Raw genomic sequence first — 55,547 nt, 5'->3', positions numbered from 1 at the left:
ATGCCTGTCGTTGTCATAGGGATCGTCGTTGTCATAGGGATCGTCGGGTCCCACAGACCGTGCCGATCGCCTTGAGCGGTTCGGGCGCGAGGGTCGCGATCCGGAGGGAGGTGAAGCCGCCCCGGGAGACGCCGAACATGCCCACCGCGCCGCTGCACCAGGGCCGGTCCGCCAGCCAGTGGATCACTTCCACCCCGTCGGCCCGCTCACTCTCCCCGTACGGGTCCGTCGGCACGCCCTCCGAGTTGCCGTAACCGCGGGCATCCACCCGGACGGAGGTGTAGCCGTGGCCCGCGTACCAGGGGTGGCGCTGCCAGTCGCGTGGCGCGGTCCGGTCGGTGAGCCGGTCCGGGAGATATTCGAGGAGCGCGGGGACGGGCGCGTCGGTCAGCGGGCGCCACGCGCGCGCAGGCGGGTGCCGTCCGGGAGAGGGATCCACAGATCCTCGTGAGTCGTCTCGTGCGAGAAGGACGTACGGATGTGCATGCTCATCACGGTGTCCTGGGTGTCCTCGGTGTCCTTGGTGCCCTGGGGTCGTCCTCGGTGCTCCGGTCGTCGTCGGCGGTCGGCCCTCAACAACGTCCGATCAGTCAATACGTCTCATGTCAGGTCGTATCGACTGATCAAGAACATAGCGCCCGTGATCCCGTACCGCCCGGGTGCGGGACTGTCTGCCGCTCGGGGGACATCGGGTGGCGGGGGAGAGGGAAGTCGGGAGGAAGTCGACAGTGGGGACGGTGGGCGCTCGTGGTGATCGAAACGTGACCGGATACGCTGACTTGAGTGATGGCAGCGACACATCGACAAACCGTGTCATCGACCGAATGATCGACCGAGTTCGCCATGTGATCGTCAGCAGACAGGAGAACCTCTCGTGACCGTCGTCGGGCCGTTCGGGCTGAGCGTGCGGGACCAGGCTCTCGAAGCCGATGTCCAGGCCGGATTGACGGCTGTGGAGGAGGGCTTGCTCGAAGTCACCAAGAGCGAGGTCCCCTTCATCACAGAGGCCGCGCAGCACCTGCTGCGCGCCGGCGGGAAGCGGTTCCGTCCGCTGCTCGTGATGCTCGCCGCGCAGTTCGGTGACCCCTACGCGCCGGGTGTCGTGCCCTCGGCCGTGGTCGTCGAGCTGACCCATCTCGCCACCCTGTACCACGACGACGTGATGGACGAGGCCGACGCGCGGCGCGGCGTGCCCAGCGCGAACACCCGCTGGGGCAACTCGGTCGCCGTGCTCACCGGCGACTTCCTCTTCGCGCGCGCGTCCCACACCCTGGCCGACCTCGGGCCCGAGGCCGTCCGTATCCAGGCCGAGGCGTTCGAGCGGCTCGTCACCGGACAGATCCTGGAGACGGCGGGACCGCGCGACGGGCGCGACCCGGTCGACCACTACCTCGACGTGCTCGGCGGCAAGACCGGCTCGCTGGTCGCCGTGGCGTGCCGGTTCGGCGCGATGATGTCGGGCGCCGACGAGACGGTCGTGGACGTGCTGACGCAGTACGGGGAGCGGCTGGGCGTCGCCTTCCAGCTCGCGGACGATGTGCTGGACATCGCCTCCGACTCGCACGAGTCCGGGAAGACGCCGGGTACGGACCTGCGCGAGGGCATCGCCACGCTGCCGGTGCTGCGGCTGCGTGAGCGGGCGGAGCGGCTCGGTCTCGCCGAGGACATCGCGCTGTGCGAGCTGCTTGCCTCCGACCTCACGGACGACGACCGGCACGCGGAGGCGCTGGCCCTGCTGCGGACGCATCCCGCGCTGGAGCAGGCCCGCCGTGACACCGTGCGATACGCGGAGGAGGCCCGCGCCGCGCTCGTTCCGCTCCCCGAGTGCGATGCGAAGGCGGCGCTCATGGAGCTGGTGGACGCGGTGGTGCACCGGGCCGGCTAGGTGCCCGGAGCGAGCCACTGACGTACGTCCTGCCCGGGGCGGGTAAAGAGGCCCTCCGCCCTGTGGCGCACGTCACATTGTTGGATTGAGTCCAGGGTAGGAATCAGTCCGTACTCCCGTACAGAAGCTGACGCAGGGGGCGTCGGCTGCATTACGGGGAGAAAAAAGAATCATGGAATCGAACGCCACGTTCAATGCCATGTCGGACATGCGTCGCAAGGGCCTGGTCATGGCCGGTGTCGCGGTGGCAGCCGCGGCTGGTGTCGCCGCCGCCGTCGTCCCGGCGGTCGCCGCCGCTGGCAGCCACCACGGTGGCCACGGCGGCATGAGCCACTCGACGCACGGCGACCAGACCATCGTCGCGCAGAGCGGAGTCGTCGGCGGCAGCGGCGGCATCATCTTCGCCAGCAGCCTCCGTGGCGCCAACGAGGTGCCCGTCCAGGGCGGCCCCGCCGTCGGCGACAAGGACGGCGCGGCCCTGGAGTTCATCAAGGTCAAGGGCGACAAGGTGTCCGTCGCCGTGACCTGGCGCGGCACCGGCAGGCCGACCATGCTCCACATCCACCAGGGCGCCAAGGGCACCAACGGTGGCGTCAAGATCGACTTCAGCGGGCTGCTCGGCAGGATCAAGGGCCACCACGTGGTCGGCACCGTGAAGGTGAAGGATGCCGCCCTGCTGGAGCGGTTGAAGAACGACCCGGGGGCGTTCTACGCCAATCTGCACACCGCCGAGTTCCCGGGTGGAGCCGTCCGCGGCCAGCTCCACAAGGTCACCGGCTCCTTCGACTTCCGTGACGCCCTGGGCAACTTCCAGGCGTCCGTGGTCAAGGGCAAGCAGATCTACGAGTGCAAGCCCGCCGAGGGCGGTGGCTACGCCTTCGCTCAGCGTGACGTCGCAGCGCTGCTCGGTGGCGACATCGTGCACACGTTCGTGAAGCCCAACTCCGGTACGCCGCAATGGGTCGCGCCCGACCGCAGCGCGGTCACCGGAGCGGTGATCTCCAAGACTCCGAACGGCGACAAGAACATCGCCGAGCTGGACCTCAAGGCCACCAGGTCCGGCAAGCACCGCGGTCTGCTGGCCGGCACGCAGGAAATCCTGCGGCTCAATACCGTGGGCGGCGTCGCCCCGGCCGGCTCCTGCTCGCCGGGCACGATCGTGGGCGTGCCCTACCAGGCGGACTACGTGTTCGTGCAGCGCTGACGGGTACCGGGGCGCTGTGAGGCTCAGGCGGTGGTTTCCCCAACCCCTACGGGTCGGGGGAGCCACCGCCTCCTCACGTCATACCGCAGGACTACGTGGAGTTGAGTCCGGGGTCTGACGCTTCTCGTCGGACGATTTGGTCAGATTGAGAACACCACTCCTCACCGGTTCGGGTGAGAATGGCGGCTATAGGGGTGGAGAAGTGAGGACGGTAGGCCGCCGCCGACGACGGAGGTAAGGCACACATGGCACCGTACGAATCCGACAGGACCGCCGGGGCGGAAGGGCTGCCCGACGAGGCCGACGACGTCCGCGCAGGCCGGCGCAAGGCGGCTCGTTACGTCGTTCCGGTCGCAGTGGTGGGGGTGGCGGCCGCGACCATCGGGCTCGTCCCGGCGCTCGCCGACTCCGGCGACCCCAGCCTGCCGAAGATCACCGCAGAGCAGCTCATCGAGAAGATCGCCAAGTCGGACGTCCAGCAGCTGTCCGGCACGGTCAAGGTCAGCACCGATCTTGGACTGCCCAGCCTGGGCGGCCTGGAGAGCGGCATGCTGTCCGGCGCCACCAAGGGGTCCGACGGCTCCTCCGCCGACCCGCAGTCCAAGCTCATGGAGCTGGCCTCCGGCACGCACACGGTGCGCGTCGCGGCCGACGGCCCGGGCAAGGCCAAGGTCTCCGTCCTGGAGAACGCCGCCGAGTACAGCATCATCCACAACGGCAACGACGTGTGGGCGTACGACAGCAAGTCGAACGAGGTGTACCACTCGACGGCCCCCGAAGCCGAAAAGGGCCAGGAGAAGGCGCCGAAGGACGTCCCGACGACGCCCAAGGAGCTCGCCGACGAGGCCCTGAAGTCGGTCGACGACACGACCTCCGTGACGGTCGACGGCACGGCGCAGGTCGCGGGCCGTGACGCCTACAAGCTGCTCATCAAGCCGAAGCAGTCCGGTTCCACGGTCGGCGCGATCACCGTCGCGGTGGACGCGAAGACCGGGGTGCCGCTGAAGTTCACGCTGGTCCCGACGGGTGGCGGCGCGGCCGTTGTGGACGCCGGGTTCACCCAGGTCGCCTTCGCCAAGCCGGCCGCCTCGACCTTCGACTTCACCCCGCCGAAGGGTGCGAAGGTCACCGAGGGCAAGGATGGCAAGGACACCAAGGCCCCGGAGTCCGCTCCGAACCGTGGTGACCTCGGCAAGGGGCTCGACGGTCTGAAGACCATCGGCAAGGGCTGGAACACCATCGCGGAGTTCGACACGGGCGGCCAGGGGATGCCCTCCGGCTCCTCGTCCGAGGGCGGCGACGTCTCCGGGTTCCTGAACTCCCTTGGTGACCACGTCAAGGGCAAGTTCGGCTCGGGCACGGTCTTCTCGACCCGCCTGGTCAACGCGCTGATCACGGACGACGGCAAGGTGTACGCCGGTGCGGTCACCAAGGACGCGCTGGTGAAGGCGGCCAACGCGGCCCACTGAGTACCGTACGTACGGAACTGACGTACGGAACTGACGTACGGAACTGACGTACGGAACTGACGTACGGAACCGGCATACGGAACCGACGTACGGACGAAGCCGAAACGAGGGAGCCCATGGAGGAGCGGTCCGACGAGGGCACGGTGATCGCCACCCGCGCGCTCACCAAGCGCTTCCGCGGCGGACAGCTCGCCGTGGACGGCCTCGATCTGACCGTCCCGGCGGGTAGTGTCTTCGGCTTCCTCGGACCCAACGGCTCGGGCAAGACCACCACCATCCGCATGCTGATGGGCCTGATCGAGCCGACCTCGGGCACGGCGCGTGTGCTGGGGCAGCCCATGCCCCGCGCCACCCGCGCCGTGCTCCCGCACGTGGGCGCCCTCATCGAGGGCCCCGCGCTGTACGGCTTCCTCTCCGGACGCGACAACCTCCTCCGGTACGACGCCGCCGACCCGACCGCCGACCCGCGCACCCGGCGGACCCGCGTCGAGGCCGCCCTCGACCGGGTCGGACTCACCGCGGCCGCGGGCAAGAAGGCGAAGGCGTACTCGCTCGGCATGAAGCAGCGGCTCGGGCTCGCGGCCGCGCTGCTCCAGCCCCGCCGCCTGCTCGTCCTGGACGAGCCGACCAATGGCCTCGACCCGCAGGGCATGCGCGAGATCCGTTCCCTCGTGAGGGAGCTGGCCTCGGACGGCACGACCGTCTTCCTCTCCTCACACCTGCTCGACGAGATCGAGCAGGTGTGCACGCACGCCGCCGTGATGGCACAGGGGCGGCTGATCACCCAGGGCCCGGTGGCGGAGCTCGCGGCGGGGGCGCGGGGCCGGCTGGTCGTGACCACCCCGGACCCCGGGGACGCGGCGCGTGTACTGAAGGAACAAGGAGTCACGGATCTCGTCGTGACGGAGACGGGCGTGAGTGCCGAACCTCCGGACCGCGAACTCGCCGAACTGAACGCCGCGTTGGTCACGGCGGGCGTCCGCGTCCGTGGCTTCGGCGTCGAACGGGCCTCACTGGAGGACGCGTTCGTGGCGCTGACAGGGGAGGGGTTCGATGTCGCGGGCTGAGGTCGAGGCCGGAGCCGAGGCGGTACGCGTCGGGGACACGGAGGTACGGAAACCGAGCCCCCTGTGGACCTTCGGACTCTTCCGCAGCGAGCTCCTCACCACCTTCCGGCGCTGGCGGACCATCGCGCTGCTCGCCGTGCTCGCGGCCGTGCCGATCCTCATCGGCATCGCGATCAAGATAGAGACGCGCGACGGCTCGACGGCGGGCGGTGGCGGCGAAGGACCGGCGTTCATCTCGCAGATCACCAACAACGGCCTGTTCCTGGTGTTCACGGCGCTCGCCGCGACCCTCCCCTTCTTCCTGCCGATGGCCATCGGCGTCATCGCGGGCGACGCGATCGCGGGCGAGGCGAACGCGGGGACGCTGCGCTACCTGCTGGTCGCGCCCGCCGGCCGTACCCGCCTGCTTGTCACCAAGTACGCGACCACCATGACGTTCTGCCTGGTCGCGACCCTGGTGGTGGCGCTCTCGGCGCTCACGGTCGGCGCGCTGCTCTTCCCCCTGGGCGAGCTGACGACGATCTCCGGGACCCGGATCAGCTTCACCGAGGGGCTCGGGCGGGCGCTTCTCATCGCGCTGGTCGTCGCCGCGTCACTGATCGGCGTCGCGGCCCTCGGCCTGTTCGTCTCGACGCTGACCAACAGCGGCATCGCGGCGATGGCGACGACGGTCGGCCTTCTCATCACCATCCAGATCCTCGACCAGATCCCCCAGCTCCACGCCCTCCAGCCGTACTTCTTCTCCCACTACTGGCTGTCCTTCGCCGACCTCATGCGCGACCCGGTGTACTGGGACGACCTCGTCCGCAATCTCGGACTCCAGGGCCTGTACGCGGCGGTGTTCGGCTCGGCGGCGTGGGCGCGGTTCACGGCGAAGGACATCACCGCGTAGCCGCTAGCACGCGGCGGCTGCCATGCCCTGCGTGTCGTGCGTCTCGTAGGGGTAGCGGGCGAGTGGTGCCTCCCGTGCGAAGAACGTCTTCGCATGCGCCAGCGCGGCCGTGTCCTTCAGCACGTCACCGGGCCTGCTGCCGTTGCCGAGCAGGACCCCGCCGAAACGCATGCCCAGGTACGCGGCCGAGTGATTGAGAGTGCCGATCAGCGGGTCGGCGACCTCTTCCTCCTCGTGCGCCAGCGCGGTGACGCCCCAGAGCGTGCGCCCCGCCATCCTGGCCTTGAAGTCGACGCCGGGCGTGCGCAGCCAGCCCGACCAGTAGTCCAGGTAGCGCTTGGTGAGGCCGGACACCGAGTACCAGTACAGCGGCGAGGCGATCACGATGTCGGTGGCCGCCAGGGTGGCGTCGAGCAGCAGCGCCGGATTGCTCCCCGCGGCCGGGTGTATGTGGTCGCTGTCGCGCCGCAGGTCCACGAAGTCGGGCAGCGCGTGCTCGGCGAGGCTCAGCCAGCGCTGTTCGACATCCGCGGGCAACTGTTCGGCGGCCCGGCGGGCCAGCAGCTCGGTGTTGCCGTCGGGGCGGCTGCTGCCGAGCAGGAACAGGAAGTGACGGCTCATGGGTCCCCCAGGGTGCGCGTGCGACGGGCCGCGGAACGCCACGACCCGCAACTATATGCGTACACAATATATGCATACGCATGTGACGTCCATGCCGGGAGACAGGGACGGCGGATGCCGGATGCCGGATGCCGGATGCCGGACGCCGACCACCGGCATCCGGCCTATCCAGGGTTCTGTCGGGGTCCTGCCCGGGTCAGGGCAGGCGCGCAGCGCCCGTCAGGCGGGCCAGCGCGGCCGTCTCGCGGGGCAACGCCGAGGTGAGGTCACCGATCCGCCACGCCGGGATCCACGGCACCTGATACACGTCGATCAGTGAATCGATCACCTTGACGCGCTGGGCGAGCGGGCGGGGCAGCCGTCCGGGCGCGTCCGCGACCAGCACCACGGCGTCGAGGTCGAGCCCCGGGGGCGCCTCGCCCCGGCGGAAGGTGTCGAGCGTGTGCGAGACGGCGTCCAGTCCCGCCGCGTGCGTACGCCCGACGAGGAGCACCGACCCCGGTTCTCCCTGGTCGGGCCGGGGCCAGTTCCGCCCGGCGTCATGGCCGCCGAAGACCGCGGCGAGCGTGGTGGTGCCGGCCCCGCCGTGCGTCGCGACCCAGGCGAACCGCCGTGGACCGACGGCGTGGCCGGGTTCGCCCCCGCCGGGTTCAGGCCACAGAATGGGTTCCACTGTGTCGGCGACCGGCCCGCGGAGCCAGATCTCGGGTCTCTCCGCCTCCTGCCGCATGCTCCCCTGCATCACCCTGACCACTCTCCTCGGTCGTTGTCGGCGTAATCGGCCACTCTTACGAGGCTGTGACGCCGTAGTGACGCATGCAGCGGTGGTGAGCCGAGAGACTTGACTGTATGTACCTGGCGGGATCTTGAGGCAAGGTCGACGCATGGAAGTACGACCCGAGTGAGGGAATCGATGTCTCGACTCAGCCGCGAACAGAAGCGGGAATCCAAGCGGCAGCGCTCGGCGGTCGGCCCCGGTGCCGGCCCGTTGGAGGTGTGGGTCACCGCGCCCGCGGGGGAAAGCGAGGGCGGTGTCACGGTCGGCGGTGTGCCGGTCGGCGTCGTGCCAGGCGAGACCGTCCAGGCCGCCGTCCTGAACCACCTCCACCGACTCGCCCTCGCCGCCGGTCACTCCGTCCTCGCCACCATCCACGACGAGCGGATCGGCTTCGTCGTACCGCTGGAGGTGTACGGGGACGGGTCGAGCCGGTACACGGGCGAGCCGGTACGGGTGGGGCCGCCGGCCGAGGTGCCCGCAGCCCCTCCCGCGATGCCTGCTGCCCCTCCCGCGATGCCGGCGGCCCCACCGGCGCCGCCGCGGGTGCCGGTCTCGGAGCCTCGGCCGCTGCCCGGGGCCGCGGCGACGCATGTGCTGCGGGCGCTGCCGGAGCCGACGCGGGACGCGGCCCCCGGCGTCGCGGTGGCTCCGACGGGCGAGTTCGGCCCGCCGCCCGTGGGGCTGACGCCTGAGCGTCCGGCCCCCGCGATGGAGGCCATGTCCGTCATGGATCCCGAGCCGGAACCGAAGCCCACTCCCGCGCGCGGCTTCGACGCCGTCGCCGAGTCCGTGCTGGCACCGGTTCAGGAGACGGAGGGCGCGGCGTTCCTCGTGGAGCCCGTGGCGCGGATCAACGAGGCCGTGAAGATGGGCCGGATCGAAGAGGCCACGGGGATGGCGCAGCGGGTCGGCGCGGACGCGTCGCGGTCGCTGGGCCCCGAGCACCCGGAGGTGCTGCGGCTGCGCGAGCTGACCTCGTACATCGCCTATTTGGCCGGTGACCCGCTCCGGGCGTTCCACCTGTCCCTCGACCTCGCCCGGGTCCGCAGGCGGCACCAGGACCCCGAGGCCGCGTACGGCAACGTACAGAGCGCCGCCTCGGCCTGGCGCGCCGTGCGTGATCCCGTGCAGGGGCTGAACCTGGGGCAGGACCTGATCACGCTGTGGGCCGAGCTCGTGGCCGACGGCGGCCCCGCCGCCGACGACCTCGAACAGCTCGAGTCGGCCCGCACCCGCATGACCCGCCTCGCGGAGCGTGCCCGGGCCCGCTCCCTGGCGGACAACCCGTACACCCCCTAGGAGGGCAGGGAGGACGAGGAGCTCCAGTGGGCCCTAGGAGCCCAGGAATCCTAGGAGGACAGCGTCCACACGGCGTACGCCAGCGCGTCCGCGTTCCGGTTCAGCGCCGTGTCGTCGATGTTGGACGCCGTGTCGCAGGAGGCGTGGTAGCAGCGGTCGAAGGCCTGGCCGGAGGTGCCGCCCCACTTGGCGGCCTGGGCGGCCGTCTTGATGTAGTCGGCGCCGCTGAAGAGACCACCGACCGGGACGCCCACGTTCTTGAAGGGGGAGTGGTCCGAGCGGCCGTCACCCTCGGTCTCCGGCTCCGTGGCGATGCCGACGCCCGCGAAGTAGTCCTTGAAGGTCTTCTCGATCGTGGGGTCGTCGTCGTAGACGAAGTAGCCGGGGTTCGGTGAGCCGATCATGTCGAAGTTCAGATAGTCGCTGATCTTCGCCCGGTTCGCGGAGGACAGGCTGTTCACGTAGTACTTCGAGCCGACCATCCCCAGCTCCTCCGCGCCCCACCAGGCGAACCGCAGGTGCTTGGTGGGCTGGTACTGGGCCCGGGAGACGGCGAGCGCGGTCTCCAGGATCGCGGCGGACCCGGATCCGTTGTCGTTGATGCCGGGTCCCGCGGTCACGCTGTCGAGGTGGGAGCCCGCCATGACGACCTGGTTGGCGTCGCCGCCGGGCCAGTCGGCGATCAGGTTGTACCCGGTGCGGCCGGAGGACGTGAACTGCTGGAGGGTCGTGCTGAATCCGGCCGCGTCCAGCTTCGCCTTCACATAGTCGATGGAGGCCTTGTAGCCGGTGCGGCCGTGTGCGCGATTGCCGCCGTTGGCGGTGGCGATGGACTGCAGCTGTGCGAGATGGGCCTTGACGTTGGCCACGGGAATGTCGGGTGCGGCTGCCGCGGCGGTGGGGGCCGGCGCCGCGCCGGTTATCGCGCCGGTGGTGAGGAGCGTGACGGCCGCGACGACGACGGCGCCGGTGGCACGCCCGGGAACGGAGAGCTTCATGTGGGGGGCTCCGGATTCCTTGTGGGAATGAGGTGCCTGATGGTGTTTCTGAGGCTGACGTTCCGTCAAGAGTGCAATCCGGTCAGGGTGGTTCGCATGGCGAACCCGGGTCGCCGGGGCGGGCGACGCTCACTGCACGCACGCTCCCGCTACGACTTGGCGTCCATGGCGGCGGCACCCCGCACGCCGGCGACGGCACCCGCGAGCGCCCCGGCCCTGAGCGCCCGAGCCGCCCGCCGCGCGGTCCGCAGCGCGTCGAAGGTGAGCAGCGACAGCGCGAGCCAGACCAGCGCGAACCCGGCCCACCGCTCCGGCGGCATGGCCTCGTGGAAGTAGAGGATGCCGAGCAGGAACTGGAACACCGGGGCGAGGTACTGCAGCAGTCCCAGCGTGGACAACGGCACCCGTATCGCGGCCGCGCCGAAGCACACCAGCGGAAGTGCGGTCACCACGCCCGTCGCCGCGAGCAACGTCGCGTGCCCCGCGCCCTCCGTGCCGAAGGTCGCGCCCCCGCTCGAACCCAGCCACAGCAGATAGGCGAGCGCGGGCAGGAACTGGATCGCCGTCTCGGCGGCGAGTGACTCGATCCCGCCGAGGTTGACCTTCTTCTTCACCAGCCCGTACGTGGCGAAGGAGAAGGCGAGGGTGAGGGAGATCCACGGTGGCCGGCCGTACCCGATGGTGAGGACGAGCACCGCGGAGAAGCCGACACCGACCGCCGTCCACTGCAGGGGGCGCAGCCGTTCCTTCAGCAGCAGGACGCCCATGGCGATGGTGACGAGCGGGTTGATGAAGTAGCCGAGGGACGCCTCGACGACGTGCTCGCTGTTCACGGCCCAGATGTAGACGCCCCAGTTGACCGTGATCACGGCCGCCGCGACGCTGATCAGCGCCAGCCTGCGCGGCTGTCGCAGCAGCTCGCCGAGCCAGGCCCAGCGCCGCATCACCAGCAGGGCGATGCCGACCACGGCGAGGGACCACACCATCCGGTGGGCGAGGATCTCGAGGGCTCCGGCCGGCTTCAGCAGCGGCCAGAAGAGCGGAACGAGCCCCCACATGCCGTACGCGGCGAAGCCGTTCAACAGACCGACGCGCTGCTCGGCCCTGGATATCAGGGGACCCGTCGAGTCGGCGGGGCCCCCGGAACCCGCGGAGCCGGCGGGGCCCCCGGAACCAGCGGAGCCGGCCGCACCCATCGAATTCTTCGCCTGCTGCACGGCCACCGGCCCTCCCTCTCGAACAGCTGCTCCCGTGCAGCCTCCAAGAAGGTAGCGTCGAGCACCCCCGCCTGTCATGCCCGTATCGCTATACGGTCATGACAGGCGGGGGTTCGGAGGGCGACGGTGCCAGGGCCCGAGGGGGAGTCAGCCCTTCAGCGCCGCCGCGATCGACTCGGCGACCGGCGTGGTCGGGCGGCCGGTCAGCCGGGACAGGTCACCGCTGGTGCCCGCGAGCTCGCCCTTCTCGATGGACGCGTCGACGCCCGCCAGGGTCGCGGCGAGGGGGCCGGGCAGTCCGGCGCCGGTCAGGATGCCGGTGAGCGCCTCGACGGAGACGGCGTTGTAGACGATCTCCTTGCCGGACCGCTCGGCCACCAGGGCGGCGTACTCGGCGAAGCTCCACGCGGTGTCGCCGCTCAGCTCGTACGTCTTGTTCTCGTGGCCCTCGCCGCTCAGTACGGCCACGGCGGCGGCCGCGTAGTCCGCGCGGGAGGCGGAGGCGACCTTGCCGTCGCCGGCGGCCTGGGTGACGGCGCCGTACTCGAGGACCGGGGCGAGGTTCTCGGTGTAGTTCTCGTTGTACCAGCCGTTGCGCAGCAGGGCGTAGGGCACACCCGACTCCAGGATCGCCTTCTCGGTGCCCTTGTGGTCGTCGGCGAGGGCGGCGGTGAGGGTGCCCGGCGCGCTGGTGTACGCGAAGAGCGAGACCCCGGCGGCCTTGGCGGCGTCCAGGACGACCTGGTGCTGGGCCACGCGGCCCTTGTCGAACTCGTTGCCGGAGATGAGCAGTACCTTGTCGCCGGCGGCGAAGAGGGTTCCGAAGGTCTCGGGCTCGTTGTAGTCGGCGACCGCGATCTTCACGCCGCGGGCCGCGAAGCCGGCGGCCTTCTCCGTGTCGCGGACGACGGCGGTGATCTGGTCGGCCGGAACCCTCTCCAGCAGTCCCTCGATGACGTGGCGGCCGAGGTGTCCGGTGGCTCCGGTGACGACGATGCTCATGGCTTGGCTCCTTGTGGGGTGGGTCTGTCACTAACCCTAGGAGGTGCGCTAACTCTGCGAAAGTACCAACTTTGAAGTAAGGTACTGGCATGGGAGTAAGTGCAGAGGCATCCACCGACACCCCGGCCGCGTCCAAGACTGCGGCCGTCTCCAAGCCTGCGGTCGTCTCCAAGCCTGCGGTCGTCTCCAAGCCTGCGGCCGTCTCCAAGTACGACACGGGCGAGGCGATGTGTCCGTACCGCCTGGTCCTGGAGCACGTCACCAGCCGCTGGGGTGTGCTCGTACTGATCGAGCTCCTCGACCGCCCCTACCGCTTCAGCGAGCTGCGCCGGGCGATCGGCCGGGTCAGCGAGAAGATGCTCACCCAGACCCTCCAGACCCTGGAGCGCGACGGTCTCGTCCACCGTGACGCGCAGCCCGTGATCCCGCCCCGCGTCGACTACTCGCTCACCGAACTGGGCCGCGAGGCCGCCGAGCAGGTGCGCGCCCTGGCCGTCTGGACCAAGGACCGGATGGACGACGTGGAGAAGTCCCGCCACGCGTACGACGAGGCCCGGGTGTCAGCCACCCGGGCCCGTGGAACTTCTTGAACGCCTCGACGAACGCTTTGAGCAACGCCTTGAGGAACGCCTCGAGCGGTCGGCTCGCTCAGCCGACGACCGTCCAGGTGTCCCCGCCCGCGAGGAGCGTCGCGAGGTCGCCCTTGCCGTTCTGTTCGATGGCCGTGTCGAGCTGGTCGGCCATCTGGGTGTCGTAGACCGGCCGCTCCACGGAGCGCAGGACGCCGATCGGGGTGTGGTGCAGGGTGTCCGGGTCGGCCAGCCGGGAGAGCGCGAAGGCCGTGGTCGGGGACGCGGAGTGGGCGTCGTGGACCAGGATCTGTGCCTCGTTCTCCGGGGTGACGGTGACGACCTTCAGGTCACCGGTCAGCTGATCCCGTACGACACCCTTGTCGCGGTCCGCGCCGAAGCGGATCTGCTGCCCGTGTTCGAGCCGGATCACCGCCTCCTCGGCCTGCTGCTTGTCCTTGAGGGCCTCGAAGGCGCCGTCGTTGAAGATGTTGCAGTTCTGGTAGATCTCCACCAGCGCCGTGCCCGGGTGGGCGGCGGCCTGCCGCAGTACGTCGGTGAGGTGCTTGCGGTCGGAGTCCACGGTCCGGGCCACGAAGGACGCCTCCGCGCCGATGGCCAGGGACACCGGGTTGAAGGGCGCGTCCAGCGAGCCCATCGGCGTCGACTTGGTGATCTTGCCGACCTCGGAGGTCGGCGAGTACTGCCCCTTGGTGAGGCCGTAGATCCGGTTGTTGAACAGCAGGATCTTCAGGTTCACGTTGCGGCGCAGCGCGTGGATCAGATGGTTGCCGCCGATGGAGAGGGCGTCCCCGTCACCGGTCACCACCCACACGCTCAGATCCCGCCTGCTGGAGGCGAGGCCCGTCGCGATGGCGGGCGCGCGGCCGTGGATGGAGTGCATGCCGTACGTGTCCATGTAGTACGGGAAGCGGGACGAGCAGCCGATGCCCGACACGAAGACGATGTTCTCCTTGGCGAGGCCGAGCTCGGGCATGAAGCCCTGTACGGCGGCCAGGATTGCGTAGTCACCGCAACCGGGGCACCAGCGCACTTCCTGATCGGACTTGAAGTCCTTCATGGACTGCCTGGCCTCGGCCTTGGGCACCAGACTGAGGGCTTCGATCGTGTCCGCGCTTCCTGTGGTCGTCTCAGCCATCGATGGCCTCCTTGAGCGCCGTGGCGAGCTGTTCGGCCTTGAACGGCATGCCGTTGACCTGGTTGTAGGAGTGCGCGTCGACCAGGTACTTCGCCCGGACGAGCGTGGCGAGCTGGCCGAGGTTCATCTCGGGGATCACCACCTTCTCGTAACGCCCCAGCACCGCGCCGAGATTCCGGGGGAAGGGGTTGAGGTGGCGCAGATGGGCCTGCGCGATGTTCTCCCCGGCCGCCCGCAGTCGCCGTACCGCCGCGGTGATGGGTCCGTACGTCGAACCCCAGCCCAGAACGAGGGTGTCGGCCTCGCCGGAGGGGTCGTCGACCTCGATGTCCGGGACCTCGATGCCGTCGATCTTCGCCTGGCGGGTGCGGACCATGAAGTCGTGGTTGGCGGGGTCGTAGGAGATGTTGCCCGTGCCGTCCTGCTTCTCGATGCCGCCGATGCGGTGCTCGAGTCCCGGTGTGCCCGGGATCGCCCACGGGCGGGCCAGGGTCCCCGGGTCGCGCTTGTAGGGCCAGAACACCTCGGTGCCGTCGTCCAGGGTGTGGTTCGGACCTTGCGCGAACTGCACCCGCAGGTCCGGAAGCTCGTCGACCTCCGGGATCCGCCACGGTTCGGAGCCGTTGGCCAGGTAGCCGTCGGAGAGGAGGAGGACGGGGGTGCGGTAGGTGAGGGCGATCCGGGCCGCCTCCAGGGCGGCGTCGAAGCAGTCGGTCGGCGTGCACGGGGCGACCACCGGGACCGGGGCCTCTCCGTTGCGCCCGTACATCGCCTGGAGCAGGTCCGCCTGCTCCGTCTTCGTCGGCAGCCCCGTGGAAGGCCCGCCGCGCTGGATGTCGATGACCAGCAGTGGCAGTTCGAGGGAGACCGCGAGCCCGATGGTCTCCGACTTCAGCGCCACGCCCGGCCCGGAGGTGGTGGTGACGGCGAGGGAGCCGCCGAAGGCCGCGCCCAGGGCCGCGCCGATGCCCGCGATCTCGTCCTCGGCCTGGAAGGTGCGCACGCCGAAGTTCTTCTGCCGGCTCAGCTCGTGCAGGATGTCGGAGGCCGGGGTGATCGGGTAGGAGCCCAGGTAGAGGGGCAGGTCCGCCTGTTTGGAGGCGGCGATCAGGCCGTACGACAGGGCCAGGTTCCCGGAGATGTTGCGGTAGGTGCCGGTCGGGAAGGTCTTGGCGGCCGGGGCGACCTCGTAGGAGACCGCGAAGTCCTCGGTCGTCTCGCCGAAGTTCCAGCCCGCCCGGAACGCGGCGATGTTGGCGGCGGCGATCTCGGGCTTCTTCGCGAACTTGTTCCGCAGGAACTTCTCGGTGCCCTCGGTGGGCCGGTGGTACATCCAGGACAGCAGGCCCAGCGCGAACATGTTCTTGCTGCGCTCGGCCTCCTTGCGGGACAGCTCGAACTCCTTGAGCGCCTCGACCGTCATCGTCGTCAGCGGGACCGGATGGACGGCGTACCCGTCCAGCGAACCGTCCTCCAGCGGGCTGGCGGCGTATCCGACCTTCGCCATCGCCCGCTTGGTGAACTCGTCCGTGTTGACGATGATCTCCGCGCCACGCGGCACGTCACCGATGTTCGCCTTCAGGGCGGCCGGGTTCATGGCTACCAGGACATTCGGCGCGTCACCGGGAGTGAGGATGTCATGGTCCGCGAAATGCAGCTGAAATGAAGAAACGCCCGGCAGTGTGCCTGCGGGCGCTCGGATTTCGGCGGGGAAGTTCGGCAGCGTGGAAAGATCATTGCCGAAGGACGCCGTTTCGGAGGTGAAGCGGTCGCCGGTGAGTTGCATTCCATCACCGGAGTCACCCGCGAACCGGATGATCACCCGGTCGAGCCGGCGAGTTTCCTTTGCCCTCGCCGGTTTGCGCTGTTCTCCTACGACGGCTCCGTCGGCATGCTCCGCTGGGCTACTGACCTGGCTGGTCACTTAACTGGACCTCCTTCGAGGCGGCTGTCTGGGAGCGGCCTTCCCGCAGGCCTTCCCGGGATCAACCCTACGTCTGTAAGGGTCGCCTTCCCTCGGCCGTTCGCATGATGGACACCATTTTGAGATGGTTCGACGCCCTGACTTGTCATGACTTACTCGCCCCCGACGCTCCTCTGGAAGACGCTTCTACCTCATCCTTTGGTTCTCGTGCCGGTCTCGCGCCGCTCTGGTGCCGTGTCGGGCCCTGTGTCCTGCGAGGGCGAATCCGTTCGGCCGACGCAGTGCGTTCGGCTGCCCCAGTGTCAGTCCCTCAGGAGTTCAGATAGGTCAGGACCGCGAGAACACGCCGGTGATCACCGTCGCTCGGGGAAAGCCCGAGTTTCAGGAAGATATTGCTGACGTGTTTCTCGACCGCTCCGTCACTCACCACGAGCTGCCGCGCGATCGCCGAGTTCGTGCGTCCCTCGGCCATAAGTCCTAGGACCTCCCGCTCCCGCGGGGTGAGCCCGGCAAGTACGTCCTGCTTACGGCTGCGCCCGAGCAGCTGCGCGACCACCTCCGGGTCCAGAGCGGTACCCCCCTGGGCCACCCGCACCACCGCGTCCACGAACTCGCGCACCTCCGCGACGCGGTCCTTGAGCAGGTAGCCGACGCCGCGGCTCGAACCGGCCAGCAGTTCGGTGGCGTAGCGCTCCTCCACGTACTGCGACAGCACCAGCACCCCCACCCCCGGGTGCTGCTTGCGCAGCTGCACGGCCGCCTTCACGCCCTCGTCGGTGTGTGTCGGCGGCATCCGTACGTCGGCGACCACGACGTCCGGCAGGGCGTCCTGGGCCGCCAGGTCGGTGATGGTCTTGATCAGCGCGTCGCCGTCTCCGACGCCGGCCACGACGTCGTGCCCGCGGTCGGTCAACAACCGGGTCAGGCCCTCCCTGAGCAGCACTGAATCCTCGGCGATGACCACCCGCACCCTGTCCTCCACGATTCTCGGCCCCCCACACCATTCCCCGACCCAAGCCGGCCGCGTCCCCGCCCTTGCATCAGCCCACAGCATCCCAGCATTCGAACCCACCTGCCCACGGGCAAGGGGAATCAAGGGGAATCAAGGGGAATCAAGGGGAATCGGGGGGAGGGGGAAGGGGAGGGGAATACGGGGGGCGCACTTTTGGCTCCGGGGTGGGATTTAGGGGGTGGGGGTGTGGGGGCGGAGCCCTGCGGCGTGAGAGGCGCCGCCTGTGGTGGGGGTGCGGGGGCCGAGCTCCGCGCCGGCCAGAGGCGCCGTCTGTGGTGGGGCGTGGGCGCCGCCCCGTGGGGGTCAGAGGTGACGCTTGTGGTGGGGTGCGGGGCAGCTGCCCCGCGGGGGCCAGGGGCGGCGCCCGTGGCGGGGTGCAGGGGCGGAGCCCCGCCGGGGGGTCGGGGGCGGAGCCCCCGGGGATGGGACGGGTAGGGGCGGCGGGGGCGAGAAACGGGGGGGGGGGCGGGGCCGGGGGGCGGCGGGGGGGGGCGCGCGGGGGGGGGCGGGGGGGGGGGGGGGGGGGGGGGGGGGGCCGGGGCGCGGGCGCCCCGGCGCGCCCCGCGGGGCCCCCCCCCCCCCCCCGCCCCCCCCCCCCCCCCCCCCCCCCCCCCCCCCCCCCCCCCCCCCCCCCCCCCCCCCCCCCCGGGGATGGGACGGGTAGGGGCGGCGGGGGCGAGAAACACCCCACCCCCCGCCCCCGCTCACCCCGCGCTCACCCCCGCCAGGGCAACTCCGCAGTAATCCGACTGGGCCCACCCACAGGAGAGTCCACCACCAAAACCCCGTCCACCGCATCGAGCCGCTCCGCCAGCCCCGCAAGCCCGGACCCACCAGAAACATCGGCCCCACCCACACCATCGTCGACAACCTGAAGCATCAACCGGTTCTCGACCCGCCACACATCGACCGTGGCCCGCGTCGCCCGCGCATGCTTACTGACGTTCTGCAGCAGCTCGGAGACGGTGAAGTACGCGATCCCCTCGATCGCCGGCGCCGGCCGAGCGGGAAGATCCACCTCCACCTGCACCGGCACGGTGCACCGCGAGGCCACGGAAGACAGCGCCGCATCCAGCCCACGATCGGTCAGCACGGCCGGATGAATCCCCCGCGCCAGATCCCGCAGCTCCTGCAACGCCGTCTTCACCTCACCGTGCGCCTCGTCCACCATCCGCGCCGCGGCCTGCGGATCCTCGGTGAGCTTCTCCTTGGCAAGACCGAGCCCCATCGCGAGGTTGACGAGCCGCGCCTGCGCTCCGTCGTGCAGGTCCCGCTCGATGCGCCGCAGGTCCGCCGCGGCCGTGTCGACCACGACCCCCCGGTCCGACTCCAGCTCGACCACCCGGCTCGCCAGCCGCGACGGCCCGAGCAGCCCCGCCACCATCACCCGGTCCACCGTGGTCAGCGCCCGCACGATCCACGGCGTGGCCATCGTGATCAGCAGCCCCAGCAGCGCGGTGACGGTGATCTCGAAGGGGTTGTCCAGGTAGATGCGGTGCGTGCCGTCGCCGTAGAGCTGGAGGCCGCCCTGCCCGCCGTACACCGGGAAGAGCCAGAACCACAGCGGATACGTCAGCATCGCCCAGCCGTACGCCCAGAAGGTCAGCGCCACCACGAACGAGAACACCGACCACGGGAACTGCACCACCGAATACAGCAGATGCCGCCACGCCGAACCGTTCTTGAGGATCGCCCCCATCCATGCCAGCGCCCCGTGCTTGCGCACCCGCAGGGGCTCCGGCGCGGCCACCTCGATCCCGAGCAACCCGCGCGCCCGCGCCCGCTCCAGCGCGCCGAACCCGAGGACACCGGCGAGGGCCGCGGCGAGCACCGGGATCCCCAGGAAGGTGATCAGCAGGCCCATGCCGAGCGAGAACATCGTGACGGCGAACGTGAACATGAGGATGCCGACCGGCAGGCCCGACATCACGTAACCGAACTCGCGCCAGCTGCGCGCCTCGATCGGCGCCCGCAGCGGTGTCGGGAGACGGTGCCGCCGCTCCTCGGCACCCGCCTCGTGGAATCCGGGCCCGCTCGGGTACCCGTACCCCTGTCCGTACTCCGTCGCCATCGGTCTCGTCCGTTCTGCTCGTCCTGCTCGTCGGTTCGTACCTCCACCCTGCTGTTCTCGGCCCTTGCCGACCATGGAGCGGGTCGGCGTCTTGGGACGGGGGTTTTCCCTACCTCGGAGCCCGACGGAAGCCGCATACCGACGGCCCCGGTCAAGGCGGAGGAGCCAAGGCGGACGCGCCAAGGTGGACCCGCACAGGTCACCCCATAGGCCGGCCCCGTCAGCCCCGCCCCGTCAGCCCCGCCCCCTCAGCCTCGCCCCGTCAGCCCTGCCCCGTCAGCCCTGCCCGTCCCGCCCGTCCCCCCGGTCCCGCCACGGCAGTTCCGCCGTGATGGTGGTCGGGCCGCCGGGCGGTGAGTCGATGATGAACAGCCCGTCCACCGCACCCAGCCGGTCCGCGAGCCCCGCCATCCCCGTACCGCCGTCGAGGGCGGCCCCACCGCGCCCGTCGTCCTGGACCTGTATGAGCAGCCGCTCGTCCGTCCGCCACACGTCGACGGACGCGGAGCGCGCCCCGCTGTGCTTGCTGACGTTCTGCAGCAACTCGGACACGGTGAAGTAGGCGATGCCCTCGATGGCGGCGGCCGGTCTCGTCGGGAGGTCGGCCGTCACCTTCACCGGCACGGTGCAGCGTGAGGCGACCGACGACAGCGCCGCGTCGAGGCCCCGGTCGGTGAGGACCGCGGGGTGGATGCCGCGGGCCAGATCGCGCAGCTCCTGCAGGGCCAGCTTCACCTCGCCGTGCGCCTCGTCGACCATGGCCGCGACGGTCTCGTCGGCCTGCCCCTCGAGGATCTTCTCCTTGGCCAGACCGAGCCCCATCGCGAGGTTGACGAGCCGCGCCTGCGCCCCGTCGTGCAGGTCCCGCTCGATGCGCCGCAGGTCCGCCGCGGCCGTGTCGACCACGACCCCCCGGTCCGACTCCAGCTCGGCGATGCGCCGCTCCAACTCGTCCGAGGGCGACAGCAGCCCGCGCACCATGGCCCGGTCGACGTTCGTCAGCCCCCGCGCGAGGAACGGCAGCACCGGCCACAGCAGGAACAACGACGTCAGCGTGACCGTGAACGTGACGATGCCCCACGGCAGCCGGATGAAGTCGTACAGCACCGTCCGCCAGGCCACCGAGTCCCGCAGACTCGACCACAACCAGGAGAAGAAGCCCGTCCCGCGCACCGGCATCGGGCTCGGCTCGTCGATCCGCACGCCGAGCAGCTTGCGCGCCCGCGCCCGCTCCATCCGGCCCAGCAGCCGCGCGCCCCGCAGGCCGCCCGCGAGCAGGGGCAGCCCGATCACCGTCACGGCCAGCCCCGCACCCGTGGAGACGAGCGTCACGACGTACACGAAGCCGAGGATCGAGACCGGCAGATTGGAGAGGAGGTGCGCGATCTCCTTCCACGTCTGCCGGCCGAGTGCGAAGCGTGGGGGAGGCAGCCGATCGCTGTCGGCCGCCTCGTCCGGTACATCTTGTACATCTGGTACACCCGGCACACCCGGTACGCCCGGTATGTCCGAGGCTTGCGGCGTGTCCGACGGGCCGAGGGGGCCGACAGGGATGATGCGTTCGGTCATATTGGCTAGCCTGCCCGGCGGCGGGCCGCCGCGCCATGAGGTCGACCGCCGCGATCCACTGGGGAAAACCCCACCCCTTGAGGTGAAAGCCGAGGCCGCCGCGCGGTGTACCTGGATGTGCTCGCGAGGTGAAATGGGAAGTAACCGCGAGGTGCGGACGGGAACCCGGTGACATCTGAGCCGGGCGAGTGCGCGAACCCGGCGACGGGCGAGGCGGACGAGTCCCCTGACATGTCCCCGATAGCCAATGCGTGACGGGCTGCTTACCGTCTCTTTAGCAGGCCCTAGACTCCCGTCCGTACAGATCGTCGAACGGGGCGCATCACAGCGTGCGCGACGGGGCGCGCGCCGGGCGCAACGAGGTCAGGGAGTGAGGGGCTGACGTGCCGGAACCGACCGTTGTCACGGCAACCGGGGCCGTCGTCGCGGCGGGCTACTTCCAGTCGTACTCGGTCGTCGGACTGCTCGCCGTCGTCGGCGTGCTCTTCGTCGCCGTCGCCTTCGGGGCGGGCCGTCTGCTGCGGCCGGTGATCCCGACCCCCGAGAAACTCCTGACGTACGAGTGCGGCGTCGACCCCGTCGGCGAGGGCTGGGCCCACACCCAGGTCCGCTACTACGTCTACGCCTTCCTCTACGTCATCTTCGCCGTCGACTCGATCTTCCTTTTCCCCTGGGCGACCGTCTTCGCCGCGCCCGGCTACGGCGCGGCCACCCTCGTGGAGATGTTCATCTTCCTCGGCTTCCTGGCCGTGGGCCTGCTGTACGCATACAAGAAGGGCGTCCTGACATGGACGTGACCCCCTCGGACGTGACCCCCTCGGACGTGACCCCCTCGCTCTCCGAGCCGGTGCTGCTGCCCGAGCCGAAGCGGCTCGGCGTGCTCTCCCGGCTGGCCCCGGAGCCGATGAAGGTGGTTCTGAACTGGGGCCGCCGCTACTCGCTCTGGGTCTTCAACTTCGGCCTCGCCTGCTGCGCGATCGAGTTCATCGCCGCGTCGATGGCCCGCCACGACTTCATCCGGCTCGGCGTGATCCCGTTCGCACCGGGTCCGCGCCAGGCCGACCTGATGGTCGTCTCCGGCACGGTCACGGACAAGATGGCCCCGGCCGTCAAGCGCCTCTACGAGCAGATGCCCGAGCCGAAGTACGTCATCTCCTTCGGCGCGTGCTCCAACTGCGGCGGCCCGTACTGGGACTCCTACTCCGTCACCAAGGGCGTCGACCAGATCATCCCGGTGGACGTCTACGTCCCCGGGTGCCCGCCCCGCCCCGAGGCGCTGCTGCAGGGCATCCTCAAGCTCCAGGAGAAGATCGCCCGGGAGTCGCTGGGGGAGCGCTACAGCTCCTCGCCGCGTCCGTCGGCCGCCGCCCTCCAGAGCGACCTGGTGCGTCCGCCCGCCGTGGGGGAGGACCGATGACCGTCGGCTGGCTTCCCGCCCCTGTCGAAGAGCTCTTCGGCCCGGAGGCCACGGCCGAGGAGTCGTACGAGGTCCTGACGGTCGACGTACCGCCGACTGCCTGGCTCTCTGCCTTGGAGACCGCGCGCGACTCGCTGGGCTGCACCTACTTCGACTGGCTGAGCGCCGTCGACGAACCAGGCACGGGCTTCCGCGTCGCCGCGCACGTGGTGGCCCTGTCTCCCGTACGCCGCCTCCTCGTCCGTACGACCGTCCCGCACTCGGCACCCGTCCTGGCCACGGCGGTCTCCGTGTACGCCGGCGCCGGCTGGCACGAGCGCGAGACCCACGAGATGTTCGGCGTCACCTTCGAGGGCCACCCGGGCCTCGACCCCCTTCTTCTCCCCGAGGGCTTCGAAGGCCACCCCCTCCGCAAGGACTTCGTCCTCGCCGCCCGCGTCGCCAAGGCCTGGCCCGGGGCGAAGGAGCCGGGGGAGTCCGATCACGGTGGCCCCAAGCGCCGCCAGATGCTTCCGCCCGGCGTGCCCGACCCCAATGAATGGGGTCCCCTGAAGGGCCAACTCCCCCCGGCCCCCGCCCGCCCGGCGCGCGGAGCGGCCCGAGCCGCCGGCGACCGCCCGGTACGGCGGGCCCGCACGGCGGGCGAGGGCTCAGCAAGCCAGACCACCACCACCGGCGACACGGGAACCGGTCCCGCCGCCGGTGCCACCACTGCCACCACTGCTGCCGCTGCCGGTGCGCAGGCTCCGACGCCCGCTCGCCGGGCGCGCAGCGCCAGCCAGGGCTCGGCCAGCCAGCAGACCGAGGCCCCGGCCGCCGAGGAACAGGCGACTTCGACAGCCGCCCCCGCGGCCCCGGAGGCCGCCGAGCCGACGCCTCCCGCCGGCCCCCGCCGTACGCGCAGCGCGAGCCAGGGCTCGGCGACACAAAGGACACAGGGCACCGAGCAGCCGCCCGCTGCCGCGGCACCGCGCAGCTCCGACGCCCCTTGGCACCACGCCCGCCCCGCGTTCGACGAGCCGCAGCAGGAGCCGAAGCAGGAGCTGGCGCAGGAGCCGAAGCCGAAGCCGAAGCCGGAGTCCAGGTCGGAGTCGGAGCCGGGAGCCACCCCGGAGCCCGCGGCTGCCCCGGGTCCGGACCCCGAGGCCACCGCGAAACCCCCGGCATCCCCCGAGCCGGACTCCGGCTCGCACCCCGACTCGACCCCCGCTCCCGAAGACCCCACCCCCAGAACCCCCAGAAACCCAGCCGGAGGCACGCAGTGAACGACGCTCTCGACGTCGCCCTACGCCTCCTCGTCGTCTTCGTCGTGTTCCTGACGTTCCCCCTGATCGTCGGTCAGACCGAGCACAAGGTGATGGCCCACATGCAGGGCCGCCTCGGCCCGATGTACGCCGGCGGTTTCCACGGCTGGGCCCAACTCGTCGCGGACGGCGTGAAGTTCGCACAGAAGGAAGACATCGTCCCCGCGGGTGCGGACCGCCGTATCTTCCAGCTCGCCCCCGCCGTCGCCCTTCTCCCGTACCTTCTCGTCCTCCTCGCCATCCCGATCGGCCCGGGTGAGGGCGCCGTCGGCCAGCTCGTCGACGCGGGCATCTTCTTCGTTCTCGCCGTGATGGGCGTCGGTGTTCTCGGCTCGCTCATGGCGGGCTGGGCCTCGGCCAACAAGTTCTCCCTCCTCGGCGGCCTGCGCACCGCCGCGCAGCTCCTCGCGTACGAACTCCCGATGCTGCTGACCGCCGCCTCCGTCGCGATGGCGGCGGGCACGGTCTCCCTGCCCGGCATCGTCGCCGCCTTCGAGTGGTGGTGGGTGCCCTGGCAGATCGTCGGCGCGGTCGTCTTCTTCGTGGCGGGCCTCGCCGAACTCCAGCGACCGCCCTTCGACATGCCCGTCGCCGACTCGGAGATCATCTTCGGCGCGTACACCGAGTACACCGGCCTCCGCTTCGCACTCTTCCTTCTCGCCGAGTACGCCGGAATCGTCGTCCTGTGCGGTCTGACCACCGTCCTCTTCCTGGGCGGCTGGCACGGCCCGTGGGGTGCCGACGGCCTCGGCTGGGTCTGGACCCTTCTGAAGACGGCCCTCCTCGCCTTCGTCGTGATCTGGCTGCGCGTCACCTACCCCCGCCTGCGCGAGGACCAGCTCCAGAAACTCTCCTGGACCCTCCTCGTCCCCCTCTCTCTCGCCCAGATCGCCCTCACCGGCATCGTCAAGGTGGTGATCTCGTAACCATGGCTGAGCCTCTCCCGCCCACCCGTCCCCGCATTCCTGGCTCCGGACTCGCCAAGGGCCTGGCCGTCACCCTCCGCACGATGACGAAGAAGACCGTCACCGCGCAGTACCCGGACGCCCAGCCCGAACTCCCGCCCCGCTCCCGCGGCGTCATCGGCCTGTTCGAGGAGAACTGCACGGTCTGCATGCTGTGCGCCCGCGAGTGCCCGGACTGGTGCATCTACATCGACTCCCACAAGGAGACGGTCCCGGCGGCCGCCCCCGGTGGCCGCGAGCGCAGCCGCAACGTCCTCGACCGCTTCGCCATCGACTTCTCCCTGTGCATGTACTGCGGTATCTGCATCGAGGTCTGTCCTTTCGACGCGCTGTTCTGGTCCCCGGAGTTCGAGTACGCGGAGACCGACATCCACGAACTCACCCACGAGCGCGACAAGCTCCGCGAGTGGATGTGGACGGTTCCGGCCCCGCCCGCCCTCGACCCCGGCGCGGAGGAACCGAAGGAACTGGCCGCCGCCCGCAAAACCGCCGACAAGCTCGCCGGCGAGGCAGCCGCAGCAGCCGACGCAGCCGAACTCGCGGCGCAGACAGCCCAGCAGGCTGCCCAGCCCGAACCCCCGGCCAGCGGCACGACCACGGACGCGACCGCAGGCACGACCTCAGGCACGACCACGGACGCGGCCACAGGCACGACCTCAGGTACGCCCGAGCCCTCCAAGCCCTCCGACCCGCAGGAGGGTGCGTCGTGAGCCTCGCAGCAGCCACGGCCGCCGCGGCGCGGGCCACGACCACCACCGCCGAAAGCCACGGCTTCCTCTCTCCGACGGGCGTCGAGATCGCCTTCCTCCTCGTCGGCCTGGTCACCTTCGGCGCCGCGATCGTCACCGTCACCACCAAGCAGCTGGTGCACGCCGCCCTGTGGCTGGTGATGGCGCTCGGCGGCCTCGCCGTCGAGTACCTCCTGCTCACGGCCGAGTTCATCGCCTGGGTGCAGGTCCTCATCTACGTCGGTTCCGTCGTCGTCCTCCTTCTGTTCGGTCTGATGCTCACCAAGGCGCCGATCGGCCGCTCCCCGGACGCCGACTCCGGCAACCGCTGGGCCGCCCTCAGCGTGGCCGTCGCCGCGGCCGCCGCCCTCGTCTGGGTGGTCGTGGACGCCTTCCGCACCACCTGGGTCGACCTGAAGGGCCCCGCCGCCGGCTCCACCGAGGTCACCGGAGCGAGCCTCTTCCAGAACTGGGTCCTCCCCTTCGAGGCCCTCTCCGTCCTCCTCCTCGCCGCACTGGTCGGCGCGATCGTCCTCTCCCGCAAGGCGAAGGCTGACGCCACCACCACGGCGGACGGGGCCACCCCCGCGGGTGCCCAGAGCCGCCGGAGCGAGAAGGAAGGGACCCGCTGATGCACCTCGCCTATCCCGCCGTGCTCTCCGCACTCCTCTTCTGCACGGGCCTGTACGGAGTCCTCGCGCGCCGCAACGCGATCCTGGTCCTGATGTCCGTCGAGCTCATGCTCAACGCCGTCAACCTGAACCTCGTCGCCTTCGACGTCTGGCTCTCCAGGACCGCCCGTGACACGCTCCACTCCGGCCAGGCCCTGACCCTGTTCACCATCGCCATCGCGGCCGCCGAGATCGGCATCGGCCTGGCGATCGTCCTCGCCGTCTACCGGGGCCGCGGCACCTCGGACATCGACAAGCTCCGCGACACCGCCGAGGGCCCCGCACCCGACGGCTCCCACGGCGACGGCGCCGAAGAAGCCCCCGTCACGGGAGACGAGAAGGCTGAGGCCACCGCGTGACCACGACCACCCTCGCCGTCCTCGTGCCCCTCCTTCCGTTCCTGGGCGCCGCGGCCGGACTCCTCCTCGGCCGCACGGCCCCCGGCTACGTCCGCCCCCTCGCGGTACTCCCGTCCCTCACCTCGCTCGTCCTCGCCGTACTGGTCGCCGTGCGCCAGGGCGGCGGCCAGGCCATCAACGCGGCCACCGAACTGACGCCCACCGGCTCGGTCCCGATCGAACTCGCCCTGCACATCGACGGCTTCGCCGCCCTCGTCGCCGTACTCGTCGGCGTCGTCGCCTCCTGCGTGCAGATCTACTCGACGGGTTACCTGCGCGACGACCCGCGCTACCCCTCCTACGCCGCTCTCGTCTCCCTCTTCACCTCCGCGATGCTGCTCGTCGTCTACTCCGGCGACCTGATCGTGCTCCTGGTCGGCTGGGAGGTCATGGGCATCTGCTCGTACTTCCTGGTCGGCCACTACTGGGAGACCCCCGAGGCCCGCGCCGCCTCGATCAAGGCCTTCCTGGTCACCAAACTCGGCGACGTCCCCTTCCTCATCGGTCTGTTCGCCCTGGGCACCGACGCCGGGTCCTTCCGCATCACCACGGTCCTCGGCACCGTCGCGAGCGGCGGACTGCACCATCCGACGCTGATCGCCCTGCTGCTCCTCGCAGGCGTGGCGGGCAAGTCGGCGCTGTTCCCGCTGCACACCTGGCTGCCCGACGCGATGGCGGGCCCGACACCCGTCTCCGCCCTGATCCACGCGGCGACGATGGTCGCCGCCGGTATCTATTTCGTCGCCCGGCTCCTCCCCGTCTTCCAGGCCTCCTCGGCCGCGATGGTGGTCCTCGCCGTCATGGCCGCCGTCACGATGGCGGGCTCGGCACTCGCCGCACTCGCCCAGGACGACATCAAGCGCGTCCTCGCGTACTCGACCATCGGCCAGCTCGGATACATGGCCGGCGCCCTCGCCGTCGGCGACCGCGGTGCCGCCGTCTTCCACCTCCTGTCCCACGGCGCCTTCAAGGCGCTGCTGTTCCTCGCCGCCGGCGTGATCATCCACGCCTCCGGCACCAACTCGCTGGCCGTCATGTCCCGCATGACGGGCCTGCGATCCCGCGTCCCCGACGCCTACTGGACGATGACCGTGGCACTCCTCGCGCTCGCCGCGATCCCGCCCTTCAGCGGCTTCTTCTCCAAGGAGGCCGTCCTCGGCGCGGCCGAGCACGTCGCCACCGGCCACACCGAGCACGCCCCCGGCTCCGCGGGCTGGATCGTCCTCGTCGCCGGTCTGGTCACCGCCGTACTCACCGCCGCGTACGCGACCCGGCTGTGGCTGCTGGCCTTCCACGGCCGGGGCGTCGAAGCGCCCGACCACGGCAAGGAGCCGCGCAGCATGACCTTCGTGCTGTGGGTGCTCGCCGTCCCTTCGCTCGCTTTCGGGCTCGCGTACGGCCCACTGCCCGACTGGTTCGACGGCCGCGACCTGACACCGGTCCTCACCACCTCCGTCCTCGGCACGGGGCTCGCCCTGGTCGGCGGGATCGTCACCTACGGTGCCTGGCGGCACACCACCGCGCTGGCTGCGAGCATCCCAGCGGGTGCGGTCGCGGCCCACCCCGAAGCCGACGCCGGGGTGGTCGAGGCGGAGGCGATCGCCAGCCACGCACCCGCGTTCGGAGACGTGGCCTACGCCCCCGACCCGGCGGATCCCGGACGGCTGCTGCTCGGCCCACTGCACCGGCATGCGGCCGTCGGATTCCACCTCGACGCCGTGTACAACGTGCTGTTCGTCCGCCCCGTCCAGGCCGGAGCCGCACTCGTCCGGTTCCTCGACCGTGAGGTCGTCGACACCTACGTACGCGGTGCCGCCGCCCTACCCCGCCTGCTCGGCGCCGCCGTACGGCGCGCGCAGACCGGCAATGTGCAGACCTATGTGAGCGCGCTGCTCGCCGGCACCGTCGTCCTGGTGGTCGCCGCCCTCCTCGTCGCCACGGGAGCGTGAGCAGGCGTGATCGATATCAGTGAATCCGTGATGCAGATTCTTCTCGCGTTGATCGTCGTCGGGCCGCTCATCGGGGCCGCCGCCGCTCTCCTGCCCGCGCCGCCCGGACTGAAGGGGAAGTCACCGGACCAGGCCGTGCTGCGGCACGGCGTGATCGTCACCGGCGTGGTGCTCATCGCCGCGATCGTCCTCGCGCTCGGCTTCGACCACGACACCCCGGCCAAGGCACAGCAGATGCAGGCCACGACGGACATCAGCTGGATCCCCGCACTCGACGTGCGGATCCACCTCGGCATCGACGGCATTTCCCTCCCCCTTCTGGTCCTGACCGCGCTGCTGACCTTCCTCTGCGCGCTCTACAGCTACTTCAAGATGCCCGCGGGGCCGACCCCGAAGGCCTTCGTCGCACTGCTGCTCGTCCTCGAGTCCGGCACACTCGCGACCTTCGCCGTCCTCGATCTGCTGCTGTTCTTCCTCGCGTTCGAGATGGTGCTCATCCCGATGTACTTCCTCATCGCCCGGTGGGGCGGTGCGCAGCGCCAGGCCGCGGCCTGGAAGTTCATCCTCTTCACACTGCTCGGTTCGGTCGTCATGCTGCTGGGCCTGCTCCTGATCGGAATCAAGGCGGGCACATTCGACATGGTGGCACTCGCCACTGACAACGGCCGGTCGCTGAGCACATCCGTGCAGGTCGTCGCCGTTTTGTCGATCGGAATCGGGCTCGCGGTCAAGACGCCGATGTGGCCGCTGCACAGCTGGCTGCCGGACGCCCACACCGCCGCGCCCACCGTCGGCTCGGTCCTGCTGGCCGGTGTACTGCTGAAGATGGGTACGTACGGTTTCGTCCGGATTCTGCTGCCGATCGCGCCGGGCGGGATGCACACCTTCGCCCCCTACCTCGCCGCCTTCGCCGTGGTCGGGATCATCTACGGATCCCTGGCCTGCCTGGCCCTCGCGAAACAGGGCGCGAAGGGCGATCTCAAGCGGCTCATCGCGTACTCGTCCGTCGGTCACATGGGATTCGTCCTGCTCGGCATCGCGACGATGACTCCGACCGGCGTGAACGGCGCGCTGTTCGCCAACATCGCCCACGGTCTCATCACCGGGCTCCTCTTCTTCCTCGTCGGGGCGCTGAAGGACCGCACGGGCACCACCGACCTCGACACCCTCGCCGAGGAGACCGGCGCCGCGCTCTACGGCAAGGCTCCGCGTTTCGGCGGACTCCTCGCCTTCGCCGCCGTCGCCTCGCTCGGGCTCCCGGGCCTCGCCGGATTCTGGGGCGAGATGCTGGCTCTGTTCGGCGCGTTCAAACCCGCCGCCGACCTCAGCCGTCCCGCGTATCTGACGTTCATGGCGATCGCCGCCTTCGGCACGCTGCTCACGGCCGCGTACATGCTCGTCGTCGTACGCCGTGTGTGCATGGGCGAGACCCCGGGGCAGGAGGCGCCGAAGCTCGCCGACGTCCAGAGCTACGAGTTCGCGGCCTGGACGCCGCTCGTCGCCCTCACCGTCGTCGCCGGTCTGTGGCCCAAGGCCCTCCTCGGCCTGACCGACCCGGCCGTTCAGCAGCTCCTCGCAGGAGGCACCCGATGAGCTCCCTGGTCCAGTCCGTCGACTGGCTCGCGATCGCGCCGCCCACCCTCGCCGCGGTCGTCGGACTCGTCGTGCTCGTCGCCGACCTCTTCATCGGAGAGGAGAAGAAGGCGGTACTCGGCTGGGTGTCGGTGGCGGGGCTCGCCGCGTCCGCGCTCATGCTGCTGCCCCTCCGGGACGGCGACCGCGCCACCTTCTGTCTGACGGGCAACGCGCACGCCTGTAGCTACACGGCGGACCGCTTCACCCTCGCCATCCAGTTCCTGGTCCTCGGCGGCGCGCTCCTGGCGGCACTGCTGTCGGTCACGGCCCTCAAGGACGCCAACAAAGACCTCCCCGAAGGGGAGTTCTGGTTCCTGTTGCTCTCCTCGGCCGCGGGCGCCGCCCTGTTGCCCGCCTCCCGCGACCTCGCGACGCTCATCGTCGCCCTCGAAGTCGCCTCACTGCCCGCCTTCGCACTCGTCGGCATCAAACGCGGCGACAAGAAGTCCTCCGAGGCGGCCCTGAAGTTCTTCCTGTCCTCCGTCACCGCGACCGCCGTCAGTCTCATGGGCGTCAGCTTCGTCTACGCGACGACCGGCAGCCTCTACCTGACCCAGATCGCGGACAAGATCCAGCACGTCGACGGACAGTTCCACACTCTCGCCCAGGCGGGCGTCGTTCTCACCCTTGTCGGCTTCGCCTTCAAGACTGCCGCCGTGCCCTTCCACTTCTGGGTGCCCGACACCTACGTAGGGGCGCCTTTGCCGATCGCCGCCTACTTGTCGGTCGTCGGCAAGGCGGTCGGCTTCTCCGGCCTGATCCTCGTCACCGTCGTCGCCCTCCCCTCGTACGGGGACGTCTGGGGCCCGGCGCTCGCCGCGCTGGCCGCCCTCACCATGACCGTCGGCAACGTCGGCGCCCTGCGCCAGCAGGCCACACGCGCGTACAGCGCGGTCCGCCTGCTCGCCTGGTCCTCCGTCGGCCAGGCCGGCTACCTCCTGGTCCCGATCGCGTCCGCCGCCTACTCCAAGGACGCCGAGAAGGCCATCGGCTCCACCGTCGCGTACGCCCTGATGTACGCGGTGGTGAACCTCGGCGCCTTCGCCGTGGCCGCCCTGGTCGCCCGTACGAGCCCTCTGAACCGCATCAGCGACTACCGGGGCCTGTACGCGAGGAGCCCCCTGTCCGCGCTGATCCTCGGCTTCTTCCTGCTCTGCCTCGCTGGACTGCCGCCGGGCATCATCGGGCTCTTCGCCAAGGTCACCGTCTTCGCGGCGGCCGTCGACGCGGGGCTCGGCTGGCTGGCCGTGGTCATGGCCGTCAACGTCGTGATCGCGCTCTTCTACTACCTCCAGTGGACGACCCTGCTCTTCAGGGCCCCCGAGGGGGAGCCCGAGAAGCACCGCGTCCCGGCCCCGCTGACCGCCGCGATCGCCCTGACGGCCGTCCTGGGCATCGCCCTCTCCGGAGCACCCCAACTGGTCCTGCGCTTCTCCGCGACCGGCCTGTTCTGAGGCCGTCACCCGGACGGTCCACGCGCGCTGTCGCGCGCACAAGGGAACTAGTGCTCCCCGCCTGGCGTTGACCAATGCGGGAGGTTCCACTGAAAAGTGGAAGCAACGTATCAGTAAGCAAAGGGTTCCCCTGCCGCACCACTTGGAGGGCGTACCGTGCACCGCCGGCACAATGGGCTCAGGACCGCCGTACTCCTCGGGGGACTGTCCGCACTCATCATCGTCATCGGCAGTTTCTTCGGGCGTACCGGTCTCTTCGTCGCGCTGTTCATCGCGATCGGGACGAACGCGTACGCGTACTGGAACAGCGACAAACTGGCTCTACGCGCGATGCGCGCGCGCCCGGTGAGCGAATTCGAGGCCCCGGCCCTGTACCGCATCGTCCGGGAGCTCTCGACCCAGGCCCGCCAGCCCATGCCGCGCCTGTACATCTCACCGACCGAAGCGCCGAACGCGTTCGCGACGGGGCACAACCCGCGCAACGCGGCAGTGTGCTGCACCGAGGGAATCCTGCGCATCCTGGACGAGCGCGAGCTGCGCGGCGTCATCGGCCACGAGCTCAGCCATGTCTACAACCGCGACATCCTGATCTCGTCGGTCGCGGGCGCCCTCGCCTCCGTGATCATGTTCCTGGTGAATTTCGCCTGGCTGATCCCGGTCGGCCGTTCGAACGACGACGAGGGCCCCGGCATCCTCGGCATGCTGCTGATCATGATTCTGGGTCCGCTCGCCGCTTCCCTCATCCAGCTGGCCATCAGCCGCTCCAGGGAGTACGAGGCGGACGCGTCCGGCGCCCAGCTCACCGGCGACCCCCTCGCCCTCGCCAGTGCCCTGCGCAAGCTCGACGCCGGCACCAAACAACTGCCGCTGCCCCCCGAGCCGCGCATCGAGACCGCGAGTCACATGATGATCGCCAACCCCTTCCGCCCGGGGCAGGGAATGTCGAAGATGTTCTCCACGCACCCGCCGATGGCGGAGCGCATTGCACGGCTCGAGCAGATGGCAGGTCGCCAGCAATGAAGACAATCGTCAACTGCACCGGGACTGAAGTCCCGGGCTTGCACAACGGGCATCACTGGCGGTGACGCAGAGTTTGCGTCCAGTCCCACTCCGCTGGCGCGGTGGTGGGGCAGGGGCTGTCGACTCGGCCCCGCGTCGCCACAACTCCCATGCGCGGGCGGGGATGTTGTGGGAGCTGTTCCGGTCCGCGTGATCAACGAATCCGCAGGATCGGCACGCGAACCAGGCCTGTGAGACCCGGTTCGCATGGTCGATGTGTCCGCACTCGGCGCAGGTGCGGGTGGTGTACGCCGGATCGACGTACACCACCGGCACTCCCGCCCGGCGGGCCTTGTACGCGATGAACTGCCCCAGCTGGTGGAAGGATCAGCTGGAGTGGGTGGTCCGTTGGGGCTTGCGAAGCCGTACCCGTTCACGGATGCCCGTCAGGTCCTCCAGGGCGATTCCGCGACCGGTGCTCCCCCACTGCCTAAGGGGCGTGGGAGGTACCCCCCAGCCTCGGCCACCACATGTTTCGCGATCTTGTGGTTGATGTCCTTCGCCGCCGGGCTTCCTTGCACCGCCGCTTCTCGGCGCGGCGTTTGGCGGACGGGGTGTTCTTCTTCTGCAGTTTGGTGCGCAGCTTCCGCTCCCGCAGCCGCGTGCGGCTGAGCTCGCGTCCGGCCATGATCTTGCCGTCCGAGGTGGTGGCGATGTTCACGATGCCCAGGTCGATCCCGAGGAAGTCCACCGGAGTCGGGTTCAAGGGTGCTTCGGGTACCTCGCAGGTCGCCAGCAGGAACCACATGCCGTCCCGGCACACGAGATCGGATTCGCCCTTGCGGTACAGGGCCGGCGTGGCCAACTGCTCCGGGGCGACGGTGAACGCCACGTCCCTGACCCGGCCCGCCACCGTCCAGATCGAGATCCGCCGCTCGGCAATCCGCCAGGACAGCATGCGGTCGTCGTAGGGCTGCGCGCCCTGTGGCCGGAAGGCGATCGGTTTCTGCGTAGCCCGGCGGTAGCGCTTCGAGCCCGGCCTGCCCAGGTTCCCGGCCTTCAGGTTGGCCCTCAGCGTGGCGTACGCGTCGCACGTCTTTTTGATCACGTGCTGGGCGGCCTGCGCCCCCAGCCCCCACCGGGCCCTGATCTCGCCGTACACGTGCCCGCGCAGCGCAAAGTTGCGCTTCACGTCCTCCTCGAAGGCGACCCGCCCGGCCCAGGTGGCGGCCTCGTTGCACGCGTGCGGAGTCGCCTCAAGTGCCGTCGCCTGCACGGGCGTGGGCAGCAGTTTCACCTGCATGGTCAGCTTCACGATCACCGGACGTACACACCCGTACGGGACACCACGAACACGTTCGGGGCGGGTCATCCGATCGAGGGAAGCGAACCGTCGCATCCCCGCCGTCTTTGCCGGCCGGACACCCCGGCCGATCACACCGTGACGACGCTGCGGCACTGCGTCGTGGGAGCGTTCCGCAGGGATGCGGCGGCGCTCCGCGCCGCCCACGCTCAGGATGCGATTCCTCCCCGGGGGGGAGCGTTAGGCGGCGACATCTAGGAGAGGCGAGCAAGGCGGCCCTTCGCCCCCGGGGCTCCGGTGTGGCGCGTGCCAAGGTCAGCGGCCACCGAACCTCTGATCGGTCGGGACCACCTCACGGCCCAGCGGCATCAACGAGATGGGGATGAGCTTCAAGTTGGCCCACCCGAACGGGATGCCAATGATCGACAGGAACAGCGGGATGCTGGTGATCAGGTGCCCCAGAGCCAGCCACCACCCCGCGAAGATCACCCAGATCACGTTGCCGATGAACGACGGCGCGCCGGCGTCCGGGCGCTCTACAGTGGTTCGGCCGAACGGCCACAGGACGTAGCCCGCGATACGCAGCGAAGCGATGCCGAACGGGATGGTGACGATCAAGATGAAGCACACCAGCGCCGCCAGCGTGTACGCGAGCGCCATCCAGATGCCACAGAAGACGAACCACAGGACGTTCAGTAGGAAGCTGAACAGCTTCATGATCGGCACCTCTCCAGGTTTCTCCGTCGCCACTGTCTGCCAAGACAAGTATCAGCTCGTCAGGCGTTCAGGCGGAACCGCAGCGGCCTTGTGGCGTGATCGGGAACGTTCCGAGACGATCCCGTTCGGCATCGCCAACTTCAAACTCATCCCGGTCTCGTTGCTCCCGCTGGGCCGCGAAATCGTCCGCACGGACGAGCCGTTCGCCACGCGCTGACGGGGCGGCGCGGGGGTGCAGAATCCGAAGTACGCCGTGGCGGCATACAGCAACAGGGGCGTCGGTGAGTCGATATGGGCCCTGTGCAAGGACGCCACTGACGAGCTCTACACCGATCCGCTTCCTTCCCCGCGCGTCCGGTACGACCTGCTGGGCTGCGCACCCCGGGGCGAGCTGGCCGGGGCCGTGGAGAGGGCCCGCACCACGGGCTCCGCTCCGTTGGGCGGTTTATTGGTGCGGACCCTCGACGCTACGCACACCCCGGTCGGGGAGGAATGGCCACTGGAGTACGCACGGGTCCTCGGCGACCGCCCGTGCGCGCTCGACCCGACGCTGCGCGACATCACCGTCGAGGCGTCGGTGGTCCCGGACACCCAGGCCGAACACCCCCAACGGCCGTTACCCTCCGCGGGATACCGACTGCTGGGCGCGGACGGCGAGCCGTGGGGCCACTGCAGGGACCTCGGCCAAGTCCCGGGCGAATTCCTCGAACCGGCCGACCCGCCGGTGCGCCTGCTCGGCTGCTCCCCGCGCGGATCCCTGCGCGACGCGCTCGAAGCGGGCGACGAGGACCTGGGACACGCCCGTGTGCTGCGCCTCAACTGGGTCGGCCGGACGGTCGGCTCCGTACTCGAAGGCGAGATCATCGCCTGGATCCCCTCCGCGCACGGCCGGGGCCTGGTCGATCTCACGCTCGACCCCTGGTCGCGGCGGCTTCCTAGAGCAGCCCGCGAGGCCTGGGACGTGTGGTGGCGCGAACGCCAGTCCGAGCCGAACAGCTGGGCCCGATGCAGCTCGCAGGGGCGCGAGTTCTGGCTCGACCGGGCACGGGAAGGAACGAACCCGTACGGGCCCGCCCCAGAGCCAGGCTCCACCTACCACCTCGACGGCCGCCACGTCACCGATGCGCCGGCCTTCCACTGCGCGCTGGGCGAGGCGGTGAACGGCCCCGGCGGCTACTTCGGCCACGACCTGAACGCCGTCGCCGACTGCCTGCGAGGCGGCTACGGCGCCGAGCCGCCCTTCACTCTCGTCTGGCACGACGCGGACGTCGCCCGTACCTGCCTCGGCGTGACACCGTGCCGCGACCGCAGACCCCCGACTTTCGAGGAACTGCTCCACTTCCTCACCGCGAACGGCGTCGACGTACGCATCGCCTGATGGGTTATCCACAGGCCGCCCGATTGTCAGTGGCGCGCTGCATCATGAAGCCATGACCGAAATCGAGCAGTTGCTGGCACGGGTCGGTACGGAGGCCCGCAACACCCGCCCGTGGGGCTGGCCCTCGCTCCCCGACCCCGTGGACGCGACGACGGTCACCCGCGCCGAAGCCGTCCTGGGCTTCACTCTGCCGCCACTGCTCGCCGCGCTCTACCTACAGATAGGGGACGGCGGCTTTGGTCCGGAGTACGGCCTGTTGCCGCTGCTCGACGGCTCCCCGTCCGGCGAGCCCGCCGCCGTCCCGCAGTACCTCGCCCACCGGGAGAGCGGCCGACAGGACCCCGACTGGCCCTGGCCGGAGGGCGTCCTGCCGATATCCCACTGGGGCTGCGGGATGTACGCGTGCGTGGACTGCCGCAGCCCCCGGGGCACGGTCCTGCTCTTCGAGCCGAACGCCGACGAGGCCGACCACGCCTGGTACGTGGACGCACCCGACCTAGAGGCGTGGCTGGACACCTGGCTGGAAGGCTCCGGCTGGTACGAGGAGTCCCACGACGACACGGACTTGGCCCCTTGGCCCGACTTCCGCATACGCACGGCGGCTGCACAGGCTTCGTAGCGACCTGCCCGCCACCGACGCCCCGCCGGCGGCTACCGCGAGGCCGCCCACCCCGTCACGCCGTATGCCACCCACCCCGTCACGCGGTACGCCGCCACCCCCTCACGCCATACGCCGCCACCCCCACCCCCAGCACCGCCGCGCCCACGACCACTGAAAGCGCCGGAAGCGCGAACGCCAGGGTCACGCACCCGACGAGTCCCACCACCGGCACCAGCCGCGCCGCCGGGGCGGTGCTCAGGGTCCACGCCGACGCGTTGGCCACGGCGTAGTACGCCAGTACACCGAAGGAGGAGAACCCGATCGCGCCCCGCACGTCCACCGTCGCGGCCAGCGCGGCGACCACCGCGCCCACGGCCAGCTCCGCCCGGTGCGGCACCTGGAAACGCGGATGTACGTCCGCCAGGGCGCCCGGCAGATGACCGTCGCGGGCCATGGCCAGCGTCGTCCGTGAGACGCCCAGGATCAGGGCGAGGAGCGAGCCGAGAGCGGCCACGGCCGCACCCACCCGTACCACCGGCACCAGCCCCGGCACACCGGCCGTCCGCACCGCGTCGGCCAGCGGCGCCGAGGCGCGCCCGAGCCCCTCCGGCCCCAGCACCGAAAGGACCGCCACCGCGACCGCCGCGTACACCACGAGCGCGACACCCAGAGCCGTCGGGATCGCGCGCGGAATGGTGCGCGACGGATCCCGTACCTCCTCACCGAGCGTCGCGATCCGCGCGTATCCGGCGAACGCGAAGAACAGCAGCCCCGCCGCCTGAAGCACCCCGCCCGCGCCACCGGAGACCCCGACGTCCAGCCGCCCCGCTTCGGAGGTGTCCGATCCGAGACACACGACCACCACGGAGGCGAGGACCGCGAGGACCACCGAAACGATCACCCGGGTCAGCTGGGCGGACTTGTGCATGCCGCCGTAGTTCACCGCGGTGAGGGCCACCACGGCCCCGACCGCCACCGCGTGCGCCTGCCCCGGCCAGACGTACGCGCCCACGGTGAGCGCCATCGCCGCACAGGAGGCTGTCTTCCCGACGATGAACGACCAGCCCGCCAGATACCCCCAGAAGGCGCCGAGACGCTCACGCCCGTACACATAGGTGCCACCGGAGGCGGGATACAGAGCGGCCAGCCGTGCCGAGGACATCGCGTTGCAGTACGCGACCACGGCCGCGATCGCGAGCCCGAGGAGCAGACCGGACCCGGCCGCCCGTGCGGCGGGGCCCAACGCCGCGAAGATCCCGGCACCCACCATCGATCCGAGCCCGATGACCACGGCGTCCCCGACGCCCAGGGTGCGCCGCAACTCGGATCCGGACTCTGCCATGGGCGGCACCCTACTGATCGCTGCAACCGACCGCCGCCGATGAGGCGTCTTTCCCGACAACGCGCCACGAACACCAGCACGACCACCGGCTGCTCGAACTCGAAGGCATGAGACAGCAGGTCCGGAGCAGGATCACAGCACAAGCACAGCGCGGAGAGGCAGGTTCAGGGCATGGGCATCATCAGCTGGATCATTCTGGGACTGTTGGCCGGAGCCATCGCCAAATTCCTGCTGCCGGGCCGCGACCCGGGCGGCTTCATCGGAACGACCGTCATCGGCATCGCGGGCGCCTTCATCGGCGGCTGGATCTCCGCGCGCTGGCTGGACCACCCGATCGCCAAGCAGTTCTACGACGGCGCCACGTGGGCCGCCGCAATCGGCGGCTCGCTCGTTCTGCTCATCCTCTACCGCATCCTGTTCGGCGACTCGCGCCGTTGAGCGCACGCCCCGAGGCCGCAGCCAGCAGGCGAGAAGGGTGGGCACCCCCGGGGGCCCACCCTTCCTCGTACGCGGAACTTTCCTTGTACGCGCAATGAACCACCGGCCGAAGCCGGTCGGAGGCCGATGGCTACCGGTAGTTCACGTACTGCAGCGCGAAGTCGAAGTCCTTGCCCTTGAGCAGTGCCTGCACGGCCTGCAGGTCGTCACGGCTCTTCGAGCTGACGCGCAGCTCGTCGCCCTGCACCTGCGCCTTCACGCCCTTCGGGCCCTCGTCGCGAATGATCTTCGCCACCTTCTTCGCGTTCTCCTGGGAGATGCCCTCCTCGATGGACGCGAAGATCTTGTACTCCTTGCCGGAGAGCTGGGGCTCGCCCGCGTCCAGCGCCTTCAGCGAGATACCGCGCTTGACCAGCTTGGTCTCGAACACATCGAGGATGGCCTTGACCCGCTCCTCGGAGTTCGCCTCCATCAGGATCTTCTCGCCGGACCAGGAGATGGAGGCGCCCACGTTCTTGAAGTCGTAGCGCTGCGAGATCTCCTTGGCGGCCTGGTTGAGGGCGTTGTCGACCTCCTGCCGCTCGACCTTCGAGACGATGTCGAAACTGGAGTCGGCCATGTCCTGTGGCTCCTTGTATCGGGGTGCGTAGGGGCGGCCGTCGAGCCCGGCGTAGGTCCCCGGCCGCATCCGCATAAGCCTAGCCACCCCCTCCCCTCCAAGCGCAGATCAATCGGGTGGCGAAGCACCCCCGAGCATCGGGTATCGTTTACGTCGTTGCCAGGGAGCACCGCCGAAAAGCGGTCCTCAGGGCAGCAACCCCGGCGGTGTGCCCGAGCGGCCAAAGGGAGCAGACTGTAAATCTGCCGGCTCAGCCTTCCCAGGTTCGAATCCTGGCGCCGCCACACGACCGAAAGGGTCTGTGACCAGCAGCAATGCTGATCACGGACCCTTTCGTCGTTCCAGAGGCGTGCAGCATCGATTTAGCCGCTTTTTCCCACTGTGTCTCACCCTGACTCGCGTGCTGACCAGCCCGTGTGGGGCAGGCGTGGGGCAGCCTTCGGGCCTCCTACCTACCGTTTCTCAGTGTCGCTTCAATCCGGGCATTTGCCGTGGCCGCGGCGCCGTCGAGGCACTTTGCGTAGACCCTGAAGAGGACGGCCACGCTGTGACCGGCGCGGGCGGCGACCACCTGTGGTTCGACGCCGGAGCTAAGCCACGTGGAGACGGCGGCGTGGCGAAGGTCATACGGGCGCTTGGCGAGCAGAGAGGCGCGCTGGGCAGGGGTGAGGGCGCGAGCGCGCGCCTCTGCCCACACCTCGCCGTATCCGGTGTCCTGGATGAGCCCGCCCCGCTGTGTACGGAACAGTCGGTCGTCCGGGGCGATGCCGTAGGCCGTGACGTGCCATCGCAGCAGGGCGACCAGGTCGGGCGGGATCGGGACCGCGCGGACCGCCTTTCGAGGGCGGTGCTTGAGCCCACGCCGGTCGTGTGCCTCGCCGCTGTCGGTCCACGCGGAGCCCGACCGAGGGCGCGTCTCACGCAGGCGCAGAGTGCCCCATCCGCGCCGCGGCAGGTCGCAGTCCTGCATGCGGAGTCCGATGACCTCGGCCGGCCGTGCCGCCGCGTAGTACATGCACCCGAAGAACGCCACCAGGCGTCGTCCCCGGGCACTCTGCACGCGTACGGCGTCGAGCAGGGCGAGAGCCTGGCGAGGGTCGGGCACACAGGCGGGGTCCAACTCCTCTTCCACCTGCTCCGGTGCCTTCCACTGGACCTGGGGAAGCGGGTTGTCGAGCAGACGCCCGGCGTCGACTGCGTAGCCCAGCGCGTTGTGGAAGATGGCGCGCTTCCTGCGGATGGTCGACGCGGACGCTGTGGCGCCGTCGAGCTTCTTCGTCAGGGCGTCGAGGGCTGCACGAACTTGCATCCGGTCGGCCAAGGCTGATGTGGGCAGAGACTTGCGCTCGAACCAGGCAAGCACCTTGGCCACGTCGTCTGGGAGTTCCTCGTCGCGGCGGCTCACGTTGAAGGCCCAGCTGTACAGAGCGGTCCGAACGGTCCTGACGTCGGCCATGCCCTTGGTGTCCTTGACCAGAGCGGGCGTCACCGTAGCCATGGCTTCCGCGAGCGTCCGCCGCGTAGAGCCAGGGGAGTGCTTCCACTTCATCTCGATGTACTCGCGAGCGTGCTGGTACCAACTCACGTCGTCGCGCTCCCGCAGTTCCGTGAGGGGCAGACCGGTGGCTTCGTCGAACGGCTCACCCGCATGCACAGCCCGCAACAACTCGGCCCTGCGGCCGTCAGCCAGCGTCTTCGTGCGGAACGTCTGGGAGTGCGGGGTCTCGGCTGTCTTCCAGCGCAGCTCCGCCGAGGTCTGCCCGCGGTCCTTACGCTGCCGGACGGACCAGATCCGAATGTCGTATGTCTTCCCCATTTGGGGCCCTTCTACGTGGGAAGGGCCCGGCATGAGCCGGGCCCCTCGGGTGATCAGTAGGCGGCAGCGTGGCCGTTCAGCCAGTCGTCCAGGTCAGCGCGACGCACGCGCAGGTGGCCGTTCGGCAGCTTTACGAGCCGGGGTGCTTGACCGCGGGCGCGCATGCGGTAGAAGGCTGCGCGGCTCATCTGTATCTCGTCGAGGACTTCGGGGAGTTTGAGCATCTGGGAGCGAGCCATCGTTGCTTCTCCTCGGTCTCTGCCTTCTTGGGGAATCCGCCACGTCCGCCACGCCGCCACATCGCAGGTCAGAGCCTTGATCGTGTGGCGGATAGCGTTTTTGTGGCGGATAGGTGCCGCCACACCTGGGGGATGCGGCGGCACCGGGAGGGCCGGTTTGGTCAGCCGGCGAGGACGGGCTGTGTGGCGGTTTCCGCGGACGTGTGGCGGATGGCGGTGGCGGTATCCGCCACGGATTCACCCCTGCTGACCTGCGGTGTGGCGGACGTGGCGGACGTGGCGGATTCTCCGGGGGGTGGAGGGCAGTACCTCACCCACGCGTCCGCGAGGTCCTCCGCGTAGTAGCCCTTCGGGAAGCCCGACGGGGTGCGGATGCCGCGCGACTTGATCGGCTTGTTCGCTTGGGTGACGTACTGCCCCAACAGCCGTCCCAGAGTGCGGGAGTTGATCGGCTTGTCGTCCAGATCGCCCCACAGGCCGTCGTCCATGCGGAGCAGGCACTCGATGATCGCGGCGGTCGGCATGCGGTCCGCGCCGCAGAACACCTTGTCCCGCAGGTCCGTCAACAGCCTGATGCCGATGGAGGATTCGTCGTTGTCGTGGGCTGCGCTGATCAGTTCCACACAGGCGGCACGCGCCCGTGCCGGCCAGTCGCCCCCGGCTGCGTCCGCGACGGCGAGCAGGGGCTCCCACACATCGGCGGGCCGGTCGGTCACGCCCTCGGGCATCTCGGGCCACGCGTTCGCCACCCGGTCGCGGACGGTGTCCGCCCACTTGGCGAGCCGATCCCGCAGGGCGTGGCCTTGCTTCTCGTGGGTGCGCTGCCGGTAGGGCTCAACTTTCTCGTTGGGGGCGCGCTTGCGCATGCGGACGATGACCGCGCGCGTGAGAACGGTGTTGGGCAGGGAACCGAGCCCGGCCATGGCGACCGCACAGTAGGAATCGAAGACCTGCGCGTTCTGGTTGGAGCCTTCACCGACGCAGCGCAGGGCGCCGCCGATGCGCCGGTATCCGGCGTTCAGGAAGCCACGCAGGGCCTCATCGGCGCCGGCCCTGGGACCGAAGATCGTGTCCACCTCGTCGAACAGCACGGTGGGCAGTCCTTCGGCCGAGTCGACCAGCCGGTAGAGGGCATTGGCGGATGCGGACACGGTGGCGACCGGTCGGGGGGTGAGCAGTTCCACGATCTCCAGCGCCCGCGACTTCCCCGACCCGGGCTCCGGGGACAGGAACGCGATCCTTGGCGTCGTCTCGAAGCACTCGATCAGATGGGCGTGCGCGTCCCACAGGGTCACGGCGACGAAGGCGGCTTCCCCGGGGAAGACGTTGAAGCGGCGGTGGAAGGCTTCCACCTCGTTGAGCAGGGCCGCACCATCGATCTGCGGTGCAGGCGGGGTGGTGCTGGTCATGCTGTCTTCCTCCCTTCCTGGGAGCTCCGGAGCGGGCAGGTGTCGCGGTGGGCTTCGTGGTCGGCGATCAGCGCCCGCACGTCGGCGTGGCCCGCGGCAGTGCGGTGGCGTGCGCATGCACAGGTAGAGAGCGCGGTCGGCGTGCGGCGATGGGGCGTGCGGACGACCAGCCACGCGATCGGCCGGCGTCCGTCATCGGCTCGGGCTTCGCCCTCGGTGAGGACGGTGAAGGCAAGAGCTGAAAGGACGCCTTCGGCGTCGCCCTTCGGCCGCACACCCGCCGGTGTTCCTTGTCTGTCGTTGGCGGAGTCGCGGGCTGTGCGGGTGGGGTTGGTGCTCTTAGTAGGGGGCGGGCTGGTCATGCGGCCCTCCGCTGCGGGTTGTGGGCGATGGACCAGTCCAGGCCGCGGGTGATGACGTCGTCGTAGTAGCGCTGCGGCTGTGTGGCGTTGCCCGCTGCCGCCCTACTAAGAGCCTCCTCAACCTGTCCGCGGTCGAGGCCGCCGGATGCCACCAGCCGTCCCAGAGCGCGCGCGGCCCGCAGCAGCGTGGCATTGCGCACCCCGTCCGCGGCGTGGGCAACGTTGGCGGTCTCCGCGCGGAGCGCTGCTGCGGCGTACCCATTGGCGCTCTTCATGAAGTGCGCGATGGCGTAGTGCGGTCGCTCTGGCCGGTCGGTGAGCGCCTTGTGGAGCCATTCGGGCAGTGGGGCGGGGGGCCGGTCATCCACGAGGGTGTAGGCGCCCTGGGGGGTGGTGCTGGCGGGGGCGACGACGTAGCCGCCCCAGCCGCGGGTGTCGATGTGATGGGCCAGCCGTCCAGCGGTGGAGTGCAGCCGTACGCCGGGAGGCTGGGTGAAGTACAGGTGCTGGCCCCCGCTGGGAGTCCGCACCTGGTAGGTGGGCGGGATGTTCTGGCCGGCGCGCTCGCAGAGCGCCAGGAAGTTGGCGGCGCCGTCAGGCGTTCCTTCCTGTTCTTCGGGCTTGAGGGTGTCGAGGTCGACGACCAGGAGCCCAGAGGGGCCGGTGGCAATGCCGATGTTGTAGGGCTGCTGCGTCCACGCGGTGGTGAGCAGGTCCACATCGGTGGTGGCGCGCTGCTCGGGCTTGCGGTGCCCGTCGGTGCAGCGGCCGGTGCGGGGACAGTGCTTCTCGGCGTGCCCGGCGGGCCGCTTGTCCTGGAAACGCAGAGGGATGACGTGCCAGTCGCGGCGAGCCGCGTCCAAAGCCCAGGCGAGCAATTCCAGTTTGGGCAGGCCGGCAGCGGGGGTCTGATTCATGCTGCGCTCCGGTCGGTCAGCAGCAGTTGGCGCTGGGTGGGGATGGCGTTGATGACGCGCTCGCGCCACTTCAGGGCGTAATCGATGCAGTTGGCGCAGTTCTTGTGCGTGTGGCCGGTCAGCGGCGGGCGGCGGCGGGCGTGGGAGCTCCAGGCAGCGGAGTCCGCGGAGGCCAGGAGATGCCCGACGCGTTCCAGACCGAGGATCTTGAAGCCAAAGCCGTGCAGCCTGAAGCCGTGGGCGGCCATCGCGGTGACGATCGCGGCACCCTCGCGGGTGGACTGCAACCGGCACACCGACCCGAGCCCGACAACCGGTTCGGCTCGCAGGTCGACGCCGGCGTCCTTGTACAGCTCCACGCAGTGCTCGTACTCGGGGATGCTGCGCCCCTGGAGGACGGGGGCAATGCGCAGGTCAGGGGCGACGGAGCGCAGTTCGAGGAAGTTGGCCACGGTGCGGCGCTGGTGTTCGGCGACGCTGAGGTGGGTGCCGACGAAGTACTGGCCGCCGAACCAACCGCCGTTGATGATGGCGTCCTCGCACATCCAGTCCTGTGGGGCGGCCCAGTCGTAGGGGCCGACGTGCTCCCAGATGCGGCGCAGGTCATCGACGTACTGGCGGGGCGGACGGGTCCAGGTGCCCTTGTTCTTCAGCTCCATGAAGCCGCCGGAGTCGACGGCGTAGGGGCCTTGGGCTTCGTCCCACTTGACGGCGCGGTCGAAGTGCTCGGACTTCAAGAACAGCGGCTTGTCGGTGAGGCGCAGCCAGTGGCGTTTGTGGGTGGTCAGGTAGAACCGCATCCCGGGCGCCGCGGGATCTCCCGCCGGCGGCCTTTCGGCTTCCTGGTGTAAGGCTCGCCGGATGTCGGAGGCTTGAGTCATGCTGGAGACCTCCACAGGTCTGTTGAGGGTCTGGTGGACAAGGGCGGCCCCGATTCATTGGCGTGAGACGGGGGCCGCCCTTGGCGTTGCTAGAAGGGGGGCTCTTCGCTGTGCTGCGAGGCTCCCGGGGTGTCGCCGGTCTTGGCCCACGGGTCATCGCCGGCCGGGCCGGACTGCGGAGCGCGCTTGGCGTTGATGGTGACGGTGGTGAACCGGATGGAGGCGCCGATGTCGTCGATCTCGACGGCGAGCATGGAGCGCTTCTCGTCCTGCTCGGTGGTCCAGTCGTGCTGCCGCATCCGCCCGTTGGCCACGACGCGGGAGCCCTTCTTGAGGCTTTCGGCGATGTGCTCGGCCAGCATGCGCCAGGCGGCGCAGCGGTAGAACGCGGTGGTGCCGTCCTTCCACTGGTTGGAGGTGCGGTCGAAGCTGCGCGGGGTGACGGCGATGGTGAACTTGGCGAGCGCGGCCCCGCCCTCGGTGAACTTCAGTTCCGGGTCGCCGGTCAGGTTGCCGACGATGGTGATCGGGGTCTCTCCGAACGACATGCGGTCTCCTCAGCGGTGGTTGATGGTGCCGTTAGCCCGGCCGAAGAAGCCGGTAGCCGTGATGTTCTGGGTGATCTGTGCCGGGCCGGTGGGGCGGCGTGCGGCGCGCAGGATGACCGGGATGGCGACGACGCCGGCGGCGATGAGAGCGACGGCGGACCACAGGGCGTGGCTCATGGCGATCAGTCCCGGTGCGGCGTAGGAGATGCCGACGGACGCGGCGGCGACACCGAACCCGACGGTGGGAGCGAGCAGGGCGGTGGTCTTGGCCCACGCCGGAATCGGCTGCACCACCGCTACGGGCCGCGCTGTGTGGGTGGGGGGCTGGGTGTAGGCGAGGGTGCGCATCCCGCCGGGCAGGGTGACCACCTGTACGCCGGGCGGGAGTTCCTCGGGAAGCATCCGCGGCGGCTGGCTCCAGTCAGCCTGGTAGGCCAGCGGATGGGGCCGCGGCCGGTTAGCGGTGGTGATCTCGTACGAGCTTTCGGGGTGCACAACGGGGTCCCTTCGGCAAGGGGCGGGGGTGGCGTTGCGTGACGGGTGTGCGGGGGCTACTGGGTAGTGGGTAGTGGGGTCCCCAGTGGGGAAGCCCTGCTCAAAGCCCCTGTGCGCCCCAGTAGGGGCCTTTAGCGGGTAGTGGGGCGTTCCCCGCTACCCACTACTCAGTAGCGCTGCGTGCGGACGCTCAGGCGTGGTCGGGGTGGACGTAGACCGAGTGCGGGCCGTTGTCCCGGTAGACCAACTGGCCCCGTTCGACTGCGGCTTGCAGGGCGGCGCGGACGGTCTTGCGGTCCTTGCCGGCCAACTCTGCGACCGCGGAGGGCTTCATGCCCTCCGCGCCGGTCGCCTTGATCGCTTCCAGCGCGGCGGGCAGCCATGCCGGGCCGTGCTCCCGCTCACCCCGCAGCGCGGACAGGTTCAGCCCGTCTCCCGAAGCCGGCGGGCCATCCTCGGAGGCCCGCGGTTCGGGCGCGGTGGCGAACTGGGCGTCGATCTGTGCCCGGAACTGCCGCAGCATCTCGTCCGCCTCCGAGCCCTGCTCCGCTCGGGGGCCACTCAGCGCGGACAGGTTCAGCCCACCCCCGCCCCCGCCCGAAGGCGCACCGCCCGTTCCGTCGTCGGGGGTGTGCTCGCGCATCCACGCGGTGCGGTCGGCGTCCCAGCGGCGGGCGTAGGCGGGCCCGGCTGCCTTGGCGGACACCGCATCGAGCACGGGATGCCGGTCGCTGGTGGCGGCGATGATCTCGCGGATCTGGTTGGGCAGGATCCGCCACGCCTTGAACAGCGCGGCCGGCGACTCGGGGGTGCCCATGAACCCGGCGCCCTTGAACGGGGCCTGGTCCACACGCAGGCCGCGGGAGCCGGGGAACATCTTGCCCAGGTCCATGCCCTCGGTCTCCCCGCCGGTGAGGGCGACACGGACCTTCGCCTCCCGGCGGATCATTAGGTTGCCCAGCACCGCCCCGGTGGCTCCGAGGGCGGTCAGGACGGTGCGCACGCCCATGGCGCGGGCGATCCGGATGACTTCCAGGATCTTTTCCGCGAGCTTGCGCATCGCTCGGTCCGAGCTGGCGAGGATCTCCGCGCCCTCATCGATCACCAGCATGATCTGAGGGATCGTCCGGCTGATGGGCAGCAGATCCGTGTTCGCCTTGGCCAACAGGTCCTGATAGCCCATCTTGCGCTGCTTGGCGACACGGACCGCGGTCTCCAGCATCGCCATGGCTTCGTCGTAGGTTCCGGCAAGCCAGTCGATCCCCGGCCGCACCGCCTTGCGCTCCGGGGTCTCGATCTCCCCGTTCAGCGCCGGGAGGACCCAGGGCAGGCCAGCGGATCCGGCGTTCAGGTCGATCACCCAGGTCAGGACGTCCTCGGCGCGGGCGAACCCGGCCAGGATCGTGTGGACCATGTTCGTCTTGCCCGAACCGGTCGGACCGACGACCAGCGCGCACTGCTCGCGCAGGTAGGCGAGGATGCTCGCCGCATTCGTCCGGTACCCCCACGGGATCCCGGTCAGCAGGGAAAGCGTGCCGTAGTCGGAGGGGTAGGTGCGCTCTTCCTGAAGGACGTTGACCGTGGTCACGTCGATGATGACGCGGCCCTGGTCGATGCCGGGGGACGCGGTGGCGGTGCAGCCGTGCGGCAGCCGCGCGTCCGCGGACAGCCGCGTCGACTCGGCGGCGATCTTGGCGTAGGTGGCGCCGCCCTGGGGGAGTTCGGCGTCAATGGAGAACCCGGCCCCGGTCGGCCACTGCTCGACACCCAGCACGCGCACGGTGATCCCGCACACCCGCTGGATGCGCTCCACCCACTCCGCGGCGATCGCCCGGCGCTCCGCGGACAACTCCCGCGCAATCTGCCGCTCCGCTGCGGCGGTGGCCTCTTCCTCGCGGGCCTCCTCGAACAGCGCGGCCGAGCGGGCGGCGGCCCCGATGCCGACTCCGATGGTGGCCAGGGAGCCGAGGGCGGCCCAGGTGAGGGGGCCGTGGGTCATGGCCCAGGTGGTCCAGCCGGCGCCGACGAGCCAGGAGGCGGCGCGGGTGGCGAGGGTGCGGCCGGCGTTGCGGACCCGCAGGCCGACGATGGTGTGGCCGAGGGCGCCGGCGGCGCCCACAGCCAGCGCCCATCCGGGGGGCATGGCGGTGGCGGCGCCGGTGGTGGCGACGGCAAAGGCTCCGGTGGTGGCGGACAGGGCGCCGGTCACGGGTCCGTGACCAGCAGCCCAGTCCAGCACCGGGCCACTGCCCTGCTGTTTGGCGGTGGCGGTGCTCATCTCAGACGTTCCAACCCTTCTCTGCCTGCGGTCCGTTGCGGGGGTCCTCGTGCCGGGCGATGTCCTGCGCGTGGACCTGCCTGAACAGCGGGCCCATGTCCTCCGCCACGGCGACGGCGCTCATCAGGGCGCCGAAGATGTCGTTGAAGGCGTCCGCGACTTCCTTCTCCAGCGGGAATTCGTTGTCGGAGCGCTCGGCGAGGATCTTCATCACGTTCGCCACGCTGGTCAGCGCGGCCGGGAGGCCTTCGACCATGGCGAGGATCTCCATGGCGTCCTCGGGGTCGTAGGAGTTGGCGGCCTGCTCCATCTCGGAAGCGACCTCTTCGAACCGGAAGCCGGACACGTTCTCTCCTTCAATGACAGGCGTGTTCGTGCTGATCGGAACCTGTACGGCGGGCCGTTGAACGTGGTCGGCGATGCCGTCGGTGCCGTCCTGGGTGGCCTCGGCATCCGCTGCGGCCTCCTGGTCGTGCAGCTCCTCGCGGATCGCGTCGTCGCGGAGGTTGCGCTGCTCGCGGGCGGTCTGGCAGAGGCGCCGGTACAGGCGCCGGCCGGGGTGGATGAGCCACGGCAGCTTGAACTTGCGGCCGATCGGGCTGGTCAGGAAGCCGAGCAGGCCGACCGGGAGGGCGAGCAGGGCGGCGAGCAGGCGGCGACCGTGGAAGCGGGCCGCAGAACGCTGCAGTGCTTGCCTTGCTGCCCTGCGGGCGGGTGCCTTGCGGACCGCGCTGCGCTGCGCGTCGACGGTGGCGCGGGCCTTGTTGTCCCGCCGTGCGCGGTTCTTGGCGATCGCCGCATCGCGTACAGCACGGGCCTTATGAGCCGTGCCACCGAGCATCTGACCGGCCAGACCACCCGAGCGGCCGGCGCCGCCTGTGGTCTTGGCGTTGCGGCGGGCATCGGCGACCGCGCGGCGGGCCGCGGTGGTCTGCGCCCGCTGCCCAGCCCGCGACCCGCCCGCAGCCTGCTGCGCCGCACGCAACGCCCGCACTTGGCCGGCCCGGCCCGCAGCCTTACCCGCACCACCGTGCGCGCGCTTGGGTGAACCGTGCGCGGCACCGTTGCGGGTCTTGCCGTCCGTAGCGGTACTGGCATGACCTGCGACGGCGCCCGTCCCACGGCGATGCTGGCCCGGCACACGGCCGGAGCGGGAGGCGAGCGAACGGCTCCCGGCCCCGGCCCTGCCCGCGCCGCCATGGCGCAGGCCTGTGGTGCGGGCGGCGGTCCGGCCTGCGGTGCGAGCAGCAGCGCGCCGCGTCTCGCGGCGTGCGTTGGGTGTGCGGGAGCGGGCGGCTGCCACCGTTCCGAGGACAACGGCCCCGGTAGCGGCCACCATGGCGGCGATCGGACCGCCCGCGAGGGACGCGGCGGCGACCATGCCAACGGTCGTGTTCGCACCCGACAGAGCCAGGGGTATTACCGGCCAGCCACCGGGCGTGTGGTCAACCTCTGCCGAGGCGGACGTGGGGGCGGGCGGGGTGTTGAGGGGCGGGGGTGGTGCGGTGGGGGCAGCCTCGACGGCTACCGGTTCTGTGCTGAGTTCCGTCATGCTGGAGTGCTCCGTCTCGAAGAGGTCGGGGTGCCGGCGCGGCCCTTTGGCCTGCAAGCGCGGGGCCGCGCCGGGCTGAACTAGAACGCGTCCGGCTCCAGCGAGAAGAACAAGACGGTGAAGTCGCCGTGGCCCAGCTCGTCCGCGGCGATAGCCCGGATCTCCTGGTAGGCCTGAGAGCGGGAGAAGTACGCGGGGTCGAAGGTGGCGACCGACGACACGGTCAGCTGCTCGCCGCTGCGGGTCTGGACGGTCAGGACGTAGTGGAAGCCGACGGCCTTACCGGCGACGGCGGTCTGGGTGCTCACAGAGCAACTCCTCACGAGGTGACGGATGTTCAGGCGGTGCACTGTTCCTCGGCCGTGATGCACATGCCGCAGATCCCGTAGGAGCGGGGGATGCAGTAGCCGACGTCGAGACGGCACTTCGGACAGGTGCGGCGGGCGAGCATCGCCAACGCGAGCGCGCCCCACTTTCGGGAGGTCATCGGCCTAACGGGCTTGGCCAGGTCGATGCGGTAGAGATAGGCGACCTGGTGACCACCGGCCCGCCGGTTGACCCGCATGAGTTGCGCGGCGATCGGCTGACCGCCCGGACGTAAGCCCCGGCCGCGAAGCTGACGGCGGGTGGCCAGCCCCTTCGGGGCAAGGCGGTAGGGGTAGGCGGGGATGCCGTAGCGGAGTCCGGTCGGGTCGTAGCAGTCGGCGTAGACCGCGCTCACGGGGTGTTCTCTTCCTGCGACATGAGCGCGCCCCACGCGGTCCGTACGCGCTGTTCCCCGCCCACGTAGCCGGCCGCCCGGAACGAGGCGACGGCCTGCCGGTAGGACAGCGGCGGGTCGACCAGGTAGCGCAGGTGACGCAGCACCACGATCAGCTGTGCGTCGGACAGCGGCACGCCCGGCTCCGGGGTCGTCACGCCCGTGACGGCCGCCACCTCATCCAGCGTCACGGCGCCCTCGACGGGCAGCCGCACCGTGTCCTCCTCGGCCTCTGGTGCGACGGGTGCGCCGTCCGGCGTCACGGGCGTCACGGCCTCCGGCGTCACGGGCGTGACGGGCTCCGAAACGATCGTCTTCGCAGTGGGCTTGACCTGCGTGTCTTCCGGTGTCACGGGGGGCGTGACGCTCTCGACGGACACGGTCTCGATCGCGGGGGTTTCCCGGGTGGGTGCGGCCTCGACAGCGGGTGCCGTCATGGGCAGAGCGAACATGCCCGCAAGGGCCGCGCCCGCGCCGGCTGTCATCCGCTCACGCTGCACATCGACCAGGTGCGAGCCGAGTTGGGCGTCACCCGTGCCGACACGCTTTGCGAGCTTCCACGACTCCAGCTCGGACGCCTTGCGGGCGTTCTCGTCGGGGTGGTTCGCCGCGCGGGCCCGGTGGTACGCGAGCCGCTGCATGACCTCCGCGTTGCGGCGTTGGGCCTCGGCGTCAACTCCGGTGCGGTAGACCACGATCCGGCGGGCCAGCAGGCCCATGCCCTCCGCGGACACGCACATGGCCATCGGGGTGATGGCGAACACCACGGCCTCCGTGGTCGTCTTCGCCACGGCCGCACCCGTGAGGGAGGCCATGGCGGGAAGGGTCCACAGACCGATCCGCACGGCTGCCGGGGAGGACTGGCCCAGCATGGTCAGACCCACCAGGGTCAGCGCCAAGACCAGCGTCGCGCCCTCACCCGCGGCCACGACACCGAGCGCGGTGGCGGAGCGGTGGAAGACGCTCGTGATGTTGCTGTAGGTGCCCACCGCGCCCAGACCGCCGAACGCGACCATGGGCACCGCGGTGGCGCATAAGACGAGTGTCTGGCCCCTGCTCAGGGACTTCGTGGAGGTGGTGTCCATCACGCCGCCTCGCCAGAGTCGAGGCGGTTGGACAGGTCCCGGCGTACGGTCAGCACCTTGTTGCAGGCGCGGCGAATACGCCGCTGGTCCAGCTCGGAGGGCGTGCGGTCCAGCAGGCTGATGCGGACGTCCAGCAACTCGACTTCCGCGAAGATGAGCGGGAGCTCCCGCTCGATCGCGTCCAGCTCGGCGTCCGTCGGCTCGCGGTCGAACTCGTCGGCGGTAACAACCGCCTGAACAGCAGCGATGTGCTTCATGGGTCGTAGCTCCTTAACCGGTGGAACGGCCCGAACAGCGGCTCCCGGGGCGCCACCTGGGAGCCGCGCGCCGTTGAAGTCGGGTACATCCGGCTCCCCACGCCCCGCCCGTATGACCACCAGGGCCAGACGGGCGGGGGAGGCAACCGACCGCAGCAGAGATCCGCGCTGCGGAGGCGGGCCGGCTTTACCGGCTTGCCGTTTGCCACGGCAGGCCGGTCCCGAGCCGGAGAATCGGGCGCGTCATCGTGACTGCTCTGACGCCAGCAGGGCGGCGCACACCAGGTGGCATCACCAAGGGCTGACCTCCAGGAATGGAGGGATGATCCCGAGGGATGTTGTCCAGAGCCGGTGCGCGGGGAAGTGGCCGCCGACGAATCTCGCCCGGTCGTCACGGGAACGGGGAATTGCACCCCGTCGATCTAGAACGCTGTTGAGTTGTCAAAGATCCGCCGCTTCCTTCGAGCCCGTTTCACGGAGCCCTCAGGGCGTTGGTGCAGGTCAATCAGGCTTTGCAAGCGCTCGGTCCCTGTCGAGGCCAAACCGCCTGCTCAACTCTGTCTCAGAGTGCACTGTGAGGCACAGTGCGTCAAGTCTGCTTACGGAACAAGGAGCGTGGGGCGCTGGTTCTACCTCTGCGACTTAGGCACTATGAGGCAGAGACCGAGACGAGACTTGGGGTGCAGATGGTCGAGTGGACCGGCAGATTTGCCTATAAGCAGGTGGCCGACGACCTGCGCCGAAGGATCGCGGATGACGAGTTCGCCGAGAGCGGGCAGCTTCCCTCGCTCGCTCAGATCCAGAAGCGCTACGACGTCACAGTGACCGTTGCCCGCGCCGCCATCCGTCAACTGACGACGGACGGCCTCGCGGTAAGCCACCAAGGCAAGGGAGCCTTTTTGACTCCGGATGCCGCACGGACCGCACAGCTCGCCGATCCGGTCGGGACCGTGACGGAGCTGCGCCAGGAAGTCGAAAAGCTGAGGACCGAGGTCGGGGAGCTGCGCCGACGCATCGCGACCCTCGAAGGAAACTGAGCTTCCCGCAAGCCGGGGTGGGTGAGTGGCTGCGCCATGGGGCATGTGCACCTCCTCGTTCGGTGTGGGCACAAGTTCACCGCCACGGCGCGAAACCCGGTATCACGTATCACTACCTGAGAAAGTCTCGGCACTTTTACACATCCGCTTATACATGCTCTATCACGACGTTCCATGAGCCTACTCGGACCGCTACACTCGCGGCTCCGAATAGCTATCTAGGAGGGGCAGATGGCTCGGCAGCACCCGGATTGGAACCCCGAACTTCTTCGCAAGCACCGCGAACAGATCGGGCTCACCCTGGAAGACACGGGGGAAAAGCTTCGCGAAATCGCGGAGCGTCACGGCTTCAATATTGCCGCGAACTTCCAAACCATCTGGGGCCACGAGAAAGGGTCGGTATATCCGGGTCCGCATTACCGGCGGGCCTATTGCCGACTCTACCGACGCAATGAAGCGCAACTTGGCTTCCGTCGAGCCCTGCCCGGAGAGGATGCCCCCGTGGAGTCCGCCGCCGCACAGCTTCCCGCCCCGCGAGCACAAACACACGACGAACAGCCGCAAGCCGTACGGCAGGCACTCAGTAGCATTCGAGACGGTACAGACGGCGTCGACAGCGAGGCGCTGCGAAACCGAGTTGTCGACGCATGGCAGCGCCGGACGAGCGGCGGTGCCACTGACGGCCCCACGGTCGTGCTGGTCGGCGGGTTCGCTGGCTCCGGGAAGTCCGAGTTCGCTAAATTCCTCGGCGGCCTGACTGGATGGCCGATCCTCGACAAGGACTCGCTGACCCGCCCTTTGGTCGACCAACTTTTGATTGCGCTCGGCGGCGAAGCGCACGACCGGAGTTCCGCTCTCTACCGCGAAAAGGTCCGCCCCCTCGAATACCGCTGCCTTATGGAGGCCGCTTGGGACAATGTGGACTGTGGAATTTCGACCATCCTTGATGCCCCGTTCGTCTCTGAGTTTTCGCAGGCCGATTGGATGCAGCGCTTTCACAACCGCTGCCGCTCAAAGCGGGTTTCTGTCGCAACAATCTGGGTCGAATGTGACCCTGAATCCATGCGCGAGTACATCGAGTTCCGTGGAGCCGCCCGCGACGCCTGGAAGATGGAGGCGTGGGATGAGTACGTGTCGTCGCTCAATCTGGAGTTGCGCCCCCAAGGCCCGCACTTCGTCGTGGACAACCGCCTTGGCGCGGCCGTCGCCCTGGTCGACGAAGCGCGCGATGTGCTGAGTGGTGGTGGGCTGTGACGTCATCTGGCGTGCTCTTGTACGGGCCTCCAGGCTCCGGCAAGGACACCATCACCCACGAGCTGACACGGCTCCGGCCAGAGTTCGCGCTCTTTCAGCGGCTCAAGGCAGGCCCGGGGCGCACGACGGGATATCGGCTCACGACCAGCGACCGCATCGAAGAACTGTCGCGCGCGGGAGAACTCCTCTACCGCAACGCCCGCTACGACGCTGAGTACGCCATCGACCATCAGGGCGTCGCGGCCCTGGTCGACGACGGCCGTATCCCCGTTCTACACATGGGGCAGGTCGTCGGCGCCGGTGCAGTTTCGGTCTTCCCTCTTCGCTGGGTCCGGGTGCTCCTGTGGTGTCCTCTGGCCATCACGGAGTCGCGTTCCACCGACCGCGCCGACAAGGACATAGAGGCGCGGGTCGAGGTCTGGCACGAGACTCGCGAGGATCTGTTGGCCCACGAAACCGAGCCGTGGACTCTCACCCTTCGGACCGACCAGCTCAGCCCGACCGAGTCGGCCAACGCCATTATCGACGCCCTAGACGCCTCCGTGTCAGCCGAGAGCCGGAACATCCGAGAGCTTGTCGGATGACGACGCTCGGCATTCTGCACCCCGGCAGCATGGGGGCGGCCGTCGCCGCTCAGGCACGACTCTGCGGCGCCGAGGTTCTGTGGTGCCCGGACGGGCGCAGCGCGAGCACCAAGGAACGCGCCGAGAGGTATGGACTCACGCCGGTAAGAGGGCTCAGCGAGATGACTGAGCAAGCCGACATGATCCTGAGCCTGTGCCCGCCGGCCGCCGCTGAAGAGGTGGCACGGGCCGTCGCGGCGTGCTCGTACGCTCGTATCTACGTCGATGGGAACGCCGTCGCCCCCGCGGCGATGGCCAACATCAGCGCCATCTTGCGGCGCTCCGGGTCGACCGTGGTGGACGCCTCGGTGATCGGGTCCCCGCCGTCGGAGTCGAAGAGCCCTCGCCTCTACCTTTCTGGACCGGCCGAGGCTCTGTCGGCGGTTGTCCAGCTCTTCGCCGGAAGCGCCGTGCAGGCACGTCCCCTGTCGGGCGGGATCGGGCAGGCGTCCGCTCTCAAGCTGTCATACAGCAGCTACCAGAAAGCCAGCCGCGCCCTAGCCGCCGTCGCCTACGCCCTCGCCAGTGACCACGGGGTGGAGGCGGAGCTACTCGACCTCGCCCAAGGACGTACGACCAGCTACCTGGCCGAGACCGCGTACTTCCCGAAGGTCGCCGCTCGGTCATGGCGCTGGGGCCCGGAGATGAAAGAGGCGGCGCACGCCCTGGAAGAGGCCGGTCTTCCCTCTAATCTGGCTGACGCTGCAGCCGTCGTGATGGGGCGGTGGACGGGGCTCAAGGACACGTCGCCGGATCTCGCGCTCGTAATAGAGGAGCTGCACACAGGCCCGCACTGTGGCCCGACCTAGACCGTCAGCTCTCGTAGTATCTCGATGGCCTCCGCGACACGCTGCACCACGGCGTCGGGCTCGCGGAGGCCATCAGTCCATTGACGGCCACTGGCCACCCAGACCGTCCGCAGTCCGGCCGCACTTGCCCCTCCCATGTCCGTGGCGGGGTTGTCACCCACCATCCACCCTCCGGCGCTCAGCATGGCGCCGCACTCCGCAGCCGCAGCCTCAAAGTGGCGGCGCTCCGGCTTTCGGGCCCCTACCTCCTCCGAGATACAGATGCCGTCGAAGAGCGGGGTGAGCCCAGTCGCGTCGAGCTTGGCGCGCTGGATGTCGACCGCGCCGTTCGTCGCAATTCCGAGGGCCCAGCCTGCACCGCGCAGGGCGTCGAGCCCGTCCCGAATCCCAGGGAAGCAACGCACCGAACGGGCGACACCATCGACGTACTCGTGCCAGAGGTCGCCCGGATCGTCGCTGAGACCGAGCATCTCCCGCAGGTGTACAAAGTCCGCCGGGTAGGCCCGCTCCCGGAGTCGATCACAGATGACCGACTCCGCCTCGTGTGGCAATCGGCGCGAACGCATGAAAC

Annotated in this window: 53 protein-coding genes, 1 tRNA gene and 2 pseudogenes (2 of these 56 cut by a window edge); 27 read left to right on the top strand and 29 right to left on the bottom strand. The window is 69.8% G+C overall.

Annotated features, from left to right (window positions below):
• Positions 1–486: pseudogene (locus ACIRA5_RS13680) on the bottom strand (CocE/NonD family hydrolase); it reaches 1,851 nt to the left of the window's first position.
• Between the two features lie 388 nt (positions 487–874).
• On the opposite strand from ACIRA5_RS13680, the gene ACIRA5_RS13675 reads away from it, so the two are divergent.
• From ACIRA5_RS13675 to ACIRA5_RS13655, 5 genes are all read left to right on the top strand, one after another.
• The gene (locus tag ACIRA5_RS13675) at positions 875–1,885 is read left to right on the top strand and encodes a polyprenyl synthetase family protein (RefSeq protein WP_352046364.1); all 1,011 of its coding nucleotides are present in this window, start codon (positions 875–877) and stop codon (positions 1,883–1,885) included.
• A gap of 199 nt (positions 1,886–2,084) precedes the next feature.
• A complete protein-coding gene (locus ACIRA5_RS13670) occupies positions 2,085–3,089 on the top strand; it encodes a CHRD domain-containing protein (RefSeq protein WP_403690490.1) in 1,005 nt (334 codons plus the stop codon).
• Positions 3,090–3,334: 245 nt separating this feature from the next.
• Positions 3,335–4,558 (top strand): outer membrane lipoprotein carrier protein LolA, encoded by a 1,224-nt coding sequence (locus ACIRA5_RS13665; RefSeq protein WP_403690488.1) that lies wholly within the window; start codon positions 3,335–3,337, stop codon positions 4,556–4,558.
• 116 nt (positions 4,559–4,674) lie between these two features.
• The gene (locus tag ACIRA5_RS13660; RefSeq protein WP_403690486.1) at positions 4,675–5,625 is read left to right on the top strand and encodes an ABC transporter ATP-binding protein; all 951 of its coding nucleotides are present in this window, start codon (positions 4,675–4,677) and stop codon (positions 5,623–5,625) included.
• Positions 5,612–6,517, top strand: a complete 906-nt coding sequence (locus ACIRA5_RS13655) for an ABC transporter permease (RefSeq protein ID WP_403690483.1) — start codon at positions 5,612–5,614, stop codon at positions 6,515–6,517. The genes ACIRA5_RS13660 and ACIRA5_RS13655 overlap by 14 nt, the downstream gene beginning before the upstream one ends.
• Positions 6,518–6,520: 3 nt before the next feature.
• Here the strand turns inward: ACIRA5_RS13655 and ACIRA5_RS13650 are convergent, their stop codons facing one another.
• Both ACIRA5_RS13650 and ACIRA5_RS13645 read right to left on the bottom strand, forming a co-directional pair.
• Positions 6,521–7,138 (bottom strand): flavodoxin family protein, encoded by a 618-nt coding sequence (locus ACIRA5_RS13650; protein WP_403690480.1) that lies wholly within the window; start codon positions 7,136–7,138, stop codon positions 6,521–6,523.
• Between the two features lie 196 nt (positions 7,139–7,334).
• Entirely contained in the window at positions 7,335–7,880 is a 546-nt protein-coding gene (locus ACIRA5_RS13645; protein WP_403690477.1) for a DUF6668 family protein, read from the bottom strand.
• A gap of 171 nt (positions 7,881–8,051) precedes the next feature.
• Here ACIRA5_RS13645 and ACIRA5_RS13640 point away from each other — a divergent pair, with 171 nt between their 5' ends.
• Entirely contained in the window at positions 8,052–9,215 is a 1,164-nt protein-coding gene (locus ACIRA5_RS13640; protein ID WP_403690475.1) for a tetratricopeptide repeat protein, read from the top strand.
• A 50-nt stretch (positions 9,216–9,265) separates the two neighbouring features.
• Here ACIRA5_RS13640 and ACIRA5_RS13635 read toward each other — a convergent pair whose 3' ends face one another.
• The 3 genes from ACIRA5_RS13635 to ACIRA5_RS13625 form a co-directional block, all read right to left on the bottom strand.
• On the bottom strand, positions 9,266–10,213 hold the full coding sequence (locus tag ACIRA5_RS13635; RefSeq protein ID WP_403690473.1) for a M28 family metallopeptidase: 948 nt from the start codon (positions 10,211–10,213) through the stop codon (positions 9,266–9,268).
• 149 nt (positions 10,214–10,362) lie between these two features.
• The gene (rarD, locus tag ACIRA5_RS13630) at positions 10,363–11,409 is read right to left on the bottom strand and encodes an EamA family transporter RarD (RefSeq protein WP_403690716.1); all 1,047 of its coding nucleotides are present in this window, start codon (positions 11,407–11,409) and stop codon (positions 10,363–10,365) included.
• 168 nt (positions 11,410–11,577) lie between these two features.
• A complete protein-coding gene (locus ACIRA5_RS13625) occupies positions 11,578–12,432 on the bottom strand; it encodes an SDR family oxidoreductase (RefSeq protein WP_403690470.1) in 855 nt (284 codons plus the stop codon).
• Positions 12,433–12,659: 227 nt separating this feature from the next.
• Here ACIRA5_RS13625 and ACIRA5_RS13620 point away from each other — a divergent pair, with 227 nt between their 5' ends.
• The gene (locus ACIRA5_RS13620; RefSeq protein WP_403690714.1) at positions 12,660–13,022 is read left to right on the top strand and encodes a winged helix-turn-helix transcriptional regulator; all 363 of its coding nucleotides are present in this window, start codon (positions 12,660–12,662) and stop codon (positions 13,020–13,022) included.
• Between the two features lie 58 nt (positions 13,023–13,080).
• Here ACIRA5_RS13620 and ACIRA5_RS13615 read toward each other — a convergent pair whose 3' ends face one another.
• The 5 genes from ACIRA5_RS13615 to ACIRA5_RS13595 all read right to left on the bottom strand — a co-directional run bounded on the left by ACIRA5_RS13615 (position 13,081) and on the right by ACIRA5_RS13595 (position 20,736).
• Positions 13,081–14,160 (bottom strand): 2-oxoacid:ferredoxin oxidoreductase subunit beta, encoded by a 1,080-nt coding sequence (locus ACIRA5_RS13615; protein ID WP_352046375.1) that lies wholly within the window; start codon positions 14,158–14,160, stop codon positions 13,081–13,083.
• Positions 14,153–16,084 carry a 2-oxoacid:acceptor oxidoreductase subunit alpha gene (locus ACIRA5_RS13610; RefSeq protein WP_403690468.1) on the bottom strand — a complete coding sequence of 644 codons (1,932 nt, stop codon included), beginning with the start codon at positions 16,082–16,084 and terminating at the stop codon, positions 14,153–14,155. The genes ACIRA5_RS13615 and ACIRA5_RS13610 overlap by 8 nt, the downstream gene beginning before the upstream one ends.
• 310 nt (positions 16,085–16,394) lie before the next feature.
• Positions 16,395–17,054, bottom strand: coding sequence for a response regulator transcription factor (locus tag ACIRA5_RS13605; RefSeq protein WP_060901528.1), 660 nt, complete (start codon positions 17,052–17,054; stop codon positions 16,395–16,397).
• Positions 17,055–17,811: 757 nt separating this feature from the next.
• Positions 17,812–19,167, bottom strand: coding sequence for a sensor histidine kinase (locus ACIRA5_RS13600; protein WP_403690465.1), 1,356 nt, complete (start codon positions 19,165–19,167; stop codon positions 17,812–17,814).
• A 276-nt stretch (positions 19,168–19,443) separates the two neighbouring features.
• The gene (locus ACIRA5_RS13595; RefSeq protein WP_403690463.1) at positions 19,444–20,736 is read right to left on the bottom strand and encodes a sensor histidine kinase; all 1,293 of its coding nucleotides are present in this window, start codon (positions 20,734–20,736) and stop codon (positions 19,444–19,446) included.
• A gap of 383 nt (positions 20,737–21,119) precedes the next feature.
• Here ACIRA5_RS13595 and ACIRA5_RS13590 point away from each other — a divergent pair, with 383 nt between their 5' ends.
• The 11 genes from ACIRA5_RS13590 (at position 21,120) to htpX (ending at position 32,277) form a co-directional block, all read left to right on the top strand.
• Positions 21,120–21,533, top strand: a complete 414-nt coding sequence (locus tag ACIRA5_RS13590) for an NADH-quinone oxidoreductase subunit A (RefSeq protein WP_352046379.1) — start codon at positions 21,120–21,122, stop codon at positions 21,531–21,533.
• Positions 21,524–22,153 carry an NADH-quinone oxidoreductase subunit B gene (locus tag ACIRA5_RS13585; RefSeq protein ID WP_403690460.1) on the top strand — a complete coding sequence of 210 codons (630 nt, stop codon included), beginning with the start codon at positions 21,524–21,526 and terminating at the stop codon, positions 22,151–22,153. Before ACIRA5_RS13590 ends, ACIRA5_RS13585 begins: the two co-directional genes overlap by 10 nt.
• Positions 22,150–23,418: an NADH-quinone oxidoreductase subunit C gene (locus tag ACIRA5_RS13580; protein WP_403690458.1), complete on the top strand. Its 1,269-nt coding sequence runs from the start codon at positions 22,150–22,152 to the stop codon at positions 23,416–23,418. Before ACIRA5_RS13585 ends, ACIRA5_RS13580 begins: the two co-directional genes overlap by 4 nt.
• Complete coding sequence (locus ACIRA5_RS13575; RefSeq protein ID WP_403690457.1) at positions 23,415–24,383, top strand: NADH-quinone oxidoreductase subunit H; 969 nt, start codon at positions 23,415–23,417, stop codon at positions 24,381–24,383. The genes ACIRA5_RS13580 and ACIRA5_RS13575 overlap by 4 nt, the downstream gene beginning before the upstream one ends.
• A 2-nt stretch (positions 24,384–24,385) precedes the next feature.
• Complete coding sequence (locus ACIRA5_RS13570) at positions 24,386–25,132, top strand: NuoI/complex I 23 kDa subunit family protein (RefSeq protein ID WP_403690454.1); 747 nt, start codon at positions 24,386–24,388, stop codon at positions 25,130–25,132.
• On the top strand, positions 25,129–25,782 hold the full coding sequence (locus tag ACIRA5_RS13565) for an NADH-quinone oxidoreductase subunit J (protein ID WP_403690451.1): 654 nt from the start codon (positions 25,129–25,131) through the stop codon (positions 25,780–25,782). The genes ACIRA5_RS13570 and ACIRA5_RS13565 overlap by 4 nt, the downstream gene beginning before the upstream one ends.
• A complete protein-coding gene (nuoK, locus tag ACIRA5_RS13560; RefSeq protein WP_371645709.1) occupies positions 25,782–26,180 on the top strand; it encodes an NADH-quinone oxidoreductase subunit NuoK in 399 nt (132 codons plus the stop codon). The genes ACIRA5_RS13565 and nuoK overlap by 1 nt, the downstream gene beginning before the upstream one ends.
• Positions 26,177–28,168, top strand: a complete 1,992-nt coding sequence (locus ACIRA5_RS13555; RefSeq protein ID WP_403690449.1) for an NADH-quinone oxidoreductase subunit L — start codon at positions 26,177–26,179, stop codon at positions 28,166–28,168. The genes nuoK and ACIRA5_RS13555 overlap by 4 nt, the downstream gene beginning before the upstream one ends.
• Before the next feature lie 6 nt (positions 28,169–28,174).
• Positions 28,175–29,761 (top strand): NADH-quinone oxidoreductase subunit M, encoded by a 1,587-nt coding sequence (locus tag ACIRA5_RS13550; RefSeq protein WP_403690446.1) that lies wholly within the window; start codon positions 28,175–28,177, stop codon positions 29,759–29,761.
• Positions 29,758–31,257, top strand: a complete 1,500-nt coding sequence (locus tag ACIRA5_RS13545; protein ID WP_403690444.1) for an NADH-quinone oxidoreductase subunit N — start codon at positions 29,758–29,760, stop codon at positions 31,255–31,257. The genes ACIRA5_RS13550 and ACIRA5_RS13545 overlap by 4 nt, the downstream gene beginning before the upstream one ends.
• A 156-nt stretch (positions 31,258–31,413) precedes the next feature.
• Entirely contained in the window at positions 31,414–32,277 is an 864-nt protein-coding gene (htpX, locus tag ACIRA5_RS13540; protein ID WP_403690442.1) for a zinc metalloprotease HtpX, read from the top strand.
• Between the two features lie 9 nt (positions 32,278–32,286).
• On the opposite strand, the pseudogene ACIRA5_RS13535 reads toward htpX, so the two are convergent.
• Both ACIRA5_RS13535 and ACIRA5_RS13530 read right to left on the bottom strand, forming a co-directional pair.
• Positions 32,287–33,571: pseudogene (locus ACIRA5_RS13535) on the bottom strand (RNA-guided endonuclease InsQ/TnpB family protein).
• A 303-nt stretch (positions 33,572–33,874) separates the two neighbouring features.
• Positions 33,875–34,276, bottom strand: a complete 402-nt coding sequence (locus tag ACIRA5_RS13530) for a YccF domain-containing protein (protein WP_403690439.1) — start codon at positions 34,274–34,276, stop codon at positions 33,875–33,877.
• On the opposite strand from ACIRA5_RS13530, the gene ACIRA5_RS13525 reads away from it, so the two are divergent.
• From ACIRA5_RS13525 to ACIRA5_RS13515, 3 genes are read left to right on the top strand one after another with little or no spacing between them, the layout of a single operon-like run.
• On the top strand, positions 34,275–34,493 hold the full coding sequence (locus tag ACIRA5_RS13525) for a hypothetical protein (protein ID WP_403690726.1): 219 nt from the start codon (positions 34,275–34,277) through the stop codon (positions 34,491–34,493). The genes ACIRA5_RS13530 and ACIRA5_RS13525 overlap by 2 nt on opposite strands.
• Before the next feature lie 15 nt (positions 34,494–34,508).
• Complete coding sequence (locus ACIRA5_RS13520) at positions 34,509–35,654, top strand: barstar family protein (protein ID WP_403690438.1); 1,146 nt, start codon at positions 34,509–34,511, stop codon at positions 35,652–35,654.
• Between the two features lie 52 nt (positions 35,655–35,706).
• The gene (locus ACIRA5_RS13515) at positions 35,707–36,273 is read left to right on the top strand and encodes an SMI1/KNR4 family protein (protein ID WP_403690436.1); all 567 of its coding nucleotides are present in this window, start codon (positions 35,707–35,709) and stop codon (positions 36,271–36,273) included.
• A 79-nt stretch (positions 36,274–36,352) separates the two neighbouring features.
• On the opposite strand, the gene ACIRA5_RS13510 is transcribed toward ACIRA5_RS13515, so the two are convergent.
• A complete protein-coding gene (locus ACIRA5_RS13510) occupies positions 36,353–37,597 on the bottom strand; it encodes an APC family permease (RefSeq protein ID WP_403690433.1) in 1,245 nt (414 codons plus the stop codon).
• Positions 37,598–37,768: 171 nt separating this feature from the next.
• Between ACIRA5_RS13510 and ACIRA5_RS13505 the strand changes: the two genes are divergently transcribed.
• Entirely contained in the window at positions 37,769–38,035 is a 267-nt protein-coding gene (locus tag ACIRA5_RS13505) for a GlsB/YeaQ/YmgE family stress response membrane protein (RefSeq protein WP_054228314.1), read from the top strand.
• A gap of 130 nt (positions 38,036–38,165) precedes the next feature.
• Here the strand turns inward: ACIRA5_RS13505 and ACIRA5_RS13500 are convergent, their stop codons facing one another.
• Positions 38,166–38,654, bottom strand: coding sequence for a YajQ family cyclic di-GMP-binding protein (locus tag ACIRA5_RS13500; protein ID WP_101403673.1), 489 nt, complete (start codon positions 38,652–38,654; stop codon positions 38,166–38,168).
• Positions 38,655–38,856: 202 nt separating this feature from the next.
• On the opposite strand from ACIRA5_RS13500, the gene ACIRA5_RS13495 reads away from it, so the two are divergent.
• A tRNA-Tyr gene (locus ACIRA5_RS13495) sits at positions 38,857–38,938 on the top strand.
• Between the two features lie 164 nt (positions 38,939–39,102).
• On the opposite strand, the gene ACIRA5_RS13490 is transcribed toward ACIRA5_RS13495, so the two are convergent.
• From ACIRA5_RS13490 to ACIRA5_RS13430, 13 genes are all read right to left on the bottom strand, one after another.
• Positions 39,103–40,470 carry a tyrosine-type recombinase/integrase gene (locus ACIRA5_RS13490; RefSeq protein ID WP_403690430.1) on the bottom strand — a complete coding sequence of 456 codons (1,368 nt, stop codon included), beginning with the start codon at positions 40,468–40,470 and terminating at the stop codon, positions 39,103–39,105.
• 53 nt (positions 40,471–40,523) lie between these two features.
• Positions 40,524–40,709, bottom strand: a complete 186-nt coding sequence (locus ACIRA5_RS13485; RefSeq protein WP_403690428.1) for a helix-turn-helix transcriptional regulator — start codon at positions 40,707–40,709, stop codon at positions 40,524–40,526.
• Between the two features lie 161 nt (positions 40,710–40,870).
• Positions 40,871–42,118 carry a DUF3631 domain-containing protein gene (locus ACIRA5_RS13480; protein ID WP_403690425.1) on the bottom strand — a complete coding sequence of 416 codons (1,248 nt, stop codon included), beginning with the start codon at positions 42,116–42,118 and terminating at the stop codon, positions 40,871–40,873.
• Positions 42,119–42,476: 358 nt separating this feature from the next.
• Entirely contained in the window at positions 42,477–43,397 is a 921-nt protein-coding gene (locus ACIRA5_RS13475; RefSeq protein ID WP_403690424.1) for a bifunctional DNA primase/polymerase, read from the bottom strand.
• Positions 43,394–44,197 carry a hypothetical protein gene (locus ACIRA5_RS13470; RefSeq protein ID WP_403690422.1) on the bottom strand — a complete coding sequence of 268 codons (804 nt, stop codon included), beginning with the start codon at positions 44,195–44,197 and terminating at the stop codon, positions 43,394–43,396. Before ACIRA5_RS13470 ends, ACIRA5_RS13475 begins: the two co-directional genes overlap by 4 nt.
• A gap of 170 nt (positions 44,198–44,367) precedes the next feature.
• Positions 44,368–44,826 carry a single-stranded DNA-binding protein gene (gene ssb, locus ACIRA5_RS13465; RefSeq protein WP_403690419.1) on the bottom strand — a complete coding sequence of 153 codons (459 nt, stop codon included), beginning with the start codon at positions 44,824–44,826 and terminating at the stop codon, positions 44,368–44,370.
• Between the two features lie 9 nt (positions 44,827–44,835).
• Entirely contained in the window at positions 44,836–45,321 is a 486-nt protein-coding gene (locus ACIRA5_RS13460; protein WP_403690417.1) for a hypothetical protein, read from the bottom strand.
• A gap of 190 nt (positions 45,322–45,511) precedes the next feature.
• A complete protein-coding gene (locus ACIRA5_RS13455) occupies positions 45,512–47,599 on the bottom strand; it encodes a hypothetical protein (protein WP_403690415.1) in 2,088 nt (695 codons plus the stop codon).
• Position 47,600: 1 nt separating this feature from the next.
• Complete coding sequence (locus ACIRA5_RS13450; protein WP_403690412.1) at positions 47,601–48,980, bottom strand: hypothetical protein; 1,380 nt, start codon at positions 48,978–48,980, stop codon at positions 47,601–47,603.
• Between the two features lie 251 nt (positions 48,981–49,231).
• Positions 49,232–49,459, bottom strand: a complete 228-nt coding sequence (locus ACIRA5_RS13445) for a hypothetical protein (RefSeq protein ID WP_403690410.1) — start codon at positions 49,457–49,459, stop codon at positions 49,232–49,234.
• Between the two features lie 29 nt (positions 49,460–49,488).
• Positions 49,489–49,872, bottom strand: a complete 384-nt coding sequence (locus tag ACIRA5_RS13440; protein ID WP_403690409.1) for an RRQRL motif-containing zinc-binding protein — start codon at positions 49,870–49,872, stop codon at positions 49,489–49,491.
• Complete coding sequence (locus tag ACIRA5_RS13435; protein WP_403690405.1) at positions 49,869–50,996, bottom strand: hypothetical protein; 1,128 nt, start codon at positions 50,994–50,996, stop codon at positions 49,869–49,871. The genes ACIRA5_RS13440 and ACIRA5_RS13435 overlap by 4 nt, the downstream gene beginning before the upstream one ends.
• On the bottom strand, positions 50,996–51,253 hold the full coding sequence (locus ACIRA5_RS13430; protein WP_403690402.1) for a DUF6284 family protein: 258 nt from the start codon (positions 51,251–51,253) through the stop codon (positions 50,996–50,998). The genes ACIRA5_RS13435 and ACIRA5_RS13430 overlap by 1 nt, the downstream gene beginning before the upstream one ends.
• Positions 51,254–51,939: 686 nt before the next feature.
• On the opposite strand from ACIRA5_RS13430, the gene ACIRA5_RS13425 reads away from it, so the two are divergent.
• The 4 genes from ACIRA5_RS13425 to ACIRA5_RS13410 all read left to right on the top strand — a co-directional run bounded on the left by ACIRA5_RS13425 (position 51,940) and on the right by ACIRA5_RS13410 (position 54,976).
• Positions 51,940–52,290 (top strand): GntR family transcriptional regulator, encoded by a 351-nt coding sequence (locus ACIRA5_RS13425; protein ID WP_403690713.1) that lies wholly within the window; start codon positions 51,940–51,942, stop codon positions 52,288–52,290.
• 231 nt (positions 52,291–52,521) lie between these two features.
• Positions 52,522–53,544: an AAA family ATPase gene (locus ACIRA5_RS13420; protein ID WP_403690399.1), complete on the top strand. Its 1,023-nt coding sequence runs from the start codon at positions 52,522–52,524 to the stop codon at positions 53,542–53,544.
• Positions 53,541–54,128 carry a guanylate kinase gene (locus ACIRA5_RS13415; protein ID WP_403690396.1) on the top strand — a complete coding sequence of 196 codons (588 nt, stop codon included), beginning with the start codon at positions 53,541–53,543 and terminating at the stop codon, positions 54,126–54,128. The genes ACIRA5_RS13420 and ACIRA5_RS13415 overlap by 4 nt, the downstream gene beginning before the upstream one ends.
• Positions 54,125–54,976, top strand: coding sequence for a DUF1932 domain-containing protein (locus ACIRA5_RS13410; protein WP_403690393.1), 852 nt, complete (start codon positions 54,125–54,127; stop codon positions 54,974–54,976). The genes ACIRA5_RS13415 and ACIRA5_RS13410 overlap by 4 nt, the downstream gene beginning before the upstream one ends.
• On the opposite strand, the gene ACIRA5_RS13405 is transcribed toward ACIRA5_RS13410, so the two are convergent.
• Positions 54,973–55,547 carry the 3' portion of an HAD family hydrolase gene (locus tag ACIRA5_RS13405; RefSeq protein ID WP_403690391.1) on the bottom strand. Its footprint extends 70 nt past the window's final position, so 575 of the gene's 645 nt are visible here — the last part of the coding sequence; the start codon falls outside the window, past its right edge; it ends in the stop codon at positions 54,973–54,975. The two genes, ACIRA5_RS13410 and ACIRA5_RS13405, sit on opposite strands and share 4 nt — an antisense overlap.

Source organism: Streptomyces sp. NPDC096311, from assembly GCF_044763085.1.
Classification (GTDB): domain Bacteria; phylum Actinomycetota; class Actinomycetes; order Streptomycetales; family Streptomycetaceae; genus Streptomyces.
Note: the sequence above shows the minus strand (reverse complement) of the source record. Positions and strands in the feature narration are given on the sequence as shown.

Excerpts from the sequence above, each read along its gene's own strand:
- ACIRA5_RS13670 (WP_403690490.1), top strand. The coding sequence starts at position 2,085 with ATGTCGGACATGCGTCGCAAGGGCCTGGTCATGGCCGGTGTCGCGGTG.
- ACIRA5_RS13665 (WP_403690488.1), top strand. The coding sequence starts at position 3,335 with ATGGCACCGTACGAATCCGACAGGACCGCCGGGGCGGAAGGGCTGCCC.
- ACIRA5_RS13660 (WP_403690486.1), top strand. The coding sequence starts at position 4,675 with ATGGAGGAGCGGTCCGACGAGGGCACGGTGATCGCCACCCGCGCGCTC.
- ACIRA5_RS13655 (WP_403690483.1), top strand. The coding sequence starts at position 5,612 with ATGTCGCGGGCTGAGGTCGAGGCCGGAGCCGAGGCGGTACGCGTCGGG.
- ACIRA5_RS13650 (WP_403690480.1), bottom strand. The coding sequence starts at position 7,138 with ATGAGCCGTCACTTCCTGTTCCTGCTCGGCAGCAGCCGCCCCGACGGC.
- ACIRA5_RS13645 (WP_403690477.1), bottom strand. The coding sequence starts at position 7,880 with ATGCAGGGGAGCATGCGGCAGGAGGCGGAGAGACCCGAGATCTGGCTC.
- ACIRA5_RS13640 (WP_403690475.1), top strand. The coding sequence starts at position 8,052 with ATGTCTCGACTCAGCCGCGAACAGAAGCGGGAATCCAAGCGGCAGCGC.
- ACIRA5_RS13635 (WP_403690473.1), bottom strand. The coding sequence starts at position 10,213 with ATGAAGCTCTCCGTTCCCGGGCGTGCCACCGGCGCCGTCGTCGTCGCG.
- rarD (WP_403690716.1), bottom strand. The coding sequence starts at position 11,409 with ATGGGTGCGGCCGGCTCCGCTGGTTCCGGGGGCCCCGCCGGCTCCGCG.
- ACIRA5_RS13625 (WP_403690470.1), bottom strand. The coding sequence starts at position 12,432 with ATGAGCATCGTCGTCACCGGAGCCACCGGACACCTCGGCCGCCACGTC.
- ACIRA5_RS13620 (WP_403690714.1), top strand. The coding sequence starts at position 12,660 with ATGTGTCCGTACCGCCTGGTCCTGGAGCACGTCACCAGCCGCTGGGGT.
- ACIRA5_RS13615 (WP_352046375.1), bottom strand. The coding sequence starts at position 14,160 with ATGGCTGAGACGACCACAGGAAGCGCGGACACGATCGAAGCCCTCAGT.
- ACIRA5_RS13600 (WP_403690465.1), bottom strand. The coding sequence starts at position 19,167 with ATGGCGACGGAGTACGGACAGGGGTACGGGTACCCGAGCGGGCCCGGA.
- ACIRA5_RS13595 (WP_403690463.1), bottom strand. The coding sequence starts at position 20,736 with ATGACCGAACGCATCATCCCTGTCGGCCCCCTCGGCCCGTCGGACACG.
- ACIRA5_RS13585 (WP_403690460.1), top strand. The coding sequence starts at position 21,524 with ATGGACGTGACCCCCTCGGACGTGACCCCCTCGGACGTGACCCCCTCG.
- ACIRA5_RS13580 (WP_403690458.1), top strand. The coding sequence starts at position 22,150 with ATGACCGTCGGCTGGCTTCCCGCCCCTGTCGAAGAGCTCTTCGGCCCG.
- ACIRA5_RS13570 (WP_403690454.1), top strand. The coding sequence starts at position 24,386 with ATGGCTGAGCCTCTCCCGCCCACCCGTCCCCGCATTCCTGGCTCCGGA.
- nuoK (WP_371645709.1), top strand. The coding sequence starts at position 25,782 with ATGCACCTCGCCTATCCCGCCGTGCTCTCCGCACTCCTCTTCTGCACG.
- ACIRA5_RS13545 (WP_403690444.1), top strand. The coding sequence starts at position 29,758 with ATGAGCTCCCTGGTCCAGTCCGTCGACTGGCTCGCGATCGCGCCGCCC.
- ACIRA5_RS13525 (WP_403690726.1), top strand. The coding sequence starts at position 34,275 with ATGATCGGCACCTCTCCAGGTTTCTCCGTCGCCACTGTCTGCCAAGAC.
- ACIRA5_RS13530 (WP_403690439.1), bottom strand. The coding sequence starts at position 34,276 with ATGAAGCTGTTCAGCTTCCTACTGAACGTCCTGTGGTTCGTCTTCTGT.
- ACIRA5_RS13515 (WP_403690436.1), top strand. The coding sequence starts at position 35,707 with ATGACCGAAATCGAGCAGTTGCTGGCACGGGTCGGTACGGAGGCCCGC.
- ACIRA5_RS13510 (WP_403690433.1), bottom strand. The coding sequence starts at position 37,597 with ATGGCAGAGTCCGGATCCGAGTTGCGGCGCACCCTGGGCGTCGGGGAC.
- ACIRA5_RS13505 (WP_054228314.1), top strand. The coding sequence starts at position 37,769 with ATGGGCATCATCAGCTGGATCATTCTGGGACTGTTGGCCGGAGCCATC.
- ACIRA5_RS13500 (WP_101403673.1), bottom strand. The coding sequence starts at position 38,654 with ATGGCCGACTCCAGTTTCGACATCGTCTCGAAGGTCGAGCGGCAGGAG.
- ACIRA5_RS13490 (WP_403690430.1), bottom strand. The coding sequence starts at position 40,470 with ATGGGGAAGACATACGACATTCGGATCTGGTCCGTCCGGCAGCGTAAG.
- ACIRA5_RS13485 (WP_403690428.1), bottom strand. The coding sequence starts at position 40,709 with ATGGCTCGCTCCCAGATGCTCAAACTCCCCGAAGTCCTCGACGAGATA.
- ACIRA5_RS13480 (WP_403690425.1), bottom strand. The coding sequence starts at position 42,118 with ATGACCAGCACCACCCCGCCTGCACCGCAGATCGATGGTGCGGCCCTG.
- ACIRA5_RS13475 (WP_403690424.1), bottom strand. The coding sequence starts at position 43,397 with ATGAATCAGACCCCCGCTGCCGGCCTGCCCAAACTGGAATTGCTCGCC.
- ACIRA5_RS13470 (WP_403690422.1), bottom strand. The coding sequence starts at position 44,197 with ATGCGGTTCTACCTGACCACCCACAAACGCCACTGGCTGCGCCTCACC.
- ssb (WP_403690419.1), bottom strand. The coding sequence starts at position 44,826 with ATGTCGTTCGGAGAGACCCCGATCACCATCGTCGGCAACCTGACCGGC.
- ACIRA5_RS13455 (WP_403690415.1), bottom strand. The coding sequence starts at position 47,599 with ATGAGCACCGCCACCGCCAAACAGCAGGGCAGTGGCCCGGTGCTGGAC.
- ACIRA5_RS13450 (WP_403690412.1), bottom strand. The coding sequence starts at position 48,980 with ATGGTCGCCGCCGCGTCCCTCGCGGGCGGTCCGATCGCCGCCATGGTG.
- ACIRA5_RS13435 (WP_403690405.1), bottom strand. The coding sequence starts at position 50,996 with ATGGACACCACCTCCACGAAGTCCCTGAGCAGGGGCCAGACACTCGTC.
- ACIRA5_RS13430 (WP_403690402.1), bottom strand. The coding sequence starts at position 51,253 with ATGAAGCACATCGCTGCTGTTCAGGCGGTTGTTACCGCCGACGAGTTC.
- ACIRA5_RS13425 (WP_403690713.1), top strand. The coding sequence starts at position 51,940 with ATGGTCGAGTGGACCGGCAGATTTGCCTATAAGCAGGTGGCCGACGAC.
- ACIRA5_RS13420 (WP_403690399.1), top strand. The coding sequence starts at position 52,522 with ATGGCTCGGCAGCACCCGGATTGGAACCCCGAACTTCTTCGCAAGCAC.
- ACIRA5_RS13410 (WP_403690393.1), top strand. The coding sequence starts at position 54,125 with ATGACGACGCTCGGCATTCTGCACCCCGGCAGCATGGGGGCGGCCGTC.